This window comes from Anaerostipes faecalis, from assembly GCF_018982945.1.
In the GTDB taxonomy this organism is placed as follows: domain Bacteria; phylum Bacillota; class Clostridia; order Lachnospirales; family Lachnospiraceae; genus Anaerostipes; species Anaerostipes faecalis.
Window position 1 is genome coordinate 1 of the sequence record NZ_JABRXE010000001.1, and the last position, 57,671, is coordinate 57,671.

At 36.2% G+C, this 57,671-nt stretch carries 58 protein-coding genes, 1 tRNA gene and 1 other annotated feature (1 of these 60 running past the window's edge); of the genes, 42 read left to right on the top strand and 17 right to left on the bottom strand.

The window, feature by feature from the left end:
- Positions 1-1,029: IS21 family transposase (gene istA, locus KTB61_RS00005; RefSeq protein ID WP_216696534.1), on the bottom strand; the 1,029-nt coding region annotated here is incomplete at its 3' end.
- A 538-nt stretch (positions 1,030-1,567) separates the two neighbouring features.
- On the opposite strand from istA, the gene KTB61_RS12930 reads away from it, so the two are divergent.
- Positions 1,568-1,825: a helix-turn-helix domain-containing protein gene (locus tag KTB61_RS12930; RefSeq protein WP_009269671.1), complete on the top strand. Its 258-nt coding sequence runs from the start codon at positions 1,568-1,570 to the stop codon at positions 1,823-1,825.
- A gap of 18 nt (positions 1,826-1,843) precedes the next feature.
- Entirely contained in the window at positions 1,844-3,289 is a 1,446-nt protein-coding gene (locus KTB61_RS00015) for a site-specific integrase (RefSeq protein WP_003423078.1), read from the top strand.
- A gap of 208 nt (positions 3,290-3,497) precedes the next feature.
- On the opposite strand, the gene KTB61_RS00020 is transcribed toward KTB61_RS00015, so the two are convergent.
- Positions 3,498-3,574 (bottom strand) — tRNA-Arg (locus KTB61_RS00020).
- A 274-nt stretch (positions 3,575-3,848) separates the two neighbouring features.
- On the opposite strand from KTB61_RS00020, the gene KTB61_RS00025 reads away from it, so the two are divergent.
- Both KTB61_RS00025 and KTB61_RS00030 read left to right on the top strand, forming a co-directional pair.
- Positions 3,849-4,400 carry a DJ-1 family glyoxalase III gene (locus KTB61_RS00025; protein ID WP_216696535.1) on the top strand — a complete coding sequence of 184 codons (552 nt, stop codon included), beginning with the start codon at positions 3,849-3,851 and terminating at the stop codon, positions 4,398-4,400.
- 3 nt (positions 4,401-4,403) lie between these two features.
- Complete coding sequence (locus KTB61_RS00030; protein ID WP_216696536.1) at positions 4,404-5,198, top strand: DUF1189 family protein; 795 nt, start codon at positions 4,404-4,406, stop codon at positions 5,196-5,198.
- 292 nt (positions 5,199-5,490) lie between these two features.
- Here the strand turns inward: KTB61_RS00030 and KTB61_RS00035 are convergent, their stop codons facing one another.
- Positions 5,491-6,732 carry an ammonium transporter gene (locus KTB61_RS00035; protein WP_075759295.1) on the bottom strand — a complete coding sequence of 414 codons (1,242 nt, stop codon included), beginning with the start codon at positions 6,730-6,732 and terminating at the stop codon, positions 5,491-5,493.
- 144 nt (positions 6,733-6,876) lie between these two features.
- Positions 6,877-7,215, bottom strand: coding sequence for a P-II family nitrogen regulator (locus KTB61_RS00040; RefSeq protein ID WP_075760532.1), 339 nt, complete (start codon positions 7,213-7,215; stop codon positions 6,877-6,879).
- 235 nt (positions 7,216-7,450) lie between these two features.
- Between KTB61_RS00040 and KTB61_RS00045 the strand changes: the two genes are divergently transcribed.
- From KTB61_RS00045 to KTB61_RS00095, 14 genes are all read left to right on the top strand, one after another.
- A complete protein-coding gene (locus KTB61_RS00045) occupies positions 7,451-8,356 on the top strand; it encodes a DMT family transporter (RefSeq protein ID WP_075759294.1) in 906 nt (301 codons plus the stop codon).
- 220 nt (positions 8,357-8,576) lie between these two features.
- Entirely contained in the window at positions 8,577-8,759 is a 183-nt protein-coding gene (locus KTB61_RS00050) for a hypothetical protein (RefSeq protein WP_075759293.1), read from the top strand.
- A gap of 98 nt (positions 8,760-8,857) precedes the next feature.
- Positions 8,858-9,160, top strand: coding sequence for a rhodanese-like domain-containing protein (locus tag KTB61_RS00055; protein WP_075759292.1), 303 nt, complete (start codon positions 8,858-8,860; stop codon positions 9,158-9,160).
- A gap of 131 nt (positions 9,161-9,291) precedes the next feature.
- The gene (locus KTB61_RS00060) at positions 9,292-10,437 is read left to right on the top strand and encodes a THUMP domain-containing class I SAM-dependent RNA methyltransferase (RefSeq protein WP_216696537.1); all 1,146 of its coding nucleotides are present in this window, start codon (positions 9,292-9,294) and stop codon (positions 10,435-10,437) included.
- On the top strand, positions 10,437-11,021 hold the full coding sequence (locus tag KTB61_RS00065; RefSeq protein WP_075759290.1) for an XTP/dITP diphosphatase: 585 nt from the start codon (positions 10,437-10,439) through the stop codon (positions 11,019-11,021). Before KTB61_RS00060 ends, KTB61_RS00065 begins: the two co-directional genes overlap by 1 nt.
- A 13-nt stretch (positions 11,022-11,034) precedes the next feature.
- The gene (locus KTB61_RS00070) at positions 11,035-11,541 is read left to right on the top strand and encodes a metallophosphoesterase (protein WP_075759289.1); all 507 of its coding nucleotides are present in this window, start codon (positions 11,035-11,037) and stop codon (positions 11,539-11,541) included.
- Positions 11,542-11,666: 125 nt separating this feature from the next.
- Positions 11,667-13,298 carry a 23S rRNA (uracil(1939)-C(5))-methyltransferase RlmD gene (gene rlmD / locus KTB61_RS00075; protein ID WP_216696538.1) on the top strand — a complete coding sequence of 544 codons (1,632 nt, stop codon included), beginning with the start codon at positions 11,667-11,669 and terminating at the stop codon, positions 13,296-13,298.
- 29 nt (positions 13,299-13,327) lie between these two features.
- Complete coding sequence (locus tag KTB61_RS12935) at positions 13,328-13,642, top strand: VRR-NUC domain-containing protein (protein WP_230973550.1); 315 nt, start codon at positions 13,328-13,330, stop codon at positions 13,640-13,642.
- Positions 13,639-14,022 carry a hypothetical protein gene (locus tag KTB61_RS12940; RefSeq protein WP_230973551.1) on the top strand — a complete coding sequence of 128 codons (384 nt, stop codon included), beginning with the start codon at positions 13,639-13,641 and terminating at the stop codon, positions 14,020-14,022. The genes KTB61_RS12935 and KTB61_RS12940 overlap by 4 nt, the downstream gene beginning before the upstream one ends.
- A 75-nt stretch (positions 14,023-14,097) precedes the next feature.
- Positions 14,098-15,375, top strand: coding sequence for an HsdM family class I SAM-dependent methyltransferase (locus tag KTB61_RS12945; protein WP_230973552.1), 1,278 nt, complete (start codon positions 14,098-14,100; stop codon positions 15,373-15,375).
- 17 nt (positions 15,376-15,392) lie between these two features.
- The gene (locus KTB61_RS00085; RefSeq protein ID WP_075759288.1) at positions 15,393-16,616 is read left to right on the top strand and encodes a restriction endonuclease subunit S; all 1,224 of its coding nucleotides are present in this window, start codon (positions 15,393-15,395) and stop codon (positions 16,614-16,616) included.
- A 206-nt stretch (positions 16,617-16,822) separates the two neighbouring features.
- A complete protein-coding gene (locus KTB61_RS13400) occupies positions 16,823-16,951 on the top strand; it encodes a hypothetical protein (protein ID WP_330656270.1) in 129 nt (42 codons plus the stop codon).
- 33 nt (positions 16,952-16,984) lie between these two features.
- Entirely contained in the window at positions 16,985-17,170 is a 186-nt protein-coding gene (locus tag KTB61_RS13405; RefSeq protein ID WP_330656271.1) for a MobC family plasmid mobilization relaxosome protein, read from the top strand.
- Positions 17,171-17,288: 118 nt separating this feature from the next.
- The gene (locus KTB61_RS00095; protein ID WP_216696767.1) at positions 17,289-17,483 is read left to right on the top strand and encodes a hypothetical protein; all 195 of its coding nucleotides are present in this window, start codon (positions 17,289-17,291) and stop codon (positions 17,481-17,483) included.
- Between the two features lie 252 nt (positions 17,484-17,735).
- On the opposite strand, the gene KTB61_RS00100 is transcribed toward KTB61_RS00095, so the two are convergent.
- Positions 17,736-18,590, bottom strand: a complete 855-nt coding sequence (locus KTB61_RS00100) for an Abi family protein (protein WP_216696539.1) — start codon at positions 18,588-18,590, stop codon at positions 17,736-17,738.
- Between the two features lie 303 nt (positions 18,591-18,893).
- Between KTB61_RS00100 and KTB61_RS00105 the strand changes: the two genes are divergently transcribed.
- From KTB61_RS00105 to KTB61_RS00115, 3 genes are all read left to right on the top strand, one after another.
- The gene (locus KTB61_RS00105; RefSeq protein ID WP_075759284.1) at positions 18,894-19,214 is read left to right on the top strand and encodes a multidrug transporter; all 321 of its coding nucleotides are present in this window, start codon (positions 18,894-18,896) and stop codon (positions 19,212-19,214) included.
- A 2-nt stretch (positions 19,215-19,216) separates the two neighbouring features.
- On the top strand, positions 19,217-19,396 hold the full coding sequence (locus tag KTB61_RS00110; protein ID WP_075759283.1) for a hypothetical protein: 180 nt from the start codon (positions 19,217-19,219) through the stop codon (positions 19,394-19,396).
- Between the two features lie 384 nt (positions 19,397-19,780).
- A complete protein-coding gene (locus tag KTB61_RS00115) occupies positions 19,781-20,638 on the top strand; it encodes a magnesium transporter CorA family protein (protein WP_230973553.1) in 858 nt (285 codons plus the stop codon).
- A 213-nt stretch (positions 20,639-20,851) separates the two neighbouring features.
- Here the strand turns inward: KTB61_RS00115 and KTB61_RS00120 are convergent, their stop codons facing one another.
- Positions 20,852-21,613 carry an EFR1 family ferrodoxin gene (locus KTB61_RS00120; protein ID WP_143249374.1) on the bottom strand — a complete coding sequence of 254 codons (762 nt, stop codon included), beginning with the start codon at positions 21,611-21,613 and terminating at the stop codon, positions 20,852-20,854.
- A 126-nt stretch (positions 21,614-21,739) separates the two neighbouring features.
- Here KTB61_RS00120 and KTB61_RS00125 point away from each other — a divergent pair, with 126 nt between their 5' ends.
- The gene (locus tag KTB61_RS00125) at positions 21,740-22,177 is read left to right on the top strand and encodes an RrF2 family transcriptional regulator (protein ID WP_075759281.1); all 438 of its coding nucleotides are present in this window, start codon (positions 21,740-21,742) and stop codon (positions 22,175-22,177) included.
- A gap of 141 nt (positions 22,178-22,318) precedes the next feature.
- Positions 22,319-23,569, top strand: a complete 1,251-nt coding sequence (locus KTB61_RS00130; RefSeq protein WP_216696540.1) for a DUF6070 family protein — start codon at positions 22,319-22,321, stop codon at positions 23,567-23,569.
- Positions 23,570-23,580: 11 nt separating this feature from the next.
- Here KTB61_RS00130 and KTB61_RS00135 read toward each other — a convergent pair whose 3' ends face one another.
- Both KTB61_RS00135 and KTB61_RS00140 read right to left on the bottom strand, forming a co-directional pair.
- Complete coding sequence (locus tag KTB61_RS00135; protein WP_216696541.1) at positions 23,581-25,380, bottom strand: BlaR1 family beta-lactam sensor/signal transducer; 1,800 nt, start codon at positions 25,378-25,380, stop codon at positions 23,581-23,583.
- Positions 25,381-25,396: 16 nt separating this feature from the next.
- Positions 25,397-25,765, bottom strand: a complete 369-nt coding sequence (locus KTB61_RS00140) for a BlaI/MecI/CopY family transcriptional regulator (RefSeq protein ID WP_075759278.1) — start codon at positions 25,763-25,765, stop codon at positions 25,397-25,399.
- 289 nt (positions 25,766-26,054) lie between these two features.
- On the opposite strand from KTB61_RS00140, the gene KTB61_RS00145 reads away from it, so the two are divergent.
- The 5 genes from KTB61_RS00145 to KTB61_RS00165 all read left to right on the top strand — a co-directional run bounded on the left by KTB61_RS00145 (position 26,055) and on the right by KTB61_RS00165 (position 33,199).
- A complete protein-coding gene (locus KTB61_RS00145) occupies positions 26,055-26,714 on the top strand; it encodes a YARHG domain-containing protein (RefSeq protein ID WP_216696542.1) in 660 nt (219 codons plus the stop codon).
- A 249-nt stretch (positions 26,715-26,963) separates the two neighbouring features.
- A complete protein-coding gene (locus tag KTB61_RS00150) occupies positions 26,964-28,955 on the top strand; it encodes a thioredoxin domain-containing protein (RefSeq protein WP_216696543.1) in 1,992 nt (663 codons plus the stop codon).
- A 166-nt stretch (positions 28,956-29,121) separates the two neighbouring features.
- The gene (locus KTB61_RS00155; protein ID WP_216696544.1) at positions 29,122-30,045 is read left to right on the top strand and encodes an ABC transporter ATP-binding protein; all 924 of its coding nucleotides are present in this window, start codon (positions 29,122-29,124) and stop codon (positions 30,043-30,045) included.
- Positions 30,032-30,928 carry an ABC transporter permease gene (locus KTB61_RS00160; RefSeq protein ID WP_216696545.1) on the top strand — a complete coding sequence of 299 codons (897 nt, stop codon included), beginning with the start codon at positions 30,032-30,034 and terminating at the stop codon, positions 30,926-30,928. The genes KTB61_RS00155 and KTB61_RS00160 overlap by 14 nt, the downstream gene beginning before the upstream one ends.
- A 132-nt stretch (positions 30,929-31,060) precedes the next feature.
- The gene (locus KTB61_RS00165) at positions 31,061-33,199 is read left to right on the top strand and encodes a glycogen debranching protein (protein ID WP_216696546.1); all 2,139 of its coding nucleotides are present in this window, start codon (positions 31,061-31,063) and stop codon (positions 33,197-33,199) included.
- An 84-nt stretch (positions 33,200-33,283) separates the two neighbouring features.
- On the opposite strand, the gene KTB61_RS00170 is transcribed toward KTB61_RS00165, so the two are convergent.
- On the bottom strand, positions 33,284-34,669 hold the full coding sequence (locus KTB61_RS00170; protein ID WP_216696547.1) for an alanine/glycine:cation symporter family protein: 1,386 nt from the start codon (positions 34,667-34,669) through the stop codon (positions 33,284-33,286).
- Between the two features lie 224 nt (positions 34,670-34,893).
- Between KTB61_RS00170 and KTB61_RS00175 the strand changes: the two genes are divergently transcribed.
- Together KTB61_RS00175 and KTB61_RS00180 are read left to right on the top strand one after the other, a co-directional pair.
- Positions 34,894-36,168, top strand: a complete 1,275-nt coding sequence (locus KTB61_RS00175; RefSeq protein WP_216696548.1) for a diguanylate cyclase — start codon at positions 34,894-34,896, stop codon at positions 36,166-36,168.
- A gap of 7 nt (positions 36,169-36,175) precedes the next feature.
- Complete coding sequence (locus KTB61_RS00180; protein ID WP_216696755.1) at positions 36,176-37,120, top strand: tRNA dihydrouridine synthase; 945 nt, start codon at positions 36,176-36,178, stop codon at positions 37,118-37,120.
- A 169-nt stretch (positions 37,121-37,289) separates the two neighbouring features.
- Here KTB61_RS00180 and nox read toward each other — a convergent pair whose 3' ends face one another.
- On the bottom strand, positions 37,290-38,627 hold the full coding sequence (gene nox / locus KTB61_RS00185) for a H2O-forming NADH oxidase (protein ID WP_216696549.1): 1,338 nt from the start codon (positions 38,625-38,627) through the stop codon (positions 37,290-37,292).
- A gap of 112 nt (positions 38,628-38,739) precedes the next feature.
- Positions 38,740-38,976, top strand: a binding site (T-box leader).
- A gap of 132 nt (positions 38,977-39,108) precedes the next feature.
- Between nox and aspS the strand changes: the two genes are divergently transcribed.
- Positions 39,109-40,854, top strand: coding sequence for an aspartate--tRNA ligase (aspS, locus tag KTB61_RS00190; RefSeq protein WP_216696550.1), 1,746 nt, complete (start codon positions 39,109-39,111; stop codon positions 40,852-40,854).
- A 130-nt stretch (positions 40,855-40,984) separates the two neighbouring features.
- On the opposite strand, the gene KTB61_RS00195 is transcribed toward aspS, so the two are convergent.
- The gene (locus KTB61_RS00195; protein WP_216696551.1) at positions 40,985-42,460 is read right to left on the bottom strand and encodes a TRM11 family SAM-dependent methyltransferase; all 1,476 of its coding nucleotides are present in this window, start codon (positions 42,458-42,460) and stop codon (positions 40,985-40,987) included.
- Between the two features lie 165 nt (positions 42,461-42,625).
- On the opposite strand from KTB61_RS00195, the gene amrA reads away from it, so the two are divergent.
- The 4 genes from amrA to KTB61_RS00220 are packed head-to-tail and all read left to right on the top strand — an operon-like array spanning position 42,626 to position 46,795.
- On the top strand, positions 42,626-44,014 hold the full coding sequence (gene amrA / locus KTB61_RS00200; RefSeq protein WP_216696552.1) for an AmmeMemoRadiSam system protein A: 1,389 nt from the start codon (positions 42,626-42,628) through the stop codon (positions 44,012-44,014).
- Positions 44,015-44,019: 5 nt separating this feature from the next.
- Positions 44,020-44,559 carry a GNAT family N-acetyltransferase gene (locus KTB61_RS00205; RefSeq protein ID WP_216696553.1) on the top strand — a complete coding sequence of 180 codons (540 nt, stop codon included), beginning with the start codon at positions 44,020-44,022 and terminating at the stop codon, positions 44,557-44,559.
- The gene (locus tag KTB61_RS13180) at positions 44,550-45,389 is read left to right on the top strand and encodes a GNAT family N-acetyltransferase (RefSeq protein ID WP_330638196.1); all 840 of its coding nucleotides are present in this window, start codon (positions 44,550-44,552) and stop codon (positions 45,387-45,389) included. Before KTB61_RS00205 ends, KTB61_RS13180 begins: the two co-directional genes overlap by 10 nt.
- Positions 45,390-45,394: 5 nt before the next feature.
- The gene (locus KTB61_RS00220; protein ID WP_075760530.1) at positions 45,395-46,795 is read left to right on the top strand and encodes an NAD(P)/FAD-dependent oxidoreductase; all 1,401 of its coding nucleotides are present in this window, start codon (positions 45,395-45,397) and stop codon (positions 46,793-46,795) included.
- A gap of 23 nt (positions 46,796-46,818) precedes the next feature.
- Here KTB61_RS00220 and KTB61_RS00225 read toward each other — a convergent pair whose 3' ends face one another.
- Genes KTB61_RS00225 through KTB61_RS00235 form a run of 3 tightly spaced genes read right to left on the bottom strand, consistent with a single transcriptional unit; the run spans position 46,819 to position 48,951 of the window.
- Positions 46,819-47,592, bottom strand: coding sequence for an HAD family hydrolase (locus KTB61_RS00225; RefSeq protein ID WP_216696554.1), 774 nt, complete (start codon positions 47,590-47,592; stop codon positions 46,819-46,821).
- Positions 47,589-48,449 carry a PHP domain-containing protein gene (locus KTB61_RS00230; protein WP_075759262.1) on the bottom strand — a complete coding sequence of 287 codons (861 nt, stop codon included), beginning with the start codon at positions 48,447-48,449 and terminating at the stop codon, positions 47,589-47,591. The genes KTB61_RS00225 and KTB61_RS00230 overlap by 4 nt, the downstream gene beginning before the upstream one ends.
- A gap of 55 nt (positions 48,450-48,504) precedes the next feature.
- Positions 48,505-48,951, bottom strand: coding sequence for a MarR family winged helix-turn-helix transcriptional regulator (locus KTB61_RS00235; RefSeq protein ID WP_230973555.1), 447 nt, complete (start codon positions 48,949-48,951; stop codon positions 48,505-48,507).
- A gap of 112 nt (positions 48,952-49,063) precedes the next feature.
- Here KTB61_RS00235 and KTB61_RS00240 point away from each other — a divergent pair, with 112 nt between their 5' ends.
- The gene (locus KTB61_RS00240; protein ID WP_075759260.1) at positions 49,064-50,419 is read left to right on the top strand and encodes a citrate/2-methylcitrate synthase; all 1,356 of its coding nucleotides are present in this window, start codon (positions 49,064-49,066) and stop codon (positions 50,417-50,419) included.
- 199 nt (positions 50,420-50,618) lie between these two features.
- Here KTB61_RS00240 and KTB61_RS00245 read toward each other — a convergent pair whose 3' ends face one another.
- Positions 50,619-52,052, bottom strand: a complete 1,434-nt coding sequence (locus KTB61_RS00245; RefSeq protein ID WP_075759259.1) for an alanine/glycine:cation symporter family protein — start codon at positions 52,050-52,052, stop codon at positions 50,619-50,621.
- Positions 52,053-52,479: 427 nt separating this feature from the next.
- Between KTB61_RS00245 and KTB61_RS00250 the strand changes: the two genes are divergently transcribed.
- The 5 genes from KTB61_RS00250 (at position 52,480) to KTB61_RS00270 (ending at position 55,114) form a co-directional block, all read left to right on the top strand.
- On the top strand, positions 52,480-52,785 hold the full coding sequence (locus KTB61_RS00250) for a TIGR04076 family protein (RefSeq protein ID WP_075759258.1): 306 nt from the start codon (positions 52,480-52,482) through the stop codon (positions 52,783-52,785).
- A 165-nt stretch (positions 52,786-52,950) separates the two neighbouring features.
- On the top strand, positions 52,951-53,259 hold the full coding sequence (locus tag KTB61_RS00255; protein ID WP_075759257.1) for an ArsR/SmtB family transcription factor: 309 nt from the start codon (positions 52,951-52,953) through the stop codon (positions 53,257-53,259).
- An 86-nt stretch (positions 53,260-53,345) separates the two neighbouring features.
- A complete protein-coding gene (locus tag KTB61_RS00260; protein ID WP_216696555.1) occupies positions 53,346-54,353 on the top strand; it encodes a permease in 1,008 nt (335 codons plus the stop codon).
- Between the two features lie 21 nt (positions 54,354-54,374).
- A complete protein-coding gene (locus tag KTB61_RS00265; RefSeq protein WP_216696556.1) occupies positions 54,375-54,671 on the top strand; it encodes a thioredoxin family protein in 297 nt (98 codons plus the stop codon).
- 50 nt (positions 54,672-54,721) lie between these two features.
- Entirely contained in the window at positions 54,722-55,114 is a 393-nt protein-coding gene (locus tag KTB61_RS00270) for an arsenate reductase ArsC (protein WP_216696557.1), read from the top strand.
- A gap of 371 nt (positions 55,115-55,485) precedes the next feature.
- Here KTB61_RS00270 and KTB61_RS00275 read toward each other — a convergent pair whose 3' ends face one another.
- Positions 55,486-56,286, bottom strand: a complete 801-nt coding sequence (locus KTB61_RS00275) for an ABC transporter permease (RefSeq protein WP_075759253.1) — start codon at positions 56,284-56,286, stop codon at positions 55,486-55,488.
- Positions 56,276-57,040, bottom strand: coding sequence for an ABC transporter ATP-binding protein (locus KTB61_RS00280; RefSeq protein WP_075759252.1), 765 nt, complete (start codon positions 57,038-57,040; stop codon positions 56,276-56,278). The genes KTB61_RS00275 and KTB61_RS00280 overlap by 11 nt, the downstream gene beginning before the upstream one ends.
- Positions 57,041-57,214: 174 nt before the next feature.
- On the opposite strand from KTB61_RS00280, the gene KTB61_RS00285 reads away from it, so the two are divergent.
- Positions 57,215-57,671, top strand: partial view of a threonine aldolase family protein gene (locus tag KTB61_RS00285; RefSeq protein ID WP_075759251.1) — the start only. 572 nt of this gene lie beyond the right edge of the window; 457 of the gene's 1,029 nt are visible here — the first part of the coding sequence; the start codon lies at positions 57,215-57,217; the stop codon falls past the right edge of the window.

Genomic DNA, 57,671 nt, shown 5'->3' on the forward strand with positions numbered 1-57,671 from the left:
CATGCTTGAATGATTGACTTTTACGGTATTTGTGGTGATTTGATAAGGCTTTCTTATGGTATCAGCGGGTAGGCTGTTTAGGAAAGCCTTTTCTCTGTTAAAATACATCAGCGGAATTCTTCCGGTTCCCTGGTTCACCTGTGCATTCACACGATTGTTAATTCTTGTTACTAGTTCAACCAGTTCTTGGTAATTTAACTTTCCATTATAAGCCCTTATTTCATCAAGTATCTTCATAGGAGCCTCAACCTTGGCCTTCGTATGAGGATGCCCTGCAATGCACGGCTGAACTTTAAAACCATAATCATCAGCGAATTGCTGAAACTTATTATTTATTTTACCGGCAGAATATTCTGTTCTTGCTTCATCCATAACAGTTTTCATATTATCTGTAACTATTTCAGCGGGTACACCACCAAATGTTTCAAATGCATCATCAAGAAACGAGAAGAGTATATCCTGCGTCTTGGAAAGGGATACTCTGTATACCCTGAATCTTGAATATGAAAGCAATAAAACAAAAACATTTACATCTATAGTTTCTCCAGAAGAAAGAGTAAACTGAATCGACTCTTTCCAATCTAGCTGAGCCTGCTTACCCATAGGCGTTTCATATCGAACGGTTACCTGATTAGTGTTGGAAGGTCTGCCTTTTCTGAAATATGAATCGAATTCAGGATATTTTCTAAGGTAATGGCAGAAGTTGCAGTAAACACCTGTAAAGCCATGGTTATCTACAAGATACTGCCATAAAACTTTTCTGTAGTAAAATACCTGTTGGTTTCTGTCTGATAACAATTCAGCAATAATATCATAAAATGGTGTAATGCAGTCATTACAGTTCCTTGTTTCTGGTTTCGTATATCCGTTTATATATTTATCTACTGTACGTCTGTCTACCTCCAATTCTCTTGCTATTTGACTTTTATTGATTTTCAATGTCCCATCCTCCAAAAATGGTTTTAGTTTGTACAGGTCATTGACACTTTCTATTTTTATGTTTGTTATGATCTGATTCTTTAATATCATTATGAGTTCCTCCTTGTAACTCATATATCATAACATTTGTACATTCTTATTTAATATTTATTGTACATACTTAAGTATAACTTTATAGCACTTATTAAAATGATTTTAGGGTTTGATATTGCCTTAGAAATCGAAGAAGAATAACAAGCAGTAACCGCAGAGCATGATTTGTTCAATCCCCTCTTTCCTGCTCTGCCCCTGCTTTTATATGAAAGCAACACGCTTTCGCCACAGCTCTTTGACAACTGAATAAAGCAGACAGATACGTTTGTGAGATAGCGAGCCACGGGAACTGTACGCCACGACCTTTTCAAAAGAAAGCGAGCGACCCACGCAGTGATCCGAGAGCGACTGTTGGAAAAGTCGTTTTGCCATGACCTATCCTCACAGAATAATGATACGTCCGCATGGTGCGGTTCTGCCCACAAGAATGGGAATAGTTGAGATACTAACGGAGCTTTCCAAAGCCGTCTGCCTGCTTATAATTGATAGTTTCAGCAACAAAATCTATCTACTCTTTTTATTTAGGTGTGTTATAATGACCTTATTAGACGAGTGTATTTTGTTGCTGTCACAAATGAAAGGGGTCTTAATAGTGATAAGTGATACACAAAATGCACAATCTCCTACAAAGGAAAAAAAGACTTATACAGTAGAGGAAATTGCTGAACAACTGGACATTAGCAAAAAGGTAGCTTATTCATTAGTAAAAAGCGGTCAATTCAGTTATGTTCGTGCTGGTAAAGCCATACGGGTATCAAAGGTTTCTTTCGATAAATGGTTAAATGAAATTTAACTATAAGGAGAGAAAATTATGGCTTCAATCAAACAAAGAAAATCAAGTTTTTCAGTTATTTATTGGTACTTAGATAGTGCAGGAGAAAGAAAACAAAAATGGGACACGCTGGAAACAAGAAAAGAAGCAAAACAGCGAAAAGCCTTTATAGAATACTATCAAGAGAAATTTGGATATGTGATAGTTCCATTAGAGGAACAATTTGCACATCAGATTGAAAATTCTAAAAAGGAGTTAGATGTTGTAGACAAAGATATTACATTGCGTGATTTCCTAGAAATTTTTGTTAATTTATATGGCACATCTAAATGGTCGCCGAGTACATTTAGTAGTAAGGTAGGCAGTATTGAAAATTATATCAATCCGATTATTGGAGATTGGAAACTGAATGAAATAACTACAAAAAGTCTATCAAAATACTACAATGATTTATTGAGCGTTCCAGAAGTACCACGGGCAAACAGAAAAGCAACTGGTCGTTGTGTTCAACCAGCGAACATCAAAAAAATACATGATATTATCCGCTGTGCCTTAAATCAAGCTATCCGCTGGGAGTATATTGATACAAACAAAAGAAACCCTGCGTCTTTGGCTACGTTACCAAAAATTCCAAAGACTAGGCGAAAAGTGTGGAGTGTTCAAACATTTCGAGAAGCGGTAAAAGCCACGGAAGATGATTTGCTTTCAATTTGTATGCACTTAGCTTTTTCCTGCTCTATGCGAATTGGAGAAATTACAGGACTTACATGGGAAGATGTTATTATTGATGAAGAGTCCATTGCTACAAATAATGCAAAGGTAATCATCAATAAAGAACTTTCAAGAGTAAATGCAGAAGCTATGCAGAAATTAAAGGAAAAGGATATTTTAAAGATTTTCCCAACGCAAAAACCGCATTGTACCACAAGGCTTGTCTTGAAAACGCCAAAAACAGAAACAAGTAATCGTGTTGTCTGGTTACCTAAAACAGTTGCGGAACTATTGGTGCAATATAAAAAAGACCAGCAGGAATTAAAGGAATTTTTAGGAAGTGCCTACAATGATTACAACCTTGTTATTGCGTTGGATAATGGCAATCCCGTGGAAAGCCGTATTGTTAGAGATAGGTTTCAAAAGCTCTGTGAAGAAAACGATTATGAAGTTGTGGTATTTCACAGCCTACGCCATTTAAGTACGGGTTATAAACTCAAAATGACAAACGGAGATGTTAAGTCCGTACAAGGCGATACTGGTCACGCAGAAGCAGAAATGGTTACAGATGTATATTCAGAAATCATTGACGAGGACAGACGTTTCAATGCACAAAAAATGGATAAAGAATTTTATTCTACGCTTAATGATGATACAGACAATCCAAAGCAAGATACCGACTTAACCGATAGTGATATGGCGTTATTGGAACTGATTAAATCTTTATCGCCAGAAATGAAAGAGCAATTTTTAAAGCAGGCACTTCAAAGATAGAATTTCAAAAGTGTTAGCAAATTCCAAAAAAACCAGCGATTTTTCTTCAAAAATAAAAAAGTGTTAGCAAGCCTATTTCCTTAAAAGTCTTAAAAAAATATCGAATAAAAAATGACAGATTGAAAACAATTCGTATTCAGCGTAAATAGAAAGCCATAAATAAAGAAACGCTGAAAACCTTGTAAAATAAGGCTTTCAGCGGAGTTTGTGGCGTCCCAGACAGGAGTCGAACCTGCGACGTTTCGCTTAGGAGGCGAACCCTCTATCCTGCTGAGGTACTGGGACATTCTTAAAAATCTATTCAATTTTATCTAGTTATCATATCAAAAGGCGTTTGTTCCACCTAGCCCTTAGGAGGCGGTCGCTCTATCCAGCTGAGCTACGGAAACACATTTTTTAAGCACGTTACTTATTGTAACGATTCTAAAGTAAAAAGTCAATCATAAGTCATGGGAAAATAAGAAAAACAGCGGTATATGTGGTTGACTTTTTTCATCTTTTTCTTTAAAGTAGTTAAAATAGAGAGAACTAATTATACTTACAGAAGGAAAGGCGAGTCATGAATAAAGTATTTGTATTTTTGGCAGATGGGTTTGAAGAAATCGAAGGATTGACAGTTGTAGATATGCTGCGCCGTGCAGGGATTGATACGGTTACTGTATCCGTTGAGAATTCAAAGGCTATTACTGGGGCACATCATATTGAAGTAGAAGCAGATATCATGTTTCATGAAGTACTTGAGCCTGAAGGTGCAATGTTCGTTCTTCCAGGAGGAATGCCAGGAACATTGACACTGAAGGATCATGAGGGCTTAGGAAAGCTTCTGAAGAAGGCTTATGAACATGATAAATATATTGCGGCTATCTGTGCTGCACCAACAGTATTAGAAAAATACGGCATGTTAAAAGGAAGAAAAGCAACTTCTTATCCAGCAATGGAAGAAGAACTTACATCAGCAGATTACCAGACAGATGCAGTTGTTGTAGACGGAAAGATCATTACCAGTCGTGGTATGGGAACTGCTATTGATTTTGCAGCAAAGATGGTTGAAATCCTGATTGGTGAGAAGGAAAAAAATGAATTACTGAAAAGTATTGTTTATGGAGAATAGAATATGGAAAAAACAGAGAAAATCAGCTGGTTAGAGCAGCTGAAAATTGCCTGCCTGAAGCCCAAAGAATATAGTCGTCTTTTGGCACTTGGAAAAGGCAGAGTTGTCTGGTTTTTTATACTCATTAGTTTTTTGATAACATTCCTTGGATTTGGAATGGATATGTTTGCCTTTAGCGCAAGTGTTGGCGGTACAAAGAATTTTATCTTAAATCGTCTGCCGGCATTTGAACTGCGCGATGGAACATTATCTGTTGAAGAAACGATGGATTTTACTATTGCAGGAATTCATGTTGCAGTAGATACAACAAAAGATAAAGCTGATCAGAGCGATTTAAGCAATGATACAACCATGGATATACTTTTTGCAAGGAAAGAAATGATTGTAAAAAATGATTCCATACAAAGAATGGTAAATACCATTTCATTTGATGATTTTAAGAATGTTATAGCGACGAATCAGACCATGGTGAAACTGGTTCCGTTTATTCATATGATGGCGTTTATTTCTTTTTTCGCGGCATGGGCGGCTAATGCTGTCAGTTATCTGTTCTTTTGTGCATTTATCTCATGGATGGCATATCTGAATCAGAAAATAAGGGAAGAGAAAATATCATTTGGAAAGATTTTTCAATTATCAATTTATGCAAGAGTTGTATTTGAACTGATTGAAACCGTTGGATCAACTGCAGGAGTTGCATTATTTTCAGGTATTATGTGGATGTTAATATCTTATCTGGGAAGTTATCAACTGCTGTTAATGGGATTTATTAAACCAGAAACCAGAGAACAACAATAGAAAGAAAGCAGTTTTGTTTATGGACAAGGCTGCTTTCAATCATTTTATTAGGAAAGAAAAAACTGCGGATATTCTCCGCAGCTTTTCCTAATGTCATATGTAGTTAGGGTTTTATCAATTAAGTCTTATATCATTTATTAGTCAAAAACTAGTCAGATTTCAAGTCGTTTATTAGTCAAAAACTAGTCAGGTTTCAAGTCGTTCATTAGTCAAAAACTAGTCAGGTTTCAAGTCGTTCATTAGTCAAAAACTAGTAGGTAGCTATATTTTTTAATTTAAACTAGTTAACGAATTAGTGATCACCTTTGATAGCGAAATCAGAATATCCGGAAATACCATGTTCTGAAATATCCATTCCGACAATTTCTTCTTCTTCTGAAGCTCTTAATCCGATTGTATGTTTGATTACGTTAAAGATGATTAATCCACCGATTACACAGTAGGCACCAACAGCGATAACTCCAACAAACTGAGCTTTAATTAAAGCACCTCTTGTTAATTCAGCAGCAGCCAGGAAGTCTTTTGTTGCAAGTGGTCCAACTAATAAAGTACCTACAACACCGCATCCAAGATGAACTCCACAAGCACCAACAGGGTCATCAATTTTAGCAACGTTATCAAGGAATTCGATAACAGCGACTACAACGACACCACAGATAGCACCGATTAAGATAGCTCCATAATAGCTTACAGCATCACATCCGGCAGTAATACCTACAAGTCCTGCAAGAGAACCGTTTAATGTCATGGAAACATCAGGTTTTCCGTAACGGATCCATGTGATACATAATGTTACGAAAGTAGCTGTAACAGCAGCCAGATTTGTTGTCATGGCAATATCACCAAGTGTGTCAGTTGCAGCTGTAGTAGATCCACAGTTAAATCCAAACCAGCAGAACCATAAGATAAATACTCCTAAAGCACCAAGTGCAATGTTATGTCCAGGAATAGCGTTTGGTGTACCGTCTTTTTTGAATTTTCCGATACGAGGTCCAACAGTAGCAGCACCAACAAGAGCTAACCATCCACCAACAGAATGTACTGCAGTAGATCCTGCGAAATCGTGGAATCCCATCTGAGCTAACCATCCGTCACCATTCCAGATCCAGTGTCCTGTTACAGGGTAGATAATTAAACTGATTAATGCACTGTATACCAGGTAAGAAGAAAATTTTGTTCTTTCTGCCATAGCACCAGATACGATTGTTGCAGCTGTTGCACAGAATACTGTGTGGAAAATCATAAATACACCAGGTGTCAGATCTTTAAACTGCTGTAAATCTAAGCTTGTAGGATTGAAGAATCCTGTTGTTCCAAAAAATGGATTGCTTCCACCAAACATGATGGCAAATCCAACTAAGAAGAAGCAAAGAGAACCAAGAACGAAGTCCATCAGGTTTTTCATGATAATGTTACTTGAGTTCTTTGCACGTGTAAATCCAGTTTCTACCATTGCGAATCCGGCCTGCATGAAAAATACCAAAAATGCGGCGATACAGGTCCAGACAATATTTAATAATTGTTCAACTCCCATTTTAATATCCTCCTAAAATAAAAAGAGATAATCACCAGGTTTGTGTTTCTTCTATATATAAATAGAATAAAAATCCTGTCTGATTATCCCCATTGATAATTTACTTTATAATGTTGTTGTGTAAATGCCTTGTGGCATTTGAATTTATAATGCATCTTTTCCTGTTTCACCGGTACGGATACGAATGGCTTCTTCAACAGGTGATACGAAAATTTTACCGTCACCAAATTCACCGGTACGAACGATATTAACGATGTCTTTTGTTACAGCGTCAACAACTTCTGTAGGCATAACAGATTCTACTTTGATTTTTGGAAGTAAATTTGAATTTAATTCATTACCTCTGTATTTCTGAGTAAAACCTTTCTGGTTACCATATCCCATAATGTTAGAAATCATAAGACCAGATACTTTATGTGCTTCAAGAATATGTTTCACATCTGTAAGTTTTTCAGGTTTGATAACTACAACCACTTTTTTCATCATAGATTTGTTCCTCCTTTTATTTTTAAATAGAAAAAGGCATTCCAATCACTAGATCGGAACGCCTTTGTTCTTAACTGGTTTTTATTATACACATAGATTTTTTTTTGTCAATAATAATTTTTAATTTTTCTGGTTTCAAATTTTAGTACAATATGTTGAACAGGGTTGAGAAACAGTAAAAATGTATGGTATTGTATCATGTGCAGATATAAAAAAAGGAGAAAAATAGGACATGAAAAAGCAAAAGGTTATATTGCTGGCAGTTCTTGCAACTTTTTTGTGGGGAAGTGCTTATCCATCAATTAAAATAGGATATGAGATATTCTCTATTGCAGGAAGTGATCTAGGAAGCAAATTGTTATTTGCCGGAATCCGGTTTACCATGGCAGGAATGATGGTTCTTGGATATACCGCGTTTACAGAGCGAAAAGCATGTGTACCACCAGGGAATATGTGGGGAAGACTTCTCATTCTTGGAATTATGCAGACAACCATTCAATATATATTCTTTTATATTGGTCTTGCCAATACTACAGGAGCTAAAAGTGCAATCATTAATTCTTTTACAGCATTTTTTCCGATTATGCTGGCACCGATATTTTTTCGTGATGATAAAATAACAGGAAAAAAGATATTTGGATGTATATTAGGGTTAGCAGGAATTATCATAATCAATCTAAAAGGTGGAGAACTTGGTGGATTTCGTTTAACAGGAGAAGGATTTGCATTGTTTGCAGCTATGGCACAAAGTCTGGCTTCTATCTATAGTAAAAAGTTAGCCAGGTATATGAGTGTTATGACTATAACCGGATACCAGCTGACAATGGGAGGTATTCTTCTGATCCTGGCTGGCTGGATAGGAAATGGAAATCTGAAATTTTGCTGGCAGGGTGCGGCATTGCTGTTATATATGGCAGGTTTATCCGCAGTGGCATTTACTGTATGGACCTATCTACTTTCCAAAAATCCGGTCAGTACCATTTCAATTTATAATTTATTAATCCCGATTTTTGGAACAATTCTTTCAGGTATATTCCTAAAAGAAAATATTATGACATTAACTCATACACTGTCAGTGATTCTTGTTTGTAGTGGAATAGCAATAGTAAACGGAAAAGGTAAAGATTTGTCCCAATAAAAGGTAAAGAGAGCAGATAGGGAAATCTGCTCTCTTTGAGGGGAGTATAAATAAATTAATAAGGGGTTATAAATCGAAAATATAACATACCTTCGATATTTCAACTATAAACTATTCAGGAAAAAAAGGCAACCTTTTTTTTTAAAAGTAAAAAAAGTAATACATATTTTTCTTCGTTTTGCTAAGAATAAGAGTGTAACTTAAAGAAAGGAGAAAAATCATGGCAAAAAGTTATTCAAATTCAAACAACAAAAATATGTCATCCAGCAATGCAAACAATGCAAATAATGCAAACAATGGAGGACAGAACAGAACCCAGAATTCATCCAATAGTAAAAACAAAAACAAGAGCCAGAACAGCAGTCAGAACAAAAGTCAGAATGCAAATAACAGCGAATACTAATCTTTAAATTTTTAAAGAAAAAACCTTCAAAAATCATTTTTGAAGGTTTTTTCTTTTTGTTTTGCATAATCTATTAGTAAAAGATACTGGGAAAAAATATGGAGTTTGTAAATATATCATTAAAAAAAGGAATTGAATTGGCAAAAAAAGAAGAATATGTACTTTTAGATGTAAGAGAACCATATAGATTTCAGGAAGGACATCTGGAACATGCAAAGAATTGTCCTTATGGAATATTGGAGAAAAATCATTCTCCGGATAAAAAGAAAAAGATTATTGTGTATTGTGATTTTGGCGGACAGAGTATGATGGCAGCAAGACATTTGGCATATGAAGGGTATAAAGTATACAATATAGTAGGAGGGGTATACTATTATCTAAATGAACAGAAAGATAGTTGACGAAGAAAATGGAAAAAGGTAGAATAGGGGAAAAGAATAAGATGTGGCATTTCGGGAGCGGGAGAAGTTTCCTTCCCTTCTGAAGTGTATAACCTCTGGTAAACTGCAGAGGTATTTGAAAGGAGAGCCATGTGAATCATGTAGAATTGATTGCTCCATGTCATTTTGGACTGGAAGCAGTATTAAAGAGAGAAATAAAAGATTTAGGATATGATATTGTACAGGTGGAAGACGGAAGAGTTACATTTCGTACAGATTTATATGGAATAGCCAGAGCCAACATCTTTTTAAGGACAGCAGAACGAATTTTACTGAAGATAGGTTCTTTCAAAGCCTTTACATTTGATGAATTATTTGAAGAGACCAAAAAGCTTCCATGGGAAGATTTTATTCCAAAGGATGGAAGATTCTGGGTAAAAAAAGCATCTACCGCCAAAAGCCGGTTATTTAGCGGACCGGATATTCAGTCTATTGTGAAAAAGGCAGTAGTAGAGAGATTAAAAGGAAAATATCACGTTTCATGGTTTTCAGAAGAAGGAGATGATTATCCTATCCGGGTATTTATTTTGAAAGATCAGGTGACTGTAAGTCTTGATACAACAGGTACACCTTTGCATAAAAGAGGTTATCGAAAACTGGTCAGTGAAGCACCGATCAGGGAAACACTTGCAGCTTCTTTACTGATGCTTACACCGTGGAATAAAGATCGTATTCTGGTGGATCCTTTCTGTGGAAGTGGAACATTTCTGATTGAAGCTGCCATGATGGGAATGAATATGGCACCCGGGATGAACCGTTCTTTTGAGGCGGAAAACTGGACGGAATTTTTACCGAAAAAAGCATGGTATGAGGCTATTGATGAGGCAGATAGTCTGATAAATTATAATGTAGAGATGGATCTGCAGGGATATGATAAAGATTCCAGGATGCTTAAGATCGCCCGACAGAATGCTGCGGATGCAGAAGTTGATCACTTGATTCATTTTCAGCAAAGGGAAGTGAAAGATCTAAGTCACAGTAAACCTTATGGTTTTATTATTGCGAATCCACCATACGGAGAACGTCTTGAGGACAGAGAAACACTGCCTGTAATATATCAGCAGATGAAAGAAGCTTTTGATAAACTTGATACATGGTCAAAATATGTAATTACTTCTTATGAAGATACGGAAAAATATTTAGGAAAGCCAACGAAAAAGCGAAAGGTATATAATGGAATGATTCGAGGAGAATTCTATCAGTATCTTGGACCGAAACCGCCAAGGAGGAAGGCATAATGAAGCAGAGATTGATATTTGCAACTGGAAATGAAGGAAAAATGAGAGAAATACGTGAGATTCTTGCAGATACAGGATACGAGATTCTGTCAATGAAAGAAGCGGGAATTGATCTGGATATTGTAGAAGATGGTAAAACTTTTGAAGAAAATGCAATCATTAAGGCAAAAGCAGTAATGGAAGCTTCCGGGGAACTGACACTGGCAGATGATTCAGGACTGGAAATCGATGCATTTGGAGGAGAACCGGGAATTTATTCTTCCAGATATCTTGGAGAAGATACTTCTTATACGGAGAAAAATCAGATTATTCTGGAACGTATGAAAGATATTCCTGAGGAAAAAAGGTCTGCAAAGTTTGTTTGTGTCATTGCAGCTGCATTTCCTGATGGACAAACATATACAACTCGTGGTACTATGGAAGGGATTATAGGATACGAATCAAAAGGCGGTAACGGATTTGGGTATGATCCAATTTTTTATCTGCCGGAGTTTAAAAAATATAGTGCCCAGTTGAGTAGCGACGAGAAGAACCACTTGAGTCACCGTGGAGAGGCATTAAGAAAAATGAAGGAAGTTCTTTAAGGAGAAGATGGTTATGAGGATATTGGTAATTAGTGATTCACATGGTCGAAATGATGATGTTAAGGGAGTACTTGAACAGGTTGGCGATATTGATATGATGATTCATTGCGGTGATGTAGAACGTGGAGATTCATACATACGGGAAATTGCCGGTTGCCCTGTGGTCATGGTTTCAGGAAATAATGACTATTATCTGGACCTTCCTTCAGAGGAAGAAGTACAGATAGGTGATTATAAGGTACTGGTGACCCATGGACATAGTTTTTATGTGAATTCCGGAGTAGATTATTTAAGAGATTATGCATTGGAATATGGTTATGATGTGGTAATGTACGGACATACCCATGTGCCATTTATTGAGATTGGCGATAATGTAACGATATTGAATCCAGGCAGTGTTTCCTACCCAAGACAGTCAGGAAGAAAGCCAACGTTCCTGATTATGGAGATTGATGAAGAGGGGCAGGCTCATTACGCTCATGGATATTATAAAGAACAGTTTGACGAATTAATGATTTAGCAGAGATTGATCAGAAAAATGGGAATGCATACGGGATGTGTTCCTTTTTTTGTTATATAGGAAATGGACGCGGATTTGTCCGCTTTGTTGTTATATATCATAGGAAAATTCAGGAAGGAAAGAAGATGAAGAAAAAGGATATTATCGAAGGTAAAATTTTAAAGGTGGAGTTTCCAAACAAAGGAACTTTGGAATATGATGAGCAGAAAGTAACGGTAAAAGGTGTCATCGAAGGTCAGACGGTAAAAGGACAGGTAACGAAGAAAAGAAAAAGCGGATGTGCCATGCGTCTGATGGAGGTGCTGGAAAAATCTCCATTGGAGGATGTGAATCCTCAATGTCCGCATTTTGGTATATGTGGAGGATGCTTTTATCAGACAGTTTCTTACAAAAATCAGCTGAAAATCAAGGAAGGACAGGTCCGTGAATTGTTAAAGGATTATGTATCTGATGAAGTATGGGAAGGAATCAAAGGCAGTCCAAAACAATGGGGATACCGTAATAAAATGGAGTTTTCTTTTGGCGATGAGGTGAAAGATGGTCCATTGGCATTAGGAATGCATAAGAAAAATACCTTTCATGATATTGTGAACATTACAGATTGTCAGATTGTGGATAAGGATTATAATTCCATCGTTCAATGTGTATTAACTACAGTAAAAGATATGGGACAGAGTTTTTACCATAAGATGCGCCATGAAGGATTCTGGCGTCATCTGGTCATTCGTCGTGCAGAATGTTCTGGTGATATTCTGGTAAATATAGTGACTACTTCTCAGGCAGAAGTGGATTTGAAGTTGGTTGCGGATGCGATTCTGAATTTAGAGTTAAATGGACAAATTGTGGGAATTCTGCATACAATCAATGACAGTCTGGCAGATGTGGTTCAGGCAGATTCCATGGAAATTCTCTATGGGCAGGACTATTTTTATGAAGAAATTCTGGGACTGAAATTTAAAATTTCTCCTTTTTCTTTCTTCCAGACCAACTCTCTGGGGGCTGAAGTTTTATATGAAACAGCACGTGATTTTGTAGGCGAAACAAAGGATAAAGTAATCTTTGATTTATACAGTGGAACAGGAACCATTGCACAGATGCTGGCGCCAGTGGCAGAGAAAGTTGTTGGTGTGGAAATCGTGGAAGAGGCAGTAGAGGCTGCCAAAGAAAATGCAAAATTAAATGGACTGGATAATTGTGAATTTATCGCAGGAGATGTTCTGAAGGTTGTGGATGAACTGGAAGATAAACCGGATTTTATCGTACTTGATCCGCCACGAGATGGAATTCATCCGAAGGCTATTGATAAAATCATTGATTTTGGTGTTCGTGAGATGGTTTATATCAGTTGTAAGCCCACAAGTCTGGCAAGAGATCTGGCAGTGTTACAAGAGGCCGGGTATCAGGTGAAACGGGCAGGGTGCGTGGATATGTTTCCCGAGACGCCGCATGTGGAGACGGTAGTTCTCTTGTCCCAACAAAAACCGGATGATTATGTTGAGGTGGAGTTAGAGTTAGATGAATTGGATTTGACTTCGGCTGAGAGTAAGGCGACTTATGCGGAGATTAAGGATTATGTGCTGAAAGAACATGGGGTGAAGGTATCTAATCTCTATATTTCACAGGTAAAGAGGAAATGTGGAATAGAGGTTGGGGAGAATTATAATCTTCCTAAATCGGAAGATAGCAGACAGCCTCAGTGTCCGGAAGAGAAGGAAAAGGCGATAAAAGATGCGCTGGAGCATTTTGGGATGGTGTAAATAAACATTATAGATAAAGGAGAATAAAAATGGCTAAAGCTACAACACAATCAATAGAACCTTTAATTGCTGATTTGGCAAATGGTTGGCTGAAAGCATATAAACTAGATTATAAACTGGAGCAGGAATCTTTGAATACAGAAATAGATACTGCTTTGAATGAATATTTTTCAAAAAGTGGCGGAAAAGGCGGAAATCGACCAGATGCTAAGATTTTATTACAGGATAAGAGTCTGAATTTTTATCCAATACTTATTGAATATAAGGGGTATAAAGATAAACTTGTAAAACTTGATGCAATGGGCAGGTTGAAAATCGCACAGCAAAGAATAAACCTATATTGAAGAATATAAATGCTTATGCTGTAAATGGTGCTGTTCATTACGCAAATGCTCTGTTACATTATACAAGTTATACGGATATTATTTCTATAGGTATGACAGGATATAAGGATGAAAACGGAAATATACAACACTCTATTGGTGTATATTATGTTTCGAAAAGTAATTTTGGTATCGGACAGAAAGTTGATGAATATACGGATTTCTGCTTTTTAAAAAAAGAAAATTTTGATGCCTTTATTGAGAAGGTGAAAAAATTGCAGTTATCCCAAGATGAAATTGATAAACTCAAAGAAAAACGTGAGCGTGAAATTGATGCGAGTTTAGTGCGGCTTAATAATGATATTTACCAGAATGAAAAGGGTTTGGGAGAAAATGATTGAGTTTATCTTGTTGCAGCATCTATTATTGCAACAATAGGTGTACCAGGAAAGGTTGCTCCACTTGAAAAGTCGGATTTGAAATCTTCTGTAGAAGAAGGAAATACTGATGGTGATATTATTGTAAGAAAAATAAAAGCATTTCTTAATGAAAAAAAGTTGCCAAGAGAGAAAAAGGAACTTATTATTCGAACATTACAAAATACACTTACAACTGAGAATATTAACAAGGTTGAAAATGGAGAGAGCCAATTAAAGCGTGTATTTACTAAAATTGTAGATGATTTAGGTATTTACTATAAAATTGGATTATCAACAGATTTTACAGGAAAACTCTTTAATGAAATGTATAGTTGGCTTGGATTTACTCAGGATAAATTGAATGATGTAGTGCTTACACCATCATACGTGGCAAATTTACTTGTAAAACTTGCTCGTGTAAATAAAGATTCATATGTGTGGGATTTTGCTACCGGTTCTGCGGGGTTACTCGTGGCAGCTATGAATGAAATGCTTATTGATGCAAAGAATAAAATTAATTCGCCAGAACAACTTGCTATTAAATCAGCAGAAATAAAGGCAAATCAATTGCTAGGTTTGGAAATTTTACCAAGTGTTTATATGCTTGCTATTTTGAATATGATTTTGATGGGAGATGGAAGTTCGAATATTCTTAATAAAGATTCTTTAAAAGATTTTAAAGGTAATTATGGATTTGGAAATACAAATAAAAAATTCCCAGCAGATGCATTTATTCTTAATCCACCATATTCTGCACCAGGGAATGGTATGATATTTGTAGAAAAGGCATTGTCAATGATGGAAAAAGGATATGCTGCAATTATTATTCAAAACTCTGCGGGTTCAGGAAAAGCAATAACATATAATAAGAATATCCTGAAACATAGCACATTATTAGCGAGTATAAAAATGCCATTAGATTTATTTGTAGGAAAATCAAGTGTGCAAACAAATATATACGTTTTCAGAATTGGAGAAGCCCACCAAAATGATGATATTGTTAAATTTATTGATTTTTCAAACGACGGGTATACAAGAAGCGACCGAAAAAAGTCAAGTTGTAATCTAAGGGATACTGATAGAGCAAAGGAAAGATATAAAGAACTTGTAGATTTGGTACGTTTTGGAAAATCAAAGCTTAAGATTTTTACAGAAAAAGAATATTATGAAGGTACAATAGATATAGAAAATGGTTCGGATTGGAATCAAACTGCTCCAATTGATACTATACCTACGCTGGATGATTTTAAGAAAACGGTAAATGATTATTTGGCATGGGAAGTGTCAAACTTATTAAAGTGTCAAGGAAATGAGGATGAACGCCTGGGAAAATAAATGCCTCACTCAATGAAATGCTCAATGGTGTTGAGTGGGGCGAATATAGACTTGGTGATCTATTTGATATTAACAATACATTAAGTTTTAATACTGACAAATTGGTCGATGGTGATGAGTATGATTATGTTACAAGAACATCGACTAATCAGGGGATTTTAAAAAGTACCGGTTTTGTAAATAAGGAGAATATAAATGAGGCAGGTGTGTGGAGTTTAGGGTTGCTTCAAATGGATTTCTTTTATCGAAAGAAAAAATGGTACGCAGGGCAATTTGTCAGAAAAATAGTTCCTAAAATTAAATTAGCACCAAGAGTGATTCCGTTCTTCACGGCGGTACTTAATCATCAAAAACCGATATTGCTTTCAGTACTTGTACGTAATGTAGATGATATATTTAAAAATTTGAAAGTTAAATTGCCAGTAAAAGAAGGAAAATTGGATTTTGATTTTATGGAATCATTTATAGTGGAGTTAGAAGCGGAGCGCATTGCGGAGTTATCCGCTTACTTAAAAATAAGCGGATTCAACAATTATGAATTGTCGGCTCAAGAGCTTGAGGCTCTTGAGAGTTTAAAAACGATTTCATGGGATGAATATAGGATAGGTGATTTGTTTGATAAGTTAAAAACAAAGAAGCTTCCTTACAAAGCAAAAAAATTGCCGACTTCTCCAACAGGTAAGAATATATTACCTTGTTTAACATCTAGTTTCCAAAATCAAGGCTTGAATTATTATGCACCTATAGACGGAGCTACTGTTTTGAAGAATGTAATTACGATACCGCAGAACAGTGATGTGTATCGAGCTTATTATCAGCCTAAAGATTTTACTGTTTTATCTGATGCCTATGCAATAGATTGGATATATGATGATTGCAAATTAACAAGAAATCAGTATTTGTTTATGGTTATGTGCATTAACAAAGTAACGGATTTGCCTATATATTCATATAAAAACAAGCTTGGCGGATGGAATGTAGTGAAAGATAAATATATTTCACTACCAAAAGCAAACGGTAAAATTGATCTTGATTTTATGAATCACTTTATATCCGCAATTATTAAACTTGCAATAAAAGAAGTTGTTATATATACGGATGAAAAAATAAAGGTCACAAAGCAGGTGACAGCCGCAAGAAAAGATACCAAAGCAGGTATATTAAATCAACCGTTTACATATGAAGAAGTAATAGAACACGATACATTGATGGTGGCAGAGGAGTCTTTATATAATAAATAAAAAGGCATATATCCATAGTGCTAATATATTAATCAGAGGTGCGTCAATAAGTGGAGCACCTATATAAATATCAGGGGTTTTAGGGGGCCTCCCCTAACAAGATGCATGAAAATGGCTTGTGGCCACAAAATGCGTATCTTGCAGAAGACACCATGAGAAATTTTCAATATGAATTTTGAGCAGAACTGTAGAAGGGAGGCAATGGTATGTCCCAGGGCAGATTAAGTCTTGTAAAGAAGTTTCGATTGAGTCCAGAGGTGGCCGCAGAACTGGCAGAAAAATCAGAGAAGATGAATATGTCCGAGTCGGAGTATCTGAGGTTTATGATTTCGTAGAAACCTACTGATTATCCGGAGATGAGGATTTTATTGAGGGAGCTTATCAATGAAGTAAATCATATTGGTACGAATATTAACCAGATTGTACATAATAATAATTCCGGATTATATTCAGAGACGGATAAAGAACAACTGGTGGCATATATGAGAAAGCTGAATGTAGAAGTGAATAAAGTTTACGAAGTGATAAGTGAAAGACAGTCCGGAAAGATGTAAGCGGAATTTTTTTGAATCAAAAATATTGCCTTTTCCGTAGCGAGGCTGTATCATCAAGAAAAGAATTATCAGTATTATTTTGAAAAGATGCAGAAGCGACTAAGGAAGGAGGGAGGATTTGAATAAGGAATTTGAACGCTGCTGCACATTTCTTGCTGAGATGATGGAAAAGTACGGTCTTGAGGTTTTGCGTGATATAGCTGTAGAGCTTCAGTTTGATCCGGAAACTTGGCATGATGATGCAGAAGGAAAAAGACTTCGGTATGAGATTTATGCGAAGAGATTTCTGGAGCGGTTTATGGAAGCAGCATAAGGATTATCGGCATCCTGCGAGAGTGGGATGTGATACATACGAAAGAGCGTTCAAAATAATAAGACTGAAAATTTACCACAGATCGATAGGTGGTATAGAAATAGTCGGGTTGATAGTGTAGTCCTCCACCAGTAACGGTGGAGGTTTTTGATTATATAGGATAATAAGAAAAGTTTTTAATATACTTTGATTCGTAAGATGGACATCCAATTTGACGGGAACCCCATTAATTCCATGGTTTTATCAGAAGGATTATACTTTTTTGATAACCTTCTTTAATTCATAATAAAATATCCGGAAGTCTGTAGCATCAAGCAAATATTTCAAGGAGATTACCGTTGCAAATAAATCAGACTTTCCCTGCTGATATCTGGAATTTACTTTTGGAATATGCAATTTCTTGTGAGCAATAAGGTCAGGAATGGAATCCTGAGTTTTGGCATTGAACAAACGATTACCATGTGCACAGATATTACGGTATTTAGTGAGAATAACCAACATCTTTCCAAGTTCATTTCTTCCGATGTGATGGAAGTCGTTGCAAACAAGGGTTTTACAATGTCCTTTTAAATATCTATACATACTGGCAGTTTCACCAATTGTAAGGTCTGTTGTAAGAACCCACAAAGGTACATCCTGATAAGTGTTCATATAATGTGCGACCTGCGGCGATGGGTGACGCCCATTAATTTTCCCATTCATCTTGCGAAAAAGGTATTGTACATCGGATAGATGATTACCATAGTCGTAATTATTGATGTTCTGATAAAAAGCAATGCCATTACCATATGTATTGCTAAAGTGATAAGAGATGGAAGACTTTACATGTTTTTCAAAGATTAATATATATTTTAAGAATACATCTCTTAATTCAGCATCAAATAGATACAAATTATAGATATCATCAAAGGTAGTACCAGGATAAAAGTTATTTGTAGCAGGGTCTTTGAAAATATCCTTGTATCCATTGATGAGACCATAGTAACTGACTTTTTCAAGAGCTGTTATTGCAGAAACCTCATCGTTTATGAATAACTGTTTTTGCTTTAGATATTTAATTTGTGCCTGATAATCTAAAAAAGGCTTCTTTTGTAGATTGTTAGCCATAAAAACACCCTCGATAAATTCTGTATAAATAACAAAACGGCCCCCGCAGGAGCCGCTCGGGTTACGGGCTTCTCAAGTTTCCGTAACTCATTCACTACGGAAAGTATAAGTCATTCCGGACAGAATGTCAAATGCTTTTTGGTAGTGATTATATGATATGCAACTCTTGAAATAATTATAACACAAACAAATGTTCGAAACAAGAAAAAATATGATTGAAATATAGTTGGAACAGATGTATATTTTTGTTGGGACAATAGGGAAGTGTATGAATTTGATAACATAAGATCGGAGGATGTTTACATGGAAGTTTCAAAAAGTGATTGGAAATTATTCAGAACACGCATTACTGAATGGCAGGAAGCCTATATGGAACGCTTAGTGAAAGAATATATTGATATGTTGAAGGAAACCGGAAACGCCTCGGATAAGTTCTGGAAACTGGAAGAGCGAATAAAGAAGGATAAGAAACATCCTGGAGTTATGCTTGAATTAAGCAAAGGAAATATGATTTTCGATATTGTGGCACTGATCAATAGTGGTGTGATTACGAAGGATGATTTAGCTGGGTTTAGTAATGATTTAGAAGAAAAATTGGATTTTTTTCTCGGTAGGGAGGGGTAAACATGGCTATTACTGAAAGAGATGAAGAAAGAGTTGAATATGCTTTTGTTATGGCTTTTTTGCCAGATTTACCAGAGAATGACGAAACAGCTGATAAAGCGTTGGAAGCATTGTACTGGTCAACCTTTTTGGTAACACTTTGTTCGAAAAATAATCTAATGAAAACGCGCTTCCATCAGTGATAAATAATGATTGTAAGAATAGGGTCTCACATAATTGTACCAATTGATATATCTTTTTGTCATCTCTCATCGAGCATTTCTACACTTCCAAAAGTAAATCGGTAATAGAAACAGCTGCAGAACATAACAAAATCCCAACAAATGAATTCACTGTAACGTACTGACATAATTATTAGTACTCCTTGGATAATAAATATTATATATCTATAGCATATGATCCAAGATGATGATTTTTGTGTTTCTGATTTCTCTCATAAAAAAACCTCTATTTTTGTATTGGTTTCCTGGGCAGTTCGTGCCATATTGTATTTGCATTTTATAAAAATAAAGAGTATTCTGATTTATTAAAGAAGAGTGATGAAAGAAAGGAGTGTGAGAGATCCTATGGTAAAGTTACAGTTTCTTACGATTATGCAGGAAGATGAATTTCGTGAATTGAAGAAGGATTTTCCACATGATAAAGAATTTTTACACAGTATCGGATCAATCCGGTATTGTAAGGCAGAAGTGTTTCGGGATTGTATTCTGGGAACTTTGCGGATTCCAGGAAAAAATGAAAAACGTACACCACAGATTGTCTTTGGATTTTACCTGACAGATAAAGAACTTTTTTTGATTGGGTGCAGTGGAGATTTGAAGCACTGGGTAGAAAAAAAGGAAGATCAGTTTCAGGAACTGAAATCGCCAGATCAGTGCCTTCTTCAGATAATGGAGTTGATGATTGAAAATGATATTCTGTATCTGTTACATCTGGAAAAAGAGATTGAAAAGATGGAGGATCAGCTTATAAAAGGTGTTCCGGATGATTTCTTTACGGTTCTTACAAGGTATCGTCAGAAGCTTTCTGAGCTGAATGCTTATTATGAGCAGTTGACTGTGATCGGTGACTTACTCCAGTCTCAAGATGGACTTTCTATCATCCATAATGCAGAACAGTGGAATCGTTACGCACTTCGGACAGAACGATTGCAAAACCATGTACATTTGCTTCGGGAAAATATACTGCAGTTACGTGAACTGTATCAGTCGCAGCAGGATGCACAGCAGAACAAGGTCATGTGTATTCTGACAGTTGTCACAACGTTATTCCTCCCGCTGACACTTTTGACTGGGTGGTATGGTATGAATTTTGTCCATATGCCGGAATTGCAGTGGAAATATGGATATGTTACAGTGATTGTTATTGCAGTTATAACGATTATTCTTGAAATCATTTATTTTAAAAAGAAAAAATTGTTGTAGAAAATATGTGATCATCCACAGGAAGAAAAAGGCATAGTGATTGGCATTAGCCTGAATTTCAAGAAAATGGCTCCTGAATGTAGGAAAACCTCAGTTCAGGGTCATTTTTCTTTACTCTAAACCGGAAAAAGGAGAAATGTCATTATGTCATTTCTCCTTAAGTTATAAATATACATGATATGATTTTGCAAGAATGATGAACCGGAAGTGGAACTAAATGAATAGTTCATTACTCTTTTTTTCTGAGCAGGCTTTTTTGATTGCTACTGAAGCTATGGCTACCATTGCTTTATTAACTTTTCGTGCATGGTTTGGGCAGTTTGAAACACAACGCATACAGGAAATGCACTTCTTGCTGTCAGCGGATTTCAGTTGATCCATATTAATTGCCTGAACCGGACACTGTCTGGCACATAGGCCACATTTTATACAGGAAGAATCTGCTTTTGGAACAAGTCCTGCACTGCCGGCTTTTTTGTATGGTCTGTTGCCCGGGATATCCGGTTTTGTAGTATCATGTTTTTCAACTTTGTCTTTGATCTTCAATGCAAAGTCTTTCAGCTGGGAAACATCGGATTCATCCGGTCTATTTGTTGCATATTGATGCATGATGGAATGTTCTGCTACAGCAGAAATCGCAGCGATTACCTGAAAACCACTTTTCACTGCAGCATCCTCCATTTCGACTAGCGAATCTTCATAAGCGCGGTTTCCGTAAACACAGACAATAATACATTTGGCATTGTTCCCTTTTGCCTCATTGAGACGTTGAACAGCAATTGAAGGAACACGTCCACCAAAAGATGGCATAGCAATCAAAACAACATCATCATCTTGAAAACTGTATTGTGAAAAATCAGTTTCCGGGTTTGAAAGATCGATAGTATCTACGGATGATGACAAATGCGTTGTGATAGCATCAGCTACTTTTTTAGTTCCACCAGTTGGACTGAAAATAAATTGTATATATCTCATATTATATCCCTCTTGTGTAATTTTTAAATTTACACCTTGGTTCTATATTATCTTATAGGTGATGTAGTGTCAATATTTACACCAAAGAAAGACTATGTTAACATAACAGATATCCAGGAGGTTTGTATGCATATCAGTAATAAATGTTCTATTGCAATTCATTGTTTGATTTTTATAAATGAATATGGTAAGGATAAAAAAGTAACAAGTGAACTTTTATCTCTTTCCACCGGTTGTAATCCAGTCACAATTCGTACCATTATGAGTGCACTGAAGAAAGATGGTATTATTTCTGTAAGATTTGGTACTGGTGGTACAATGTTAAACTGTCCTTTTGAGGAGATTTCTTTATATCGGATATGTATGGCAGTTGAACCAAATGCTATAAAAAAAATAATGGGTGTCCATTCTTCACCTTCACCTTTTTGTCCGGTTGGAAGAAATATTAAAAGTGTACTAGATACCACATATAAATCTTTACAGGAAGATATCATCAACAGTATGAAATCTATTACATTGAAAAATTTCTTAGACGAATATCATGAAACCAGGACTGTAAAATAAAGGCTGATATTATGAGATAAAGTTATCTTGACATTAATATCCTACAAGTGTAAGATATTAATAGGAAAGAGAAACAAAGCGAAAATTTTTTTGTTTTTAAATCTTACAACTGTAGGATTTAAAGGCAAAGAGGAGGTTAGGATGAAAAGAAAAATCAGATGTAAGAAAAAAATTATATATATAATTATGATACTGATGGTTGTTGCTATTTTTTGTATTTATCAAAAAAGTATAGAATTGTCCCAAAAACGTTCTACGGAGATAATTCGTTTGAAAGAAAAAATAAAAAAAGCCAAGAAACGGGGATATGATATTCCAATAGAGGAGAAAGAAAAAAAAGAATCAGAAAATGATTGTAAAAAAGTTATGGAACTTACCAGAGATATTTATAAAAATGCAGAGAAAGGAACTGCATTAAATGTTGTATTATCGGATAATACGATTTTGAAAATGAGGGACAAATTAAAGAAGACAAAGTGTCCGGTAACCACAACGGTATTTTATTCTGATATGGGAAATTATCAAAATATGGATCGCTTTCTAAAGGAGTCTGTAAAAGGGGAAAAAGGATCTATTGTGGCGTATAATATATGTTCCGATGGAAGCATCGCAAGAATGAAGTATATATTTGATGGGACCTGCATGTATCTTCTCAATACAAATGTAATATGGAATAAAAATTATGATCTTCAGATGACCTATATTTCATACACAAGGATAAAAGATTGGAAGTATACCCATAAGGGATGGTTCTGTTACGAATTATGTGTTCCGGAACCACCAGAAGTCAGTGAAGTTATAGATGGAAGCTGCTTAGTGAGAGTAAAGCCAATGACTGAAGAACAGCGGAGAATGTCTCAGAAATGTGTGAAGGAATTAGGTTATCAGGGAAATAATCTTTTATGTTCCAATTGGGATACAAAACATATGCAGGATTTAGATTATAACGGAATGTTTGAATATCTATATCAAATGAAACATAAAAAGGAGTTTCCATTTGAACGATATCCGGATGGGGTGCCGAAAGAACAATTTGAGCATTTGATCATGGATTACCTTCCGATAACAGCGGAGCAAATACAAACATATGCAGTATTTGATGATAAAAAACAGACGTATCCATTGGAACAACTAAAATGTGGTAATTATTCTCCAACTTTTTTTGGAACTTCTCTGCCGGAGGTTACGGATGTAAGAAAAAATAAGGATGGAACTGTAACCTTAACCGTTGATGCAGTATGTGACATGGTTGTATGTGATGATGCAGTGATAACCCATAAGCTTACAGTACGGTTTCAAAAAGATGGAAGTTTTCAATATCTGAGCAATAAAATTTTAAATGGTGGAATCAGGAAAATACCGGACTATCAATATCGTGTGAACAGGAAATAGGTTATCCTTTTCTATTTCCATATATTCATGTCAGATAAGATAGACAGGGTTATTTTGGCTGCGTTACTTCCGGTGGCATGTTTGTCGGCTTTGATGTTTGTAGCAAAAAAGTATGTATTTCTGGATTTTTCTATATATCCAATAAACCATCCATTCACATCCATACCATCGATACGTCCTGTTCCGGTCTTTCCATAAAAACTGCCCTTTTTGGAAGAAGAAAGTAGGATAGAGTTTTTCACTGTATTGACGTTTCTGATGTCAAAGCCGAAGCTGTTATGATATAATTTCTTTAAAAGTTCAACCTGCTCTACAGGGGAAATCTTTAAGGAAGATTCCATCCAGTAGGTAGAAAGATTGCCACTGGAATTTTCATTTCCATATTTTATTTTATGGAAATAATCATTTACAGTGTGTGCTCCAAGCTGTTGATCTATAGATTGGAAATACCAGTTAACAGAAAATCTCATTGCAGACTGTAGATTTTGATCGGCATTCCATGATGCAAATGGATAAGTTTTTTTATCCCATACTATGAAAGAATCCTCTGGGGTAATTATATTTTCTTCCAGACCAAACAGTGCATCATATATTTTGTAGGTGGAGTCTGGAGCAACTCTTTTAGTGGCATGTTCCATATCATATATGTTCCAACGGTCTTTTTTTAAATTATATAAAACAAAACTTCCTTCGTATTTTCCAAAAAAAGCAGATAGATTCCTGTAGGAAATATTCTCGGATGAAGATTTCCAATGATAGTGGTCTTTGTCTGTTGCAGATATGGATAATATGGGACTGATCCCCAAAAGAAGAAAAAGGATCAGCATAAAAATAAGGATGCTTTTTACATTTTTCAATAAGGTGGGTTTTTTATAAGAAGCAATATTGATAATACGACGTTTTATCTGTTTTGTGTTTCCACCAAGACTGGAAGAAAAAGGGAAAGGAACAAGGGAAATTTTTTCTGCAAAGTTAAGCAATGTATTGCCGTAATTTATATAGGAAGTTTCCTCAAGCATCTGTAAAACGGAAGTATCACAGGCAATCTCCCGGTCATTTCTCATTTCTCTTAGTGCATACCATACCAAAGGATGAAACCAGTATAATATTCCTATAAGATTCATCAGGTAGTTGGAAAAAGTATCTTTGTGTTTGTAGTGTTGCAATTCATGTAACAATATATAGCGTATGTCAGATAAGGTGCTGTCAGATATTAAATGGATCGGCAGATAAATACATGGTTTGAACAATCCTGAAAAAACAGGAGACATTAAAAAAGCAGTGCTGTAGACAGGAATTTCTCTTGTTATTTTCATTTCTTCCATGCAGTCATGATACAATTTGCGGATGTTTATATTCTGAAGGGGAAGAGCGGATTTTTTTAAAGTTTGCAAATGGAGAAATGATTTTACCATTAATGTAATCATCACTAGGATCCCGGAAATCCAGATGATCCATAAGATGATTCCAATGGTCGATGGAGATTTACTATGGACAGAAATTGCAAAATCATTCATCCAATTTGACAATCCGGCTGGATTTGTACTGTCTATCGCTTTTTCTTTGATAAAATCGCTATTTGATACAGAAAAAGTTTTCAGATTTATGATCCATGATAACATCCGGGAAAAATCTAAGGAACGTAATGGGAGAAAGGGAACAGCCAAAAGTGCCAGAAGCAGAAACCACAAGTTATATTGCATCCGGCTGGTTAAATGATTTTTGAATAATTTTCTACATATTAAAAAAAAACCGATGATAACACTGATAAATATATTACATATAAAAAAATGTACGATAAAATCAATCACATTCATGATCTCCCTTTCATTTTTTATTGAGAAGAGAACGTAAGTGTTCTATTTCCTGTTTCGATAGTTTATCATTTTCAATGTATGCAGATAGCATAGCAGTGATATCTCCATCGTAATAACGTTTTACAAAAGAATGGCTTTTCTGATCAAGATATTCATTTTCTTTTACTAAAGGTGTATAAACAAATACCCGCCCTTCCTTCTCATAAGAAAGAACCCCTTTGTTCACAAGACGTTTGATCAGAGTCTGTATGGTTTTAGGACTCCATGTTGTGGTTTGCAATAATTTTTCTGTTATGTCATTGGTACTGATTGGAGCATATTTCCATATGATTTTCATAACTTCAAATTCGGCCTCGGAAATTTGTGGCAGATGACTCATATCCAGTTCCTCCTTAAATCTTACGAATGTAATAATATTATTATAGGTTTCATTCTACGAAATGTCAATTGGATCAATTGGATAAGTATTAGTTTATTCATATAAGCGTCAAATATTCGAAAACAGATATTGAATATAGTTGGAACAAATAATAAAATTTAGTTGGACAATGAATACGGGATAATAATGTGAAGAAATAAGAATTGCAGGTGACAGATGTGAATGTAGAAGCATAGGATGTAGATGTCCTGGATGAATAATTCAGGCTAAATATTTAGGAGGATTGATGATGAAAAAGAAATTTATTATTTTGCTTGTTTGCGTATGTATGATAGGCGTAGTATGCGCTTGTGGAACTCAAGAAACCAAGGAAGAGGGTATGACAACTGAAAAAGTATCAACAAAAGAGGGTATGACAACTGAAAAAGTATCAACAAAAGAGGATGTGACAACTGAAAAAGCAGCAGAGGGAAAAGATACCGAGATATCTAATGATAAAATGATGGCAAGTGATGTCTCTGATGAGAAAATGCTGAATGAATTTTACGCACAGTTTTATCCAGGGCTTTCCTATGAAGAAATTGAAGAAAGAGTAATAGAAAGAACTTCCTATTATCAGTCCAGCAGATATTATGAAACTGCAATAGAATATTGGGAGAATACAAGAGACGTCAAAGATATTGCGAACAGAATAGAACCATTATTTTATACAGACATGAAATACTACACAGAAGAAGAGTTTCAGAATGTTCCATCGAAGATTATACATTTGGCGAAAAATGAGATATATGCAAGGCGTGGCTATATATTCAAAGATAAAGATTTGAACAATTATTTTATGGGATGTGCATGGTATCAGCCGAAATACAACAGTAAGGAGTTTTCTGATTCGGTATTCAATGATTATGAAACGTATAATTTACAGTTGTTGTCCAAGTTAGATAAATGAGTAAAAAAAGAGTTTATTAATTAAAAATATAACAAGAGAAGAACGTGAAAAATACGTTCTTGAAACTTTTCAGTGTAAAGAAGACTGTGATTATTGTGGATTCTGTGCTATTTACCACGGAAAATCACCGGAAGTAGTATTGGGTGATTATATCGAAGGCAAACGTTCTTTCTTGGAAATCGCCTGGAATATGCATAAATTACCGCTACTGCTACATACTAGTGACAAATAGAAGGGAGAAAAACAAATATGAGTAATCATCTGAAAAATGAGAGTAGTCCCTATCTTTTGCAGCATGCAGAAAATCCTGTCAATTGGTATCCATGGGGAAAGGAGGCTTTTGAAAAAGCAGAGCGGGAAGATAAACCCGTTTTTTTAAGTATTGGATACAGTACCTGCCATTGGTGCCATGTAATGGCCCATGAAAGTTTTGAAAATGCAGAAATTGCAGAAATTCTCAATCGATATTTTGTATCCATCAAAGTTGACCGTGAAGAACGCCCGGATATTGATAGTGTCTATATGTCGGTTTGCCAGACCCTTACAGGAAGAGGTGGCTGGCCTATGAGTATTTTTTTGACGCCACAGCAAAAACCTTTTTATACAGGTACTTATTTTCCACCGGTATCTTATAATGGGATGATAGGTTTTGGCGATCTGCTCCTTGCCATTGCAGAGAAGTGGGAAAAGAACAAAACACAGTTGCTGGAATCTGCAGATCAGATCCTTTCTTATATAATACCGGAAAGCAAAAGGGTATATGAAAAAATAGATCCACACCTGCCACAAGAAGCTGCACTGCTTTTTGCAAAAAGTTTTGACAGAGAATATGGTGGATTTGGTCCTGCACCGAAATTTCCTGCTGCTCATAATCTGATTTTTCTTATGTTATATGCTGTGATCCATAAGGACCATAAGGTATTCCAGCAGGTAGAAAAAACCTTGGAAAAAATGAGACGAGGTGGGATATTTGATCATATTGGTTATGGATTTTCGCGATATTCCACAGATAAATATTTCCTGATACCTCATTTTGAGAAGATGCTTTATGACAATGCCCTGTTGATTTTAGCATATGCAGTAGCTTACAAAGCATCAGGAGAAATTATGTTTCTTGATACAGCAGAAAAGGTAGCAGAATATATTTTTCGGGAAATGACAGGTCCTTCGGGAGAATTTTATTCTGCACAGGATGCGGATAGTGAAGGAGAAGAAGGGAAATTTTACACTTGGAGCTATGAAGAGATTCATAAAATTCTAGGGAAAGAAGCTGGAGAAAAGTTTTGTGAGTATTTTGGAATTACGGAGCAGGGAAATTTTGAGGGTAAAAATATTCCTAATCTGTTAAATGAAAAGGAGATTTCTAATAAGTTTGAGCAGGAAAGGAAACTTCTGTATGAATATCGAAAAACTCGTACAAGGCTTCATTTGGACAACAAAATTCTTACCTCATGGAATTCTCTTATGATCTGTGCACTGGCAGTTCTTTATCGTGTAACTGGAAATACACGTTATTTGCTGGCAGCGAAAAAAAATCAGAAATTTATTCAACAGTATCTCACCGAAAACAATTTTTTATATGTCAGCTGTCGAAATAAGGTACATTCTGTAAAAGGCTTTCTAGATGATTATGCCTATTATGCAGCGGCACTGCTCTGCTTATTTGAGGCTGATCCACAGAATGACTATTTACAGGAGGCAAAGCAGATAATAGAAGAAACAGAAAGGCAATTCGCAGATCAGGATGGTGGAGGATATTTTCTGTATGGAACAGAGAATGGAAATCTGATTACAAGGCCTAAGGAAACATATGATGGTGCCATGCCCAGCGGGAACTCTGTAATGGCTTATTGTCTTGTGAGACTTTCTCAGATTACAGATGAAAAGGAATACCAGCAGCGAGTTCAAAAGCAGCTGGCATTTCTGTCTGGGGAAGCAAAAGATTATCCGGCAGGATATAGTTTGTTTCAAACGGCATTGCTTTTTTATCTTTATCCACCGAAGAAAATTACAGTAGTCTGTTCGAAAAATGAATCAGACGAAATGTGGTCTCATATGCCTTTATATGCGGAAGTTAAGATTCTTTCAAAAACCACAGAGGAGTATCAGTTGCTAAATGGAAAAACAACATATTATGTCTGTGAAAACCATACCTGTCTTCCACCATCCAATGAATTTACCGAAGAGACCGGAGTGTTTGGAAAGATGATGACTAAAGGAGAAAATAAAACCAGGCAATAAATATCTTTGTCAGATTGACATCAGGTATTTTGTAAGTTATGATAAAAGAAAATATAAAATGACACTGGAAAAAATATGAAAAGGAATTAGACGTCATGACGCAGAACAATTATTTTAAGAATATGAAAATTGTTCTGCGTTTTTTCATTAGACAGGAGATGCCAATATGGAGAATATTATAGAAATCAGACATCTAAATAAAAATTTTGGTGAAGTAAAAGCGGTACAGGATTTAAGTTTTCATGTAAAAGAGGGAGAACTATTTGCTTTTCTTGGCATTAATGGTGCTGGAAAATCTACCACGATTAATATTATGTGTGGGCAGCTTGCCAAAGATGGGGGAGAGGTTGTGATTAATGGAAGAAATCTTGATCAAAGTGTAGATAAAATCAAGAGAGATTTAGGAGTGGTCTTTCAAAATTCTGTTCTTGATAAATCATTGACTGTTTATGACAATTTGGAAGTCCGTGGAGCTTTATATGGTATTACAGGAAAAAAATTTCAGGAAAGGCTTGCTGAGCTTGCCCGGATCCTTGATTTTGAAGATTTGCTGAAGCGTTCTGTAGGAAAGCTTTCAGGCGGTCAGCGCAGACGGATTGATATTGCCCGAGCTCTGTTACATAATCCAAGAATTCTCATATTGGACGAACCAACTACAGGATTGGATCCACAGACAAGAAAAACATTATGGAATGTAATCAGTAGTTTACGCAGGAATAATAATATGACGGTATTTCTTACTACACATTATATGGAAGAAGCTGCAGATGCAGACTATGTAGTTATTCTGGACAGCGGAAAAATTGTTGCCAAAGGTACACCGCTGGAGCTGAAAAACTGTTACACAGGAGATTTTGTGACAATTTATGGTATTACAAAAGAGCAGGCAGAATGCTTGAAAGTCCCATATGAACCGATTCGGGATGCTTACCGTTTTTTAGTACCTGATACCAAAGCAGCGACAGAACTGATTATTAAATATCCGGATATTTTTATAGATTATGAGATTACAAAAGGGAAAATGGATGATGTATTTCTTGCGGTGACAGGAAAAAAACTGATAGGAGGTGCGGGAAATGAAAGAGCTTAAAGCACTTGTAAAACGTAATACAAAACTCTTTTTTATGGATAAGGGAATGTTTTTTACTTCATTAATTACACCGGCTATATTACTGGTACTATATGCAACTTTTCTGGGAAATGTATATAAAGACAGTTTTACAAGCGTATTGCCAAAAACACTGGAAGTATCAGAAAAACTTATCGACGGATGTGTAAGCGGGCAGTTGATGTCCTCAATTTTAGCAGTCAGCTGTGTAACAGTTGCTTTTTGTTCTAATATGTTAATGGTGCAGGATAAAGCCAATGGTACAATCTGTGATTTGACTATTTCACCGGTAAAACCTTCAATTCTAGCCTTAAGTTATTATTTGGCAACACTTATTTCTACCTTGATTATCTGTTATGCAGCAACGGTAATCTGTCTTGGCTATGTGGCAGCCACAGGATGGTATTTAAGTGTGAAGGATCTGGGCCTGATTTTTTTGGATGTATTTCTTCTCGTATTATTTGGAACGGCATTATCCAGTATTATAGGTTTCTTTTTATCTACTCAGGGGCAGATATCAGCAGTGGGAACCATTATCAGTGCAGGTTACGGATTTATCTGTGGAGCATATATGCCTATTTCTCAGTTTTCGGAGGGACTGCAGAAAGTCCTTTCATTTCTGCCAGGTACTTATGGAACATCATTGCTTCGTAATCATGCTTTAGGTGGTGTTTATAAGGAAATGAAACATGTGGGATTTCCATCAGAGGTCATAGAATCGATAAGAGATTCCATTGATTGTAATTTGTACTTTTTTGATCAGAAGGTTTCATTGGCAACAATGTATATGATTCTTACCGGTACAGTTATTTTATTGATTGATATATATGTTTTTATAAATAAAGTAAGGCCTTATAAAAGATAGAAATGATGATTATGAATCTTTTTATAATCAATAAAAACCAGTGATTTGTCAAATTTTACCTTGCGACTTTCTACCTATTGAAATATAATAGGGGAAATAAACTGTGAAACAAAAGAGAAAGGTGGAAATCATATGAAGTTATATAGTCAGAGTTTTATAACAGATTATCCGGTACCGCAGATACCAGTGGATGTAATCGAAGGATTTCCAGTACGTCCGGGACTATTTGATGTAAATGGAGCCATGGCACTTTCTAATGGGGTAAATTTCACTATTCATACTCATGAGGGAACAGCATGTGAATTATTGTTATTTCATAAAGGGCATGAGGAACCATTTGCGGTTCTGCCATTTCCAGAAGAATATAAAATCGGTGATGTTTATTCCATGATTGTATATGGCCTTAATATAGAAGAATTTGAATATGCATACAGGATTGATGGACCTAATTGTCCGGAGAAGGGGCTGTTGTTTGATAAAGAAAATATTATATTGGATCCATACGCAAGAGCAGTAACCGGACGTCATGGATGGGGAGAGAAAAAAAATGGAGCCTATCATGCAAGAGTTGTAAAGAATTTGTTTGACTGGGGAGATATGCCTCAGTCTTCCCAAAAGATGAGTGATCTGATTATATATGAATTGCATGTGAGAGGCTTTACCCAGCATGAATCTTCAGGTGTTGATGACAAATATAGAGGTACTTTTGCAGGTCTTAAGGAGAAAATTCCATATCTAAAGGAATTGGGAATCAATGCGGTGGAATTACTGCCTATTTTTGAATTTGATGAGACAATGAATGAAAGAGAACATAATGGTCAAAAGCTGTTAGATTACTGGGGATATAATACGGTAAGTTTCTTTGCGCCAAATAAGAATTATGCGGCAAAAGATGAATCAAATCGAGAGGGATGGGAATTAAAAGAATTAATCAAAGCCCTTCATGATAATGGAATAGAAGTTATTCTGGATGTAGTATTTAACCATACTGCGGAAGGAAATGAGCAGGGAACAAATTTTTGCTTTAAAGGACTGGACAATAAGATTTATTATATGCTGACACCAGAGGGAAATTATTATAATTTCAGCGGGTGCGGAAATACACTGAATTGTAATCATCCGATTGTCCAGCAATTGATTCTGGAATGTCTAAGATACTGGACGGTCAGTTATAGAATAGATGGTTTCCGCTTCGATCTGGCAAGTATTCTTGGTAGAAATGAAGATGGGATGCCGATGAATAACCCGCCACTGTTAAGAAGTCTTGCAAATGATCCGGTATTAAGCAATGTAAAACTGATTGCAGAAGCATGGGATGCAGGTGGAATGTATCAGGTGGGGAATTTTCCGGCAAGTAAACGATGGGCAGAATGGAATGGAAGATATAGAGATGCTCTAAGATCATTTTTAAAAGGGGACAGCTGGGCATCATGGGAAGCAGCCTGGAGTATGTGCGGTTCAGGAGATTTATATGGGGGAGATGATCCCAATGATTATAAAATGTATGCCGGATATAATTCCTGTGTGAATTTTCTCACATGTCATGATGGATTTACTTTGTATGATCTGTATTCTTATAATATGAAACATAATGAGAGTAATGGATGGAATAATACAGATGGAGCTGATGATAACCGAAGCTGGAACTGTGGTATTGAAGGCGACACGGATAACCAGGATGTGTTGAACCTTCGTTTCCGGATGATAAGAAATGCCTGTGCTGTTTTAATGTGCAGCAGAGGTACACCAATGTTTCTGGCAGGTGATGAATTTGCTAATACCCAGTACGGTAATAATAATGGATATTGTCAGGATAATGAAGTTTCATGGATTGACTGGTCATATCTGGAAAAAAACAAAGATTTATTTGAATTCTTTAAGTTTATGATAGATTTTCGAAAGAAACACAGAATCATAAGAGAAAAGCTTCCAAATGCCGTTTGCGGGATGGATCCAATGCATGCACATGACCTGAATGCAGAGAAAGCATTCCTACCAAATGATGCAAAAACTGTTTCTGTCAGTTTTGCAGGATATGATAAAGAAAAAGGACATGATGATCTGATATATATTTCTGTGAATTCTGACTGGAATGATGCAGTGATTACGCTACCGCAGCTGCACGGGAACGGAGAATGGTATTTAAGTGTTAATACCTACGGTGATGAAAAAGGAAAATATTTTTATAAAGAAGGAGAAGAAGTAAGAATTGACAGGGAGTTTATTCTACGTCCACGTTCAGTGGCAGTGTTTACTGGAAGACCATATTAAACTGTCATATGATACTATCCTAAATTAAAAAATGGTAATAAGAAAAACGGATGTTTTCTATTTGGAAGAACATCCGTTTAATTATTATTCGTTTTTAAAATATTCTTTTACCAGTTTTACAACTGTTCCTGATAAAAGGAACAGGGCAATTAAGTTTGGAATAGACATTAATCCGTTAAATGTTTCTGCGATACTCCAAAGAAGCCCAAGGTCTACGGTTGCACCAAGAATGGCAACAAGAGAGTAGACAACCATGAATGGTTTAATTACTTTGGAGGAAAATAGAAACTCAATGCATCGGGCTCCATATAATCCCCAGCCTATAATGGTGGAGAAGGCAAAACAGCATAAAGCAATGGCAGTGAAAATAGAAACCCAGTTTCCATAAGTGGAAGTAAATCCAAGGATAGTCAGTTCTGCACCTGCAGCAGTTCCATAATGAACAGGTATTCCGCTACACAAAATAACCAGTGCAGTCAAGGTACAAATAAGAATCGTATCTGTGAATACTTCAAATATTCCAAAGAATCCTTGTTTTACAGGATTTTTTGTATCAGCACATGCGTGTGCGATAGATCCGGTACCAAGACCTGCCTCGTTGGAGAAAATTCCTCTGGCAACCCCTTTTTTCATACTAAGGAAAAAACTTCCGACAACTCCTCCGGTTACTGCAGCAGGATTAAAAGCTCCATAAATAATAGACGAAAAAACAGCAGGAATACTGGAAATATTTATGAAGATAACTCCTAGAGTCAGCAGGATATAAACAAGAGCCATAAAAGGAACCAGTTTTTCTGTAACTTTTCCAATACGCTTTACTCCACCTAAAAGAACAAGAGCAACTAAAGAAGCAATTACGATTCCCAAAATCAGATTAAAAACACTAAGAGAGTCCTGATTAATAATATGGAAATTCAGTAAAGCAGAGTTTATTGCTGTTGTAATAGTATTAACCTGTGTTGCATTTCCAGTACCAAAAACAGTTAAAACTCCGAAAACAGAAAAAAGAACAGCCAGCCACTGCCAACGTTTTCCCAGACCATTTTTTATATAGTACATTGGTCCGCCTACAAGATCACCTTCAGCATTACGTTCTCTGTAGTGAACAGCCAATGTCACTTCAGCAAACTTGGTACACATCCCAAGAAAAGCGGAAATCCACATCCAGAAAACTGCTCCGGGACCACCAATAGCGATTGCTCCTGCAACACCGGCAATATTTCCTGTTCCCACAGTTGCGGCAAGAGCCGTACAAACTGCCTGAAATGGAGTCATAGAACCTTCAGAAGCTTCTTTTTTTCGGAAAACACGGCCAATGGTTGTTTTAATTGCATAGGGAAATTTCCGGATCTGCAGAAAATGAGTACGAACACTTAAATATAGCCCGACTCCAATAATGCAGATCATCGCAGGCACACCCCAGATAAAATTATTTATGGCAGCATTTAGTGATTCAATTGTATCTAACATATGATATAAAATCCTTTCATTCTTTTGTATACAATGTCCATCACCGACGGACATATATGCTAAATAATAACATAGAATAGGAGAAATGTACAGAAAGAAGAAGGGTGAGTTGTAAACATATCCTGTTTTTGCTTATCAATTATTAATGACAAAATATACAAATCCATGATACAATATGATTTAAAATATTGGGAGTTAAAAAAATATTTAAGAGATAAAGGATTATGAAGTACGGAAAGCATAAATTGACGACAAATCTATTAGGAATCTCTATTCTTCCTCTTCTTATTTTTGGAATCATTGTAACGATGATAACTTCATTGACCATCTACAACAGTCTAAAAAATGAGGTTAAAGATAATTTGCGTATACTGGCATATACCTCATATAAAAATTTTGAACTGTTATTTCCAGGAGATCTGTCAGAAAAAGATCATCACATAGTCAAAGGAGATAAGAGTATAGAAGGACAGACACAGATTTTGGATGAAATCCGGGAACTATCAGGAGCAGATATAACTTTGTTTTATCATAGAGAACGATGTCTTACTACCATATGCAAGGAAAATGGGGAGCGGGCACGTGGAACAGAAGCATCAAAAGAAGTATCCGACCAGGTATTGAAAAAAGGTCGTGATTTTTTTTCAGACAATGTAATGGTAAATGATACCAGGTATTTTGGATATTATATGCCAATTAAAGATTCGAAAAATAATATCAGTGGAATGATGTTCGCAGGAAAACCAAGAAAAGATATATTAATAGAAATGTCAAAAAGTATAGCGATTATATTTTGTGCTGCATTTATAACCATAATAATAGCAGCAAACATAGTTTTTCATTATGGAAAAAGAGTGATAGGATCTCTGAATCAGATTAAGAAATTTCTTAAGGATATAGCGGAAGGAGATCTTACGACAAAAATTGATTCTAAAATACTTGATAGGCAGGATGAAATTGGTCAAATGGGACGGTTTTCAGTAATGCTGAAAGATTCAATAACAGATCTTGTTGGAAAAGATCCTCTTACAAGATTACATAACCGCCGAAGCTGTCAGGTTGTTCTGGACAGTTTTGAAAATAAATATAAAAAAGATGGAAAAGACTTTGTCATTGCTATTGGTGATATTGATTTTTTTAAACAGATTAATGACCGATATGGTCATTTGGCTGGAGATAAGGTTTTACAGGATATTTCTAATATTATTTCCTCTTTTATGGAATATTGTGGATTTGTATTTCGATGGGGTGGAGAAGAGTTCCTTCTTATATTTGAAAACATGACTATAGAGGAAACACGCTTATGTGTGCAGGAATTTATGGATGAAGTTTCCGCATCAAAAATTATGTGGAAAGACCAGGAGATTATGTTGACTATGACTTTTGGAATTGCAGGAACCCAGGAAAAAGACAGTTTATATAAGGTAATACAGTTGGCAGACAGCAGATTGTATAAAGGGAAAAAACAGGGAAGAAACAGGATAATTGAAGGAGATTAAAAAAACAGTGAAATTTTATTTTGCACCTATGGAAGGAATTACGATTTTTTTGTACCGGAATGCATATGAAGAATTTTTTGGAGAAATTGATAAATATTTTACACCTTTTATCATGCCTAATGGAAAGAGAATTTTTAAGACAAGAGAATTAAATGATGTTCTACCGGAGAATAATGAGGGAATCCATCTGGTTCCTCAGATTTTAACACGAAAATCTGAAGAATTTATTAAAACTGCAAGAGAATTAAAAGTTATGGGATATGAAGAGGTAAATCTTAATCTGGGGTGTCCTTCTAAAACAGTGGTTTCCAAAGGAAAAGGATCAGGTTTTTTAAAAGAGCCAGAAGATCTGGATGTTTTTTTATCAGAGATATTTGATTCATTGGATATGAAAATTTCTATAAAGACAAGAATAGGATTAAATGGACCAGAAGAATTTGAGGAGTTGCTGGAGATATACAACAGATATCCTTTGGAAGAACTGATTATTCATCCTCGCATTCAAAAAGAATACTATCAGGGAAAACCGCATCTGGATATCTTTGAGAGGGCATGGAAAGATAGTGTAAATTCTGTCTGTTACAATGGGGATATTGTTACGGTTGAGGATTATGAAACCATAACACAGCGTTTTCCAAAAATTGATAAGGTGATGATAGGAAGAGGATTACTGCATAATCCTGCATTGATTCATCAGATAAAATACAAACAGGAATTACAAAAGCAGGACCTGAAAATGCTCCATGATCGTATATATGAAGCATATCAGGGTTATGTGTCAGGAGATAAAAATGTTTTGTTTAAAATGAAAGATTTCTGGTCTAATCCTGTTAAACTGTTTAAGAATCACGAGAAACATGCCAAAAAAATTCGAAAGGCACAAAAACTTAAGGATTATGAAAATGCAGTGAAAGCATTATTTGAAGAAGATTTTATATCAGATGAGGGATGACTCCCGCCTCTGTAGGCGGTGAGCAACAATTATGTATCAGTGGCGGGTTTCAATCCCCCATCTGATATACGCTCCGCGAGGATGCGCAGGAATTCGGATTGGAAGTATGTCTGCTATGCAGACCCGAATTCCGCGCCAAGACTCGCGAGCGAGTCTTGAAGATGGAAACCTATAAAGCTTTTAGAGCAGCCATTGTAATATAGTTATATGGCTGATTAAAATGTGGAAGGAAAAATAAATCAAATAGTTTTAACTGATCAATAGTAACCTGTTCCTGAATGGCAAGGGAAAACATATGGATTGCCATGGAAATATCATATTCTGAGCAAAGCTGGGCACCTAAAATTACCCGGCTTTTTCTTTCGTAGACAATACGTATCATGACTTTGGAATTATTTTTCTTCATAAATAAGGCTTTCTGGTAATCTTCAAAGTCTGTGGATGCGGCATTAAATCCAAGCTGCAGGGCCTTTTTTAAGGTAAGGCCGGTACTGACCATTTTTAAATCCCATATACTGATGCCATTGGAGCCTTGAACACCAGGTGATTCCATAGGTGTGCCGCAGGCATTGTGAGCAGCAATGATTCCTGAACGTACTGCGTTTGTGGCAAGGGCAATATAGTCGGTTCGTCTGGATGCATTATTGTATACAGTAGAACAGTCACCGACAGCATACACATCTTTTATGCTGGTCTCCTGACGACTGTTTACTAAATATGCACCATTGGAAAATTGCTGGATGATGCTATTTCCAAGTTTTGTATTTGGGCGGAAACCAGTGCAGAAAATCACCATATCTGCCGGATAAGAGGAATGATTTGTTTTCACACTCTCAACTTTCTTTTCTCCTTCCAGACATTGGACACTTTCATTAAAAACAAGACGGATTCCGTGATGTTTAAGATTTTCTTCCATTTTTTGAGTAAAAGGGCGGTCAAAATAGCTGGTCAGGCATCCGTCGGCAGAATCAATTAACGTAACTTCCTTTCCATTTCGCTGAAATGCTTCTGCAAGTTCAACTCCAATGTATCCTGCTCCGATTACAGTTATCTTCTCGATAGAATGATTGTTTAGTTTTTCTATGACATCCTGTGCATTTTGATATAATTTTACAAATTGCACATTTTCCAAATTCATGCCTTTGATGGGAAGTGAAACAGGAGCAGAACCTGTGGCAAGAATTAATTTATCATAAATCTGTTCATAGTAATCTCCGGAAAGACTTTTTGCTTTTACTGTTTTTTGATTAAAGTCAATGGATGTAACTTTAGTATTCATATGAATAGAAGCTCCTTTGCTTTCTAAAAGCTCTTTGCTGGAATAGAATAATTCATCAGGACCGGAAATCTGCCCACCAATCCAAAGAGCCATACCACAGCCAAGAAAGCTTATATTGGAATTTGCATCAAATGCAGTAACTTCTATATCTTTATAATTGTCAAGAATTGTATTTAATGCAGCAGTACCGGCATGATTGGCACCGACTACAATGATTTTTTGTGACATAAGTAAAACCTCCTGCTTGTTTTTCAAGAGTATTCCACAAAATGGGAAAAACATTCAGAAATAAAAATAAAAAACCAATTGACAAATATTATTTTACTCCATTATAATGATTCAATAGGCGATGACGGAGAAAAGTAACATAAATTATCGTTCCCAGTGAGCAGGAGATAGTGAGAACCCTGCAAAGTGAATTTATGCGAAGAACACTTCAGAGCATCAATCTGAACCCGGATACAAAAGTGTCGACGGCAGTAGGTGAGACGTAAGCTTGGCGTTAACAGGCACACAAGAGAGACTGGTAAGACAGTAAATCAGGTGGTACCGCGGACTATACAGGTTCGTCCTGAAATATTTTCAGGACGGGCCTTTTTTCATTGGGAAAGAACTTGTTATGCTAAAGCGTAAGAGTCTTTCTGTGAAACCAGAATGCCCCGCCTGAATATGAATACAAGAACAAAAACCATAGAGAAGGAGATTGAAAATGTCAGACATGTATCGCACAAAGACAATGGATCAGATTTCTGAAAATGATATCGGATTTGAATTAAAGATTGCCGGCTGGGTGGAAAATATTCGTGACCATGGTGGCGTATCTTTTATTGATTTACGTGATATGTATGGAGTCATGCAGGTGGTTTTAAGAGATACAAGCCTCTTACATGACATCAGAAAAGAAGAATGTTTATCTGTGGAAGGTGTAATAGAGCACCGAGATGAGGAAACATACAATCCTAAGATTCCTACAGGAACCATTGAATTGGAAGCACATAAAATTGATATTTTAGGAAAGGTTTATACAGATCTTCCGTTTGAAATTGCGACATCTAAGGAAATCAGAGAAGATGTTCGTTTAAAATATCGTTATCTGGATATGAGAAACAAAAAGGTAAAAGATAATATTCTGTTCCGTTCCAAAGTGATTCGTTTCTTAAGAGAAAAGATGGAAGAACTTGGATTTGTGGAAATTCAGACACCAATTCTTTGTGCATCTTCTCCAGAGGGTGCTCGTGACTATGTGGTTCCATCAAGAAAATACAAAGGAAAATTCTATGCACTTCCTCAGGCACCACAGCAGTATAAGCAGCTTCTGATGGTATCTGGAATTGATAAATATTATCAGGTTGCACCATGCTTCCGTGATGAGGATGCCCGTGCAGACCGTTCTCCAGGAGAATTTTATCAGCTGGATTATGAAATGAGTTTTGCAACTCAGGAAGATGTATTTAAAGTTGGAGAAGAAGTACTGACTGCAGCATTTAAAGAATTTGCACCAGAAGGATTTGAAATTACAGAAGCACCATATCCGATTATCAGCTATAAACAGGCTATGCTGGAATATGGTACAGATAAACCAGATCTTAGAAATCCATTAAAGATCGTAGATGTTACAGAATTTTTCCAGAGATGTACCTTTAAGCCATTCCATGGTCAGACAGTTCGTGCCATCAATGTACACGCTAAACTGTCAAAGGGACAGCATGAGAAACTTCTGAAATTTGCTCAATCCATCGGTATGGGTGGTCTGGGATATTTAGAAGTGAAAGAAGAAATGAGGTACAAAGGACCAATCGATAAATTTATTCCAGATGATATGAAAATGGAACTGGCACAAATGGCAGGATTGGCAGAAGGCGATACTATTTTCTTCATTGCTGCATCTGAAAAAGCAGCATGTATTTTTGCAGGACAGATTCGTGATGAATTAGGAAAACGTCTGGATTTAATTGAAAAGAATGCTTATCGTTTCTGTTACATCAATGATTTCCCAATGTATGAAATTGATGAAGAAACAGGAAAACTTGGATTTACACATAATCCATTTTCAATGCCACAGGGTGGGCTGGAAGCATTAAATACAAAGAATCCACTGGATATTCTGGCTTATCAGTATGATATTGTATGTAACGGTGTTGAATTATCATCTGGAGCAGTTCGTAACCATGATATGGAAATCATGGAAAAAGCATTTGAAATTGCAGGATATGATAAAGAGACATTAAAAGATAAATTTGGAGCATTGTACAATGCATTCCAGTTTGGTGCACCACCTCATGCAGGAATGGCACCAGGAATCGATCGAATGATTATGCTGCTTCGTAACGAAGAAAATATTCGTGAAGTTATTGCATTTCCAATGAGCGGAACCGCACAGGATCTTATGTGTGGAGCCCCAAGTGAAATCACAGAACAGCAGTTAAGAGAAGTACACATAAAAGTACGAGACTAAATACTACAAACCCACTTCTAAGCAACGGCTTCGGACCTTACAGTCCTGCAGATTGATTGCTTATGAAGTGGGTTTTTCGTTTAATATAGATGACGATAAATAGGAAGGCACCAGCCCCAAAATAATGTCCTTATCTGAGGATTATCAGCCATGTTTCCGGTTTTTCCGTTATCTTATACTGTTTGATGATCTGAAAATTACATTTTGTGCAGAGTTTTTTTACATACTCGTGATTTCTGGTATACATAATGATGGTTCCTTCTGGGCGCAGGAGTCGTTTTGCCATTGGAAAGAAATTTTTATAGATTTCGTAAATGTCGTTTTCACTTTTTTGTCCGGTTGCGTAAGGCATTTCTGTGAAGATTTCATCAAATGGATATTCATGGGCGAATGCAAAACAGTCTTTGTTGACATAATGAATGATCTGATCTGCCAGATTAGTATTGATAATGGCTTTTTCAATTGCTTCTGGAGAATGGTCAATTCCATATGATGTATTTCCTTTAACGATTTTCTGTCGTTCAATCAGCATAGTACCAACTCCGCAAAATGGATCCAGGATCTGGGCATCAGGCTTCATATAATCTTTCGCAAGCTGTACAAGAAGTGCTGCATTTACAGGTTTAATACTTGTTGGAATATATTCTTTCCTGTAATCAAATCTATGATCATCTATGGTATATAATTTTAAAAATAAATAATAGTTTCCATCTTTTCTTTCAATCAGGCGGATTTCAAATTCATAATTTGAAGTAGAATTTATCAGTTTACGATGACTGTATTTTTCAATGGATGAAGCAATTTTCTGAGTAAAAATACTGCGATCCTTTAATGCCATTTTATTTTTTACGCCAAGACGAAAATAAAATGGGAAAGAACCATCATGGGATTTGAATAAAAAATCCAATAAACTGGAGGAAGCAATAGTTTTTCCAAGAACTTCAGGTTCTGGACCACATGATATCATGCCTGGTATCTGAAATAATAGCTCGTTCCAGGTACGGATATTCAATAAGTGCCGGATATTTTTTGTGGAAATACGGACTCCCAGTCTGGATGTTGAAGTTTCAGAGGTATTCATTTGTTTTTCTGTGATTTCAGGAAACAGTGGATTTGTACGAAACAGGCAGTGGAACGTATTTTTTCCGTTACGGAAAGAGTGAATCTGATCTTCGTTGACAGAAAGAATCAGATCTGTTAGTGCATGAAGTTCCTTTTCCATATGTTTTTTATTTTCAGAAGTTGTTTCTGTTTCAGAAAGAGCTTGCAGATGCTCCTTTAATTGTGGAAGAAAAGGTGTAATATCCATATGCTGCATGGCACGGAGATAGGCTTCCTTAACAAATAAGGTCTTTTCTTTTTCGTAAGCCTGGAATAAGTTGTCTGCATAACTGGACAGATTAAGGTTACCAATCAGCAAGGCCGCATTTTTACGTGTTTTGGCATCATCATTTTGTAGAAAATGAGAAAGATCCAGACCATCTTTCAAAAGCCAGGATATGACCATTTCCTTGTTTGTGGAATCTTTTATTTCCTGACGTAACTGACTTAAGGTCTGACGTACTTCTATTTCATTTTTTAATCTTCGACATAAATTATAAATCATAGATAAATCCTTTCACTTTATAGACATAATATCTTATTAGGAGTATACCTTATTGAACCAGGTGCGTCCAGTCTGAAAGATTTGTCTGCTTTTTTTTCTCTGAGGTTTATGATACGATAAAAATAGAAATATAAATAGAAAATGATGAGAAAGGTTGGATGATATATGGCAATTGTAGGAGCATTTATGGTTCCGCATCCTCCATTGATTATACCTGAGGTTGGATGTGGAGAGCAGCAGAAAATAAGCGATACTGTGGCAGCATATAAAAAAGTAGCTGGGAAAATTGCAGCTTTAAAGCCGGAAACTATTGTGATTGCGACACCTCATTCTGTTATGTATGGTGATTATTTTCATATTTCACCAGGAACCGGTGCAGATGGGGATTTTGGACAGTTTCGTGCACCAGATGTAAAAATACATGTGGATTACGATGTTCCTTTTGTGCAGGAATTAAGCCTTGAGGCAGACGAACATGATTTTATGGCAGGAACACTGGGAGAGCGAGACAGCAGGCTGGATCATGCATTTATGATACCGCTGTACTTTATTAATCAGATATACAGTGGCTATAAAACTGTGAGAATTGGATTATCAGGATTATCCTTTGCAGAGCACTATCAGCTGGGTGAATATATAAAAGAAACAGCATTACGTTTGGGACGACGAACAGTGGTAATTGCCAGTGGAGATTTATCTCATAGATTAAAGGAAGACGGACCATATGGATTTGCAGAAGAGGGACCGGTTTATGATCAGAAAATCATGAAAATTATGGGAATGGCAGATTTTGGTGAACTGTTCGGGTTATCAGAAGAATTTTGTCAGAAAGCTGGGGAGTGCGGACAGAGAGCATTTTTGATTATGGCAGGTGCATTGGACCAGACAGCTGTGGATACAGAAAAATTATCCTATGAAGGACCGTTTGGTGTCGGATATGGAATCTGTGCATACCGTCCAAATGGTGACGATACAAACCGGAATTTCCGGGAAAAGTATATGGAATGTCAGCGGGAAAGACTGGAGAAACAAAAGCAGGAAGAGGATGAATTTGTTAAACTGGCAAGGAAATCTCTGGAAGAATATATGACTGGAAGAACACTTATTTCTGTTCCGGAAGGACTGCCAGATGAAATGATGGATCATAAAGCAGGAGTTTTTGTATCTTTAAAGAAAAACGGAAGACTGAGGGGCTGTATTGGAACCATTTGTTCTACAACTGATTCTATTGCGGAAGAAATCATACAAAATGCAGTGAGTGCAGGATACAAAGATCCAAGATTTCCAGAAGTTAGAGCGGATGAACTAAGTCAGATTGAATATAGTGTAGATGTTCTTGGAGAACCAGAGGAAATCACATCGAAAGAACAGCTGGATGTGAAGAAATATGGATTAATCTTAACAAAAGGTGTAAAACGAGGGCTGCTGCTTCCAAACCTGGAAGGTATTGATACCATTGAACAGCAGATAGAGATAACCAGACAAAAAGCAGGAATTGCAGAAGATGATAAAAATGTAAAAATGGAGCGATTTGAAGTCATAAGGCATAGGTGATTGTAATGATGGACATAAATATTACAGTGGCAGAAATGGAGGATCTGGATGAAATCATGGAGATGATGACTACTGCCAGAGATACAGTGGAGAACCCAGATTGGTTTGTGGAAGATAACAGGGAATATGTAAAAAGGCATTTAGGAGAAAATGGGATAACTTTAAAAGCCTGTGGACAAAATAAGATTATGGGTTTTCTCATTGTGGATATACCAGGTGAAGACGAGGAAAATCTGGGATTTGATCTGGGCTTTTCTAAAAAGGAAAGAGAATTAACAGTACTGATGGAGTCAGCTATTGTAAGACCTGAAGCAAGAGGAATGGGACTTCAAAGAAAATTGCTTTATGAGGCAGAAAAGTGGCTTGAAGGAAGAATATACCGGTATGCTCTGGCAACAGTTCATCCGGAAAACCGCTACAGCAGAGGAAATCTGCTTGCTATGGGATATGAAGAAGCTATGGAAAAATTAAAATACGGAGGCCTGCCAAGAATTATCATGAGGAAACAGTTATTTGGGAAAGGAAGTGAAAATCAATGGAATTGAAAATACTGGAGAATGAGTTTGCCATATGCAAAATCAGTGACATAAAGGAGATTGATTTTTCAGATGAATATTGTTTTATCGGGAAGACAGATGAAGAATTATCATTGGTTTGTTCAATAGATTGTTTACCAAATGACTGTCTGGAGTGTGACAAAGGCTGGAAAGGATTTCGAATAGAAGGAAAGCTGGATTTTTCACTGGTTGGAATATTGTCACAGATAACAGGAATTCTTGCAGAAGCACAAATCGGCATTTATGCAGTATCCACCTATAATACAGATTATATCTTTACCAAAGAAGAGCATTTTCAGAGGGCTTTGGAAATGCTAAAGTTATATGGATATAGTATAAATACAACCAAACCCGTTATTATCAGAGATACTTCTGCAGGGAACAGATCAACAGCATTAATTGAAAACCTCTTAAAAATATGGGAGAAATCTGTATGGGCAACCCATGCATTTTTATCAAAGGAGGATATCAGGGAATTAAAACCTTTCGTTTTAACCAGTCTGGAAGAAATTCCAAGACTATATATTCTGACAGACTCAAACGGAGTTAGCTTAGGATTTGCTGGAATGAAAGAAAATAAACTGGAAATGCTGTTTCTTGATCCAGATTGGAGAGGCTGTGGATATGGAAGACAGATGATGGAGTATCTGTTTTCCAATGATCACCTGACATTTGTTGATGTTAATGAACAAAATCCACTGGCAGCAGGTTTTTATCGCCATATGGGATTTGAAGAATACGACCGTAATGAATATGATGGACAGGGAAAAGAACGTCCGATTATAAAAATGAAAATTCAGGAAGATAAGACGAGGTGATTCTTATGCAGAAAAAATATGATGTTATTTTAATTGGAGCAGGTCCTTCTGCTATATTTTGTGCTTATGAATTGGTGAAAAACCGTCCGGGAATTAAAATCCTGATGATTGAAAAAGGAAGAAGAATTGAACAGAGAAAATGTCCGAAACGAGATACAAAAGTGTGCGTCAGCTGTAAACCTTGTTCCATAACAACAGGATTTGCAGGAGCAGGAGCGTTTTCTGATGGGAAATTATCATTATCGCCAGATGTAGGAGGAAATCTTCCGGAAATACTGGGATACGACAAAACCGTTGAACTTTTGAAAGAGTCTGATGATATCTATTTGAAATTTGGTGCAGATACAAAAGTATATGGAATTGATGAAGAGGAAGAAATAGCTAGAATACGAAAAAAAGCCATTCGGGCAAATCTTAAGCTGATTGAATGTCCAATCCGTCATCTGGGAACAGAAGAGGGGTATAAGATTTATTCCCGACTTCAGCATCATTTGCAGGAACAGGGCGTTGAAATGGAATTTAATACAATGGTGCGGGATATCATGATTGAAGAGGGACAGGCAAAAGCTGTTATTACAGATCAGGATGAGATATATTATGCCAACGAAATCGTTGCCGCTGTTGGACGAGAAGGTTCTGAATGGTTAAGTGATATCTGCAGAAAATATAATATTGAAACTCAGGTAGGAACAGTTGACGTAGGTGTTCGTGTTGAAGTTCGGGATGAAATTATGGAGGAACTAAACAGAAGCCTTTACGAAGCAAAGCTTGTGTACTACACACCGACATTTGATGATAAAGTCAGGGTATTTTGCAGTAATCCGTCAGGTGAAGTGGCAACAGAGTATTATGAAAATGGACTTGCAGTTGTAAATGGACATGCATATAAGGCAGAATCCTATAAGACGAAAAATACCAATTTTGCTTTGCTGGTTTCTAAAAATTTTACCAAGCCGTTTAAAGAACCGATTCAGTATGGAAAACATATTGCCCAGTTGTCTAATATGCTATGTGATGGAAAAATTCTTGTGCAGCGTTTTGGAGATTTTGTAAGAGGAAGAAGAACGACAGAAGAGCGGTTGGTTCGAAATAATATAACTCCAACTTTGAAAGATGCAGTACCAGGGGATTTATCACTGGTTTTTCCGTATCGAATTATGAAAGATATTGAAGAAATGATATATGCACTGGATCAGGTTACTCCGGGAATGGCCAGTGATGAAACATTGCTTTATGGAGTAGAAGTTAAATTTTACTCCAATAAAATTTTGGTGAATGACGATTTTGAAACAAATATTCAAGGATTACGGGCTATTGGTGATGGGGCTTCAGTCACGAGAGGACTGCAACAGGCATCTGCCAATGGTTTAAGTGTAGCTAAGAGCATTTTGAAAAAGATGAATTAAAAAAGAGGCCTGTGCCTCTTTTTTTAAATAAGTTTAAAATATTTACAAGCAAGATAAATACCATCTTGATCAACAGGTGTTGTGATATATTTGCTGACAGACTTTGCCTCCTTGGAACCTTGTCCTAAACAAATGGAAAGATCTGCGTTTTCAAGCATTTCCAGATCGTTGTTGGAATCTCCAAAAGCAATATAGGACGAATAACCATAGTAATCCATCAATTCAGAAATTCCAGTGTATTTGTTTGCACCGACTTTCACAATATCTGCATAGGCAGACTGTCCGGGAAAAACATCGATTCCATCAATGGAAAAATATTCTTTGTAATCATATCCTTTTGGAGCATAGACCATCAATCCGTAAATATCCTGGTCGTTATATGTTCCCAAAGGAGGAATGGTTTGGTTCAGAAAACGCTGGGTCTCTTCCACATATTCCAATTGGTCATTCAGAAGATAAAAATTATGTTCTTCTTCAAAAAGTAAATTAAAGTTGTTTTGTTGTGTAACCTGGATACATTGTTCAATGGACTTTGAAGTCATTGCATGAAGGGAAACAGGTTCCTTTTTGTTGTTGTAAACAGCAAGTCCGTTACAGCAGATATATCCATCCCAGGAAATTGTTGAGAAAAATTTCGGATTTTCCGGGTGGAAAAGAGGACGTCCTGTAGCAATACAGATGAGATGATCACGTTTTTGTAATTCTTCCAGTGTGGTTAAAGTGCTGTCAGGTATCTGACCTGTTGCAGGGTCTACTAAAGTTCCATCTACATCAAAAAAAATAAGTTTCTTTGTCATGATTTCCTCTTTTCATAAAATGCTTTATTGGCTTTTTTTCCAGCATCGATTAATCGTTCCAGTTCTTCTTCAGGACAGAGGAAAGATCCTAAAGGATACGGTGTTTTTGTGTAGAGACCGTGGAAATCTGTTCCTCCAGTCATAAACAAATCATGTTCCTTACATAAAGCACGAATCTGATCCATTGTTTTTTTATCATTTCTTGGGTGATTGATTTCTATACCGTCAATCATATTTTCTTCTATCATCATTTCCATCAGCATTGGATTTTTGTATTGACCGGGATGTGCCAGTACTACAACACCTCCGCAGGATCGGATTAATTCAACGGCTTCTTTGGCGTCCATATATTTATTAGGAAATTTGTAAGGACTTCCAGAATGGAATAGTTCGTTGTGCAATTCACCAATGGGAGTTGCTGTGTATCCCATCAGAGATAAAACCTGCATAATATGAGTATAATATATACCGGTACTTTGTCTAGATGCTTCGTAGAGCTGGTCCATTGTGACAGGGTATTTGTCCATCAGAGCTTTGTAGGAACGTGTAACTGAATCAGAAAATGCGGATAAATCTTTGTTCAAATGTTTTTGAAGACGTTTTGTGTCTACTGGATAATAGCAAAGAAGATGGACATTAATAGATGTTTCTTTGTGATTGGCAGGTATTTCCACTGCAGGAATTGTATGTAAATCAAGTTCTTTTCCAAGCTCTATGGCAACAGGAATAGAATGTGTAGATGAATGATCCGCAATGGCAATATAATCCAGACCAATTCGTTTTGCATAGCGAAGCAGTGAATCCAGATCCATGGCTCCATCAGACAGGACAGTGTGACAATGTAAATCAGCTTTCATATGAATCCTCCAATAACTTTTTTGAATTAAGCTAAGTATAGCATAAAATTACAGCTTATTCGAGTTTTCTTAAAACTTTCAAAAGGTTTGATAGAGACTCGCGGAGTATTTCAAGGTCTTCTTCTGAGAGAGAATTTAATTTATTGGCAAGGAAATCTTTGATTAGTCCTTTTTCCTGTTTTATGACGTCATAGCCTTGGTCTGTAAGACGAATGTAAACTTTTTTACGGTTGGATTCATTGTGAAAACGGGCTACATACCCTTGTTTTACCAAAGGAGCTACTGCACGGGTTGCCTGTTCTTTGGATGATGCAATATAGGATGCAATTTCGGACATATTTACGCTTCCCTTGGCAGACAAAGTGTATAAAATAAACAGTTGTGTTTTTGTAAATTGTGTATCATGTAAGACAACAGTATTCATTAAAATACGTTGGCAGATTGGAAATATTTCAAAAAGTGCAGAAATATCTTTCATAATAGTGTATCCTCCATTTTTCATATCTTTTCTATTATAGCATGTTGTTGCTAAAGGTCAATATTTGACAAAAATCAAATATTCATGTAGAATGTTTGTTGATAAATATCAAATAAAACAGTTAGGAGGAAGCAGAATGGAAACAGAAAGAATGGAACAATATATGAAAAATCAGGCAAACATCTGCCGAGAAAACTGTGAAATTGATAAAAATTTATTTACTGAACTTGGAGTTAAGAGAGGACTTCGAGATGTAGATGGAGTGGGGGTCCTGGCAGGGCTTACCAATATTTCATGCATTCAGTCAAATAAAGTTGTCAACGGGAAGAAAGTACCTTGTCAGGGAAAATTATTTTATAGAGGATATGACATAAATGATCTTGTCAGGGGATTTCTAAAGGGCGAAAGATATGGTTTTGAGGAAGTAACATATCTGCTGTTGTTTGGAACGTTGCCCGATGAGAAGCAATTGGAAGAGTTCAGGCAGGTACTTGCAGGTAGCATGACTTTGCCGAAAAATTTTACACGAGACGTTATATTAAAAGCACCAAGTAAAGATATAATGAATTCAATGACCAAGAGTATTTTAACGCTTGCATCCTATGATGATAAAGCATCTGATATTTCTATGGAAAATGTATTGCGTCAATGTCTGATGCTGATCAGTGTATTTCCAATGCTTGCGGTCTATGGATATCAGGCCTACAATCATTATGAAAATGATGACAGCCTTTACATTCACCGGCCAGATGGAAATTGTACTATGGCTGAGAATATTTTGCGAATGCTTCGTCCGGATAAAAAATATACGGAACTGGAAGCAAAAGTATTAGATATTGCATTAGTGCTTCATATGGAGCATGGAGGAGGAAATAATTCTACCTTTACCACTCATGTGATAACCTCTGCCGGATCAGATACCTACTCTGTTATTGCAGCAGCATTGTCTTCACTAAAAGGACCAAAGCATGGAGGCGCTAATATTAAAGTTGTGGAAATGATGCAGGATCTGAGACAGAATGTAAACGATATTACAGATGAAAATCAGGTACGGGAATATTTAAAAAAGCTGTTGCATAAAGAAGTATTTGATAAAAAAGGATTGATTTATGGTATGGGACATGCTGTTTATAGTATTTCAGATCCAAGAGCACAGATTTTTAAAGGGTTTGTAGAAAAACTGGCAGTGGAAAAAGGAAGGGAAAAAGACTTTAAACTTTATTCCATGATTGAACAGCTGGCACCGGAAGTGATTGCAGAAGAAAGAAAAATCTATAAAGGGGTAAGTGCCAATGTAGATTTTTATAGTGGATTTGTTTATAGTATGCTGGATATTCCATTAGAACTGTTTACGCCAATTTTTGCTATGGCAAGAATCGTAGGATGGAGTGCCCATCGTTTAGAAGAACTAACAAATGTGGACAAGATTATCCGGCCTGCATATCAGAGTGTATTACAGAACAAAGAGTATACAGAGTTAGAAAACCGGTAGTATTATATAATTTTTATAATAAAAAAGTGGATTGTCAATTTTGACAGTCCACTTTTTAGATATGATATATCAGATGAGGGATGACTCCCGCCTCTGTAGGCGGTGAGCAACAATTATGTATCAGTGGCGGGTTTCAATCCCCCATCTGATATACGCTCCGCGCCAAGACTCGCGAGCGAGTCTTGAATTTGAGGTGTATTTATGCTTCGACATTTGCCCGATTGCGAATCTTTGCGGCAGCCTTTTCTTTTTCGATAATAGGCTGGAAACGTTCGACTTCCTGAGCAATTTCTTTACTCATAATCAGCATACAGATTAAGTTTGGAATTGCCATTAATGCATTCATGATATCAGATAAGTTCCAAACAAGCTCAAGAGTCTGTGTAGCACCTACGTAAACAATCAGAGAGAAAAATACACGGTAAATGATGTTATATTTGTGACTCTGGAATAAATATTCAAAAGCCTTTTCGCCATGGTATTCCCAGCCAAGAATGGTAGAAAATGCAAATAAAATAATACCGATACCTACCAGATATTTTCCAAGAGGTCCAAGTACACTTGAGAATGCTGCCATGGTAAGCTGTACACCTTCCAGTGCGGCACCAGTACCGTCAACAGTTCCAAGTACACCGGAAGAAGCAATTGCAAGACCTGTAATACTACATACTACAATGGTATCGAAAAAAGTACCGGTCATATTAATATATCCCTGACGAACCGGATCATCTGTTGTTGCAGCTGCTGCAGTAATAGCTGCAGAACCTAAACCGGCTTCGTTGGAGAATACTCCACGGGCAACACCATAACGAACAGAATTCATAACAGTGACAGTAATGACACCAACAACACCACCACCTACGGCCTGTGGATGGAAAGCCATAATAAAGATCTGAGCCAGACCAGCTGGAAGATTGGTTATGTTCATGATAATAACAATTAATCCGGCAATTACGTAGAAAATAGCCATTCCAGGAACAACAACAGAAGAAATTCTGGAAATACTTGTAATACCACCTAAAATAATAACTAAAGCTAATATTGTAATTATGATTCCTGTAATGTTAGTAGAAATACCAAAGATTTCTTTTACAGAACCGGAAATAGAATTTGCCTGTGTCATGTTACCAATTCCAAAAGAAGCAAGGACGGTAAATAAGGCAAATAAAAATCCAAGGATTTTTCCAAAGGTTTTATTTTTCAGTCCATTGCGCATTGTGTACATAGGACCACCGGACATTTCACCCTTTTCATTTACTGTTCTGTATTTGATAGCCAGCATACATTCACTGAATTTTGATGTTAATCCGAAACATGCGGAAATCCACATCCATACCAACGCACCAGGACCACCTGCAAACATGGCAGTTGCAACACCGATAATGTTACCGGTACCAATGGTTGCTGCCAAAGCAGTCATTAAGGCTGAAAAAGGAGAAACGTCACCGCTTCCTCTTTTTGTGGTACGTGCTTCTTTACTAAGAACGCTATGTAATGCGTATCCAAGATTTCGCCATGCAGCAAAGCGGGTTCGAATGGTTAAAAAGATTCCAGTTCCAACTAAAAGAACCAGCATAACAGGTCCCCAGACAAAACTGTCAATCTGTTGGACGATTAAATTCAAAGTATCCATATAAATTCCCTCCGTGATAATAATTTTTAAAAGAAAAAGCGTAAAAAGAAACAAGGATAAGACCCCTTTGTCTTTTTACGCTTTAAATTGGTTTTTATTCTACGCCCTTCATTTCTAATTGTCAATAAGAAAATTATAAGATATACAAAATTTTCTTTATATAATTTTATTTTTTCTTTAGAAAAGTTTATAGGAAGTAAATTGAATAAGGACAGGAATCGGGTATAATAAAAACATAGTTTTTCATATATTTTTAATCCTCTCTTTTCATAAAAGCAAAAGTCCCATCGGAAAACGGTGGGACTTTTTGACGTTTTCTTGGTTACATATAATTGTAATGAAGGAACAAATTTTTTATAATTACATGGAGATAGATATTTAATAGACAAAAAAATTAATATACAACTAATTTATGGAGATTAACTATATGAAGAAAGTAAGAATTACTGTTATGAAAATAGCCTGTTATACAGATCTAATGGAAAAATATGAAAATCCAATGGAACATGCCTGTGACATGAAAGAGGGACAGGTATTTATTGCCGATGGATGGCAGAAACCAGAGGGCTTTTGCGATAGTGCATGGGATAGTATCTCAGCATTTGTTATGACGCTTGCTCATGGTGGAGAGAATTTTTATGATGGCTGGATGAAGAATAAAAAGTCTGCAATGATATCCTGTAATGATGGGTTTCGACCAGTTAGCTTTTTGCTGGAAACTATAGATGAATAGGTACCAGTAACACAGGCATATCTGAACAGAGTATATCACATGTCTGGCACGAGAAGATAATATACAAGCATAATTTATATTTATTGCAACCTCTACCTTTATATTGACATATGTAAATATAATGATATAATGACAAATAGATAAACATGAATATGAGGTGATAATGTGATACAGAAACAAATTGCTAATATGTTTAAGGCTCTAGGAGATGAAAATAGAATACAGATTATTGAACTGTTAATGGGAAGTGAACGATGTGCCTGTAATCTGCTTGATGAGATGAAAATCAGCCAACCAACACTTTCTCATCATATGAAGATACTTTGTGATTCTGGTGTGGTTGAGTGCTGGAAGGAAGGCAGGTGGACACACTATAGGATAGCAGATGATGGCATTTCACAACTGATTGAGTACCTTGCAAAAATCAAAGGAAAGAAATCAATCCAAAACGAAAAGTCGTGCTGTAAAGAATAATATAGCCTTTATGGTGCGATTGCATTTGAAATACAAATCGATATATTTAAATATGCATATAATTAAATGTATAAGGAGAAGATGAAATGATAAAGAGTATCTGGTCTTTTTTTCAAGATGATATTCTTGGAATGGAATGGTTAAAGGGGCTGATTGAGCTTGGTCTTAATCAGTTGGGACTTAATACAAATGAGAAAATAGGTGGTTCTATTCATTTTTTTATTTATGACTGTATTAAAATTATGGTTTTGCTTGGAATGTTGATTTTTATAATCTCATATATTCAAAGCTATTTTCCACCAGAGAGAACAAAAAAGATTATAGGGAGATTTCATGGAATATGGGCAAATATAGCTGCTGCATTACTTGGAACAGTAACTCCATTTTGCTCCTGCTCATCAATTCCGCTTTTTATGGGCTTTACAAGTGCAGGACTGCCATTAGGAGTTACTTTTTCTTTTTTAATATCTTCTCCAATGGTGGATTTAGGCTCTCTTGTTCTTTTAATGAGTATTTTTGGAGCAAAGGTAGCAATTGTATATGTAATCGTTGGACTTGTCATTGCAGTTACCGGAGGCACTTTAATTGAGCGGCTGCATTTGGAAAGTCAAGTAGAAGAATTTATTCGTAATGGACATTCTATAGATGTTCCGCAGGAAATATTAATAAAGAGAGATAGAGTGAAATTTGCATGGAATCAAGTATTAGATACCGTCAAAAAGGTTACTCCTTATGTATTGATTGGTGTGCTGATTGGTGCATTTATTCATAACTGGATACCAGAGGATATTATTGTAAGATTTTTAGGAACAGGTAATCCATTGGGTGTCATTATTGCAACAGTTGCAGGTGTTCCTATGTATGCAGATATTTTTGGATGTATTCCGATTGCAGAAGCTTTACTTGCAAAAGGAGCCAGGCTGGGTGTTGTGTTGTCGTTTATGATGGGGGTTACAACACTCTCACTGCCATCTATGATTATGCTGAAAAAAGCAGTAAAACCGAAACTAATTGGAATATTTATTGCAATTTGTACAGTGGGAATTATCTTTGTAGGCTATTTCTTTAATTTAATACAAGGAATTTTAATATGAAATTAAACGGAGGATTTTAAGGTGGGTTTATTTAGATCAGAAAAGAAAAAAGAGGAAGAAACAAAAGCGACACTAACCAGCTTAAAGGTACTTGGTTCTGGATGTAAATCATGCCACGCTTTGCTTGAAAATACAAAAGCTGCTGTATCAGCTATGCAGCTTAATATGGAAGTGGAGTATATCACAGATATGGAAACAATTATGTCTTATGGTGTTATGTCTATGCCTGCACTGATTGTAAACGATAAAGTAGCTTCCATGGGGAAAGTGTTAAAGGCTAATGATGTGGAAAAACTGCTTCATAAGTTAGGATATTAGGTCATGCTGTGATTGGAAAGGTGGCAACTAATACGAGAGGATGGTTAAAAATGGATAATAAACAAAAGGTGGCTTTTATCTGTACACATAATTCCTGCAGAAGTCAGATAGCAGAGGCTTTAGGTAATTACTATCTGGGAGATTATTTTGAGTTCTATTCTGCAGGAACAGAGATAAAATCGGAAATTAATCAAGATGCCGTACGAATTATGAAAGAAACATATGGGATTGATATGGAACAGAACGGACAATACAATAAACTTATTTCAGACATACCCGAACCTGATATCGCAATTTCCATGGGATGCGGAGTAAGATGTCCTTTTATTGGAAGACCATTTGATGATGATTGGGGATTACCTGATCCGACAGGACAAGATGATAAAACATTTTTTCAGGTAATACAGCAGATAGAGAAAAATATAAAAAAATTAGTTGAATGACAAAGCAACATGAATTGTTTAATGTTTGAAAATATCTGGAATGATTTTATATTTTGTTTAGAAAAGTTTACAGGGAGTAAATTGAATCGGGAGAAGAATCAGGTATAATAAAGACATAGTTTTTCATATATATCAGATGAGGGATGACTCCCGCCTCTGTAGGCGGTGAGCAACAATTATGTATCAGTGGCGGGTTTCAATCCCCCATCTGATATACGCTCCGCGAGGATGCGCAGGAATTCGGATTGGAAGTATGTCTGCTATGCAGACCCGAATTCCGCGCCAAGACTCGCGAGCGAGTCTTTAATTTTAATCCTCTCTTTTCATAAAAGTAAAAGTCCCATCGGAAAACGGTGGGGCTTTTTGATGTTCTACATATTTTTTACGGCATATTTTTCTAAAATGTGTAAAAGTTTATAAAGGAGCATGGCAATCAGACATAGAATGATAATTGACATCATAACCCAATCCATTTTAAATACCTGACTTCCATAAATAATTAGATAGCCCAGTCCGGCTCGGGCGGCTAAAAATTCTCCAATAATGACACCAACTAAAGATAATCCAATACTGACTTTCATAAGACTTATAAACAAAGGTATACAGCTCGGGATAACAGCCAATCGAAGACAGTCTGTTTTAGTTCCGCCTAAAGTTCGGATAAGCATAAGCCGTTGGGGATCAACTTTCATAAAGCCATTGTACAAATTCAGGATACTTCCAAATACTGCAATGGAAATAGAGGTAATAATAATGGTTTTCATATTATTTCCCAGCCATACGATTAATATGGGAGCAAGGGCAGATTTCGGAAGACTGTTTAAAACTACCAGATAAGGTTCCAGAATATCTGCAAGGATTTGAAACCACCATAGAAGAATGGCAAAGGCAAGGGTCAGAAACATAATGAGAAAAAAACTAATCATGGTTTCCAGTAAAGTTATACCAACATGGAAAAAGATACTGTGATCTTTTGTCATGGAATAAAAGCATTGAATAATCCGGCTGGGGCTGCTGAAAATAAAACCGTTTAGATAACCTTCATCCACAGAAAATTCCCACAGAAAAAGAAACAGTAGCAAAAGTGATATCTGGGTAACAAGAACCCAGTATTTTTCCTTTTGTATTTTTTGAATATACAATTGTTGTTCCCTTGATATTTCAGGTTTCATTGATTTCACTCCATAACAAATTAAAATAATCTTTAAACTCTACAGAATTTCTGGCATTCTGCGGGGTTTTTTCTTTACAGGAAAGTTTAATCGGAACAATTGCCTTAATTGTTCCAGGTCTTTTGGAGAGAACGATAACACGATCTGACATACTGATTGCTTCTGACAGGTCATGAGTTACTAACAGGGCGGTTTTTTTCTCCTTTTTTAGTATACAGGCGATATCATTGGAAACATTTAAACGTGTCTGATAGTCAAGAGCAGAAAATGGTTCATCAAGTAAAAGAAGATTGGGAGATAGTGCCAGCGTTCTTATAAGTGCAGCACGCTGACGCATTCCTCCGGATAACTGACTTGGATAGGAATTACGAAAATCATTGAGCCCATAGGCCGATAGCAGTCCGTCTACCTTCTCCAGAATATCTGGATTATGAATTTTCTGTATTTTTAATCCAAGAATGACATTTTCATAAATTGTTTTCCATGGAAGAAGCTGATCTTGCTGAAGCATATATCCAACCTTCTCTTTAGAGATAGTCAAGGGATAGCCATTAATAAAAATTTCTCCTGTTTTTAAAGGAAGGAGTCTGGCAATCAAATGCAAAAGTGTTGATTTGCCACATCCGCTTGGACCAACAACAGATACAAATTCTCCGGATTCTATTTGAAAGGAAACGTCAAGAAGAGCAAGTGTTTCCTGCTGCAAAGAGTGATATGCGTAAGAAACGTGATTTACTGATAGAGCAGTGGCCATGGCATTCTCCAAAAAGTTATCATAAGATAGTTTATGTCAATAAATAGAAAATGTGAAAGAGGTATATCAGATGTGAGCTAATTTCTGAGTGAGTCACGAACTTTCAATTGTTTCAATTGTGAGACTTTTGTATAATTGAAGGAAAAGGTAATAGAATAAAAGGAGGAATTTAATATGTTATCCTTTGAAAGTGATTATACAGAAGGAGCTCATGAGAAAATATTAGAACGTTTTGTGGAAACAAATATGGAACAGGTATCCGGATATGGAAGTGATCCATATTGTGAAAGTGCAAAAAAAAAGATTCAAGAATTATGTGAATGTCCTGAAGCGGATATTTTTTTTATGGTAGGCGGGACCCAGACTAATGAAATAGTAATTGATAGTCTTTTAAAGCCCTATGAAGGTGTGATTTCGGCAAAGACAGGACATATAAACGTTCATGAGGCTGGAGCTATTGAATATACAGGACATAAAGTGTTAGAAATACCGGAATATAATGGGAAGATAAAAGCAGAAGATTTAAAATCTTATTTGAGTATGTTCTGGAATGATGAGAATCATGAACATATGGTATTTCCAGGGATGGTATACATTTCTCATCCAACAGAATATGGTACATTGTATACCG

Coding starts and splice junctions, on each gene's coding strand:
- KTB61_RS12930 (WP_009269671.1), top strand. CDS start 1,568: ATGACCTTATTAGACGAGTGTATTTTGTTGCTGTCACAAATGAAAGGG.
- KTB61_RS00015 (WP_003423078.1), top strand. CDS start 1,844: ATGGCTTCAATCAAACAAAGAAAATCAAGTTTTTCAGTTATTTATTGG.
- KTB61_RS00025 (WP_216696535.1), top strand. CDS start 3,849: ATGAATAAAGTATTTGTATTTTTGGCAGATGGGTTTGAAGAAATCGAA.
- KTB61_RS00030 (WP_216696536.1), top strand. CDS start 4,404: ATGGAAAAAACAGAGAAAATCAGCTGGTTAGAGCAGCTGAAAATTGCC.
- KTB61_RS00035 (WP_075759295.1), bottom strand. CDS start 6,732: ATGGGAGTTGAACAATTATTAAATATTGTCTGGACCTGTATCGCCGCA.
- KTB61_RS00040 (WP_075760532.1), bottom strand. CDS start 7,215: ATGAAAAAAGTGGTTGTAGTTATCAAACCTGAAAAACTTACAGATGTG.
- KTB61_RS00045 (WP_075759294.1), top strand. CDS start 7,451: ATGAAAAAGCAAAAGGTTATATTGCTGGCAGTTCTTGCAACTTTTTTG.
- KTB61_RS00050 (WP_075759293.1), top strand. CDS start 8,577: ATGGCAAAAAGTTATTCAAATTCAAACAACAAAAATATGTCATCCAGC.
- KTB61_RS00055 (WP_075759292.1), top strand. CDS start 8,858: ATGGAGTTTGTAAATATATCATTAAAAAAAGGAATTGAATTGGCAAAA.
- KTB61_RS00065 (WP_075759290.1), top strand. CDS start 10,437: ATGAAGCAGAGATTGATATTTGCAACTGGAAATGAAGGAAAAATGAGA.
- KTB61_RS00070 (WP_075759289.1), top strand. CDS start 11,035: ATGAGGATATTGGTAATTAGTGATTCACATGGTCGAAATGATGATGTT.
- rlmD (WP_216696538.1), top strand. CDS start 11,667: ATGAAGAAAAAGGATATTATCGAAGGTAAAATTTTAAAGGTGGAGTTT.
- KTB61_RS12935 (WP_230973550.1), top strand. CDS start 13,328: ATGGCTAAAGCTACAACACAATCAATAGAACCTTTAATTGCTGATTTG.
- KTB61_RS00085 (WP_075759288.1), top strand. CDS start 15,393: ATGCTCAATGGTGTTGAGTGGGGCGAATATAGACTTGGTGATCTATTT.
- KTB61_RS13400 (WP_330656270.1), top strand. CDS start 16,823: ATGTCCCAGGGCAGATTAAGTCTTGTAAAGAAGTTTCGATTGAGTCCA.
- KTB61_RS00100 (WP_216696539.1), bottom strand. CDS start 18,590: ATGGCTAACAATCTACAAAAGAAGCCTTTTTTAGATTATCAGGCACAA.
- KTB61_RS00105 (WP_075759284.1), top strand. CDS start 18,894: ATGGAAGTTTCAAAAAGTGATTGGAAATTATTCAGAACACGCATTACT.
- KTB61_RS00110 (WP_075759283.1), top strand. CDS start 19,217: ATGGCTATTACTGAAAGAGATGAAGAAAGAGTTGAATATGCTTTTGTT.
- KTB61_RS00115 (WP_230973553.1), top strand. CDS start 19,781: ATGGTAAAGTTACAGTTTCTTACGATTATGCAGGAAGATGAATTTCGT.
- KTB61_RS00120 (WP_143249374.1), bottom strand. CDS start 21,613: ATGAGATATATACAATTTATTTTCAGTCCAACTGGTGGAACTAAAAAA.
- KTB61_RS00125 (WP_075759281.1), top strand. CDS start 21,740: ATGCATATCAGTAATAAATGTTCTATTGCAATTCATTGTTTGATTTTT.
- KTB61_RS00130 (WP_216696540.1), top strand. CDS start 22,319: ATGAAAAGAAAAATCAGATGTAAGAAAAAAATTATATATATAATTATG.
- KTB61_RS00140 (WP_075759278.1), bottom strand. CDS start 25,765: ATGAGTCATCTGCCACAAATTTCCGAGGCCGAATTTGAAGTTATGAAA.
- KTB61_RS00145 (WP_216696542.1), top strand. CDS start 26,055: ATGAAAAAGAAATTTATTATTTTGCTTGTTTGCGTATGTATGATAGGC.
- KTB61_RS00150 (WP_216696543.1), top strand. CDS start 26,964: ATGAGTAATCATCTGAAAAATGAGAGTAGTCCCTATCTTTTGCAGCAT.
- KTB61_RS00155 (WP_216696544.1), top strand. CDS start 29,122: ATGGAGAATATTATAGAAATCAGACATCTAAATAAAAATTTTGGTGAA.
- KTB61_RS00160 (WP_216696545.1), top strand. CDS start 30,032: ATGAAAGAGCTTAAAGCACTTGTAAAACGTAATACAAAACTCTTTTTT.
- KTB61_RS00165 (WP_216696546.1), top strand. CDS start 31,061: ATGAAGTTATATAGTCAGAGTTTTATAACAGATTATCCGGTACCGCAG.
- KTB61_RS00170 (WP_216696547.1), bottom strand. CDS start 34,669: ATGTTAGATACAATTGAATCACTAAATGCTGCCATAAATAATTTTATC.
- KTB61_RS00175 (WP_216696548.1), top strand. CDS start 34,894: ATGAAGTACGGAAAGCATAAATTGACGACAAATCTATTAGGAATCTCT.
- nox (WP_216696549.1), bottom strand. CDS start 38,627: ATGTCACAAAAAATCATTGTAGTCGGTGCCAATCATGCCGGTACTGCT.
- aspS (WP_216696550.1), top strand. CDS start 39,109: ATGTCAGACATGTATCGCACAAAGACAATGGATCAGATTTCTGAAAAT.
- KTB61_RS00195 (WP_216696551.1), bottom strand. CDS start 42,460: ATGATTTATAATTTATGTCGAAGATTAAAAAATGAAATAGAAGTACGT.
- amrA (WP_216696552.1), top strand. CDS start 42,626: ATGGCAATTGTAGGAGCATTTATGGTTCCGCATCCTCCATTGATTATA.
- KTB61_RS00205 (WP_216696553.1), top strand. CDS start 44,020: ATGATGGACATAAATATTACAGTGGCAGAAATGGAGGATCTGGATGAA.
- KTB61_RS13180 (WP_330638196.1), top strand. CDS start 44,550: ATGGAATTGAAAATACTGGAGAATGAGTTTGCCATATGCAAAATCAGT.
- KTB61_RS00220 (WP_075760530.1), top strand. CDS start 45,395: ATGCAGAAAAAATATGATGTTATTTTAATTGGAGCAGGTCCTTCTGCT.
- KTB61_RS00225 (WP_216696554.1), bottom strand. CDS start 47,592: ATGACAAAGAAACTTATTTTTTTTGATGTAGATGGAACTTTAGTAGAC.
- KTB61_RS00230 (WP_075759262.1), bottom strand. CDS start 48,449: ATGAAAGCTGATTTACATTGTCACACTGTCCTGTCTGATGGAGCCATG.
- KTB61_RS00235 (WP_230973555.1), bottom strand. CDS start 48,951: ATGAAAAATGGAGGATACACTATTATGAAAGATATTTCTGCACTTTTT.
- KTB61_RS00240 (WP_075759260.1), top strand. CDS start 49,064: ATGGAAACAGAAAGAATGGAACAATATATGAAAAATCAGGCAAACATC.
- KTB61_RS00245 (WP_075759259.1), bottom strand. CDS start 52,052: ATGGATACTTTGAATTTAATCGTCCAACAGATTGACAGTTTTGTCTGG.
- KTB61_RS00250 (WP_075759258.1), top strand. CDS start 52,480: ATGAAGAAAGTAAGAATTACTGTTATGAAAATAGCCTGTTATACAGAT.
- KTB61_RS00260 (WP_216696555.1), top strand. CDS start 53,346: ATGATAAAGAGTATCTGGTCTTTTTTTCAAGATGATATTCTTGGAATG.
- KTB61_RS00270 (WP_216696557.1), top strand. CDS start 54,722: ATGGATAATAAACAAAAGGTGGCTTTTATCTGTACACATAATTCCTGC.
- KTB61_RS00275 (WP_075759253.1), bottom strand. CDS start 56,286: ATGAAACCTGAAATATCAAGGGAACAACAATTGTATATTCAAAAAATA.
- KTB61_RS00280 (WP_075759252.1), bottom strand. CDS start 57,040: ATGGCCACTGCTCTATCAGTAAATCACGTTTCTTACGCATATCACTCT.